This is a genomic window from Limimaricola sp. AA108-03, assembly GCF_050847355.1.
Classification (GTDB): Bacteria; Pseudomonadota; Alphaproteobacteria; order Rhodobacterales; family Rhodobacteraceae; genus Limimaricola.
This window is the reverse complement of sequence record NZ_CP193755.1, coordinates 2,052,653-2,107,536: the sequence shown is the minus strand read 5'-3', so window position 1 is coordinate 2,107,536 and position 54,884 is coordinate 2,052,653. Positions and strand designations below refer to the sequence as shown.

At 69.4% G+C, this 54,884-nt stretch carries 56 protein-coding genes and 1 tRNA gene (1 of these 57 cut by a window edge); 34 read left to right on the top strand and 23 right to left on the bottom strand.

All coding sequences use genetic code 11. The features are described from left to right. From ACRAQ3_RS10290 to ACRAQ3_RS10250, 9 genes are all read left to right on the top strand, one after another. Window positions 1–117, top strand: partial view of a lysophospholipid acyltransferase family protein gene (locus ACRAQ3_RS10290; RefSeq protein ID WP_432254559.1) — the 3' portion only. The gene continues 783 nt to the left of window position 1, outside the view; the window shows 117 of its 900 coding nt (coding positions 784–900); the start codon falls outside the window, past its left edge; its stop codon occupies window positions 115–117. Further along, the gene (gene murI / locus ACRAQ3_RS10285) at window positions 95–907 is read left to right on the top strand and encodes a glutamate racemase (RefSeq protein ID WP_269395949.1); all 813 of its coding nucleotides are present in this window, start codon (window positions 95–97) and stop codon (window positions 905–907) included. Before ACRAQ3_RS10290 ends, murI begins: the two co-directional genes overlap by 23 nt. A gap of 53 nt (window positions 908–960) precedes the next feature. Further along, window positions 961–1,989: an N-acetyl-gamma-glutamyl-phosphate reductase gene (argC, locus tag ACRAQ3_RS10280; RefSeq protein ID WP_432254558.1), complete on the top strand. Its 1,029-nt coding sequence runs from the start codon at window positions 961–963 to the stop codon at window positions 1,987–1,989. Beyond that, window positions 1,989–2,447: a cytochrome c maturation protein CcmE gene (gene ccmE, locus ACRAQ3_RS10275; RefSeq protein WP_269395947.1), complete on the top strand. Its 459-nt coding sequence runs from the start codon at window positions 1,989–1,991 to the stop codon at window positions 2,445–2,447. Before argC ends, ccmE begins: the two co-directional genes overlap by 1 nt. 45 nt (window positions 2,448–2,492) lie before the next feature. Beyond that, the gene (locus tag ACRAQ3_RS10270) at window positions 2,493–3,104 is read left to right on the top strand and encodes a holin-associated N-acetylmuramidase (protein ID WP_432254557.1); all 612 of its coding nucleotides are present in this window, start codon (window positions 2,493–2,495) and stop codon (window positions 3,102–3,104) included. Then, window positions 3,095–3,652, top strand: coding sequence for a holin family protein (locus tag ACRAQ3_RS10265; protein ID WP_432254556.1), 558 nt, complete (start codon window positions 3,095–3,097; stop codon window positions 3,650–3,652). The genes ACRAQ3_RS10270 and ACRAQ3_RS10265 overlap by 10 nt, the downstream gene beginning before the upstream one ends. A gap of 79 nt (window positions 3,653–3,731) precedes the next feature. Further along, complete coding sequence (locus tag ACRAQ3_RS10260; protein WP_432254555.1) at window positions 3,732–5,705, top strand: heme lyase CcmF/NrfE family subunit; 1,974 nt, start codon at window positions 3,732–3,734, stop codon at window positions 5,703–5,705. Beyond that, window positions 5,702–6,145, top strand: a complete 444-nt coding sequence (locus ACRAQ3_RS10255; protein ID WP_269395943.1) for a cytochrome c-type biogenesis protein — start codon at window positions 5,702–5,704, stop codon at window positions 6,143–6,145. Before ACRAQ3_RS10260 ends, ACRAQ3_RS10255 begins: the two co-directional genes overlap by 4 nt. Window positions 6,146–6,212: 67 nt before the next feature. Next, entirely contained in the window at window positions 6,213–6,989 is a 777-nt protein-coding gene (locus ACRAQ3_RS10250) for an enoyl-CoA hydratase-related protein (protein ID WP_269395942.1), read from the top strand. 4 nt (window positions 6,990–6,993) lie between these two features. Here ACRAQ3_RS10250 and ACRAQ3_RS10245 read toward each other — a convergent pair whose 3' ends face one another. The 3 genes from ACRAQ3_RS10245 to gltX form a co-directional block, all read right to left on the bottom strand. Beyond that, a complete protein-coding gene (locus ACRAQ3_RS10245; protein ID WP_432254554.1) occupies window positions 6,994–7,602 on the bottom strand; it encodes a hypothetical protein in 609 nt (202 codons plus the stop codon). Between the two features lie 439 nt (window positions 7,603–8,041). Further along, on the bottom strand, window positions 8,042–9,337 hold the full coding sequence (locus ACRAQ3_RS10240; RefSeq protein ID WP_085895760.1) for a citrate synthase: 1,296 nt from the start codon (window positions 9,335–9,337) through the stop codon (window positions 8,042–8,044). Between the two features lie 102 nt (window positions 9,338–9,439). After that, complete coding sequence (gene gltX, locus ACRAQ3_RS10235) at window positions 9,440–10,843, bottom strand: glutamate--tRNA ligase (RefSeq protein ID WP_432254553.1); 1,404 nt, start codon at window positions 10,841–10,843, stop codon at window positions 9,440–9,442. Window positions 10,844–10,893: 50 nt separating this feature from the next. Here gltX and ACRAQ3_RS10230 point away from each other — a divergent pair, with 50 nt between their 5' ends. After that, entirely contained in the window at window positions 10,894–12,984 is a 2,091-nt protein-coding gene (locus tag ACRAQ3_RS10230) for a ComEC/Rec2 family competence protein (protein WP_432254552.1), read from the top strand. On the opposite strand, the gene lexA is transcribed toward ACRAQ3_RS10230, so the two are convergent. The 7 genes from lexA to ACRAQ3_RS10195 form a co-directional block, all read right to left on the bottom strand. Next, the gene (lexA, locus tag ACRAQ3_RS10225) at window positions 12,978–13,658 is read right to left on the bottom strand and encodes a transcriptional repressor LexA (protein ID WP_269395938.1); all 681 of its coding nucleotides are present in this window, start codon (window positions 13,656–13,658) and stop codon (window positions 12,978–12,980) included. The genes ACRAQ3_RS10230 and lexA overlap by 7 nt on opposite strands. A gap of 78 nt (window positions 13,659–13,736) precedes the next feature. Continuing rightward, window positions 13,737–14,909, bottom strand: coding sequence for a molybdopterin molybdotransferase MoeA (locus tag ACRAQ3_RS10220; protein ID WP_432254551.1), 1,173 nt, complete (start codon window positions 14,907–14,909; stop codon window positions 13,737–13,739). Further along, window positions 14,906–15,376: a cyclic pyranopterin monophosphate synthase MoaC gene (gene moaC, locus ACRAQ3_RS10215; RefSeq protein ID WP_432254550.1), complete on the bottom strand. Its 471-nt coding sequence runs from the start codon at window positions 15,374–15,376 to the stop codon at window positions 14,906–14,908. Before moaC ends, ACRAQ3_RS10220 begins: the two co-directional genes overlap by 4 nt. Continuing rightward, window positions 15,376–16,185, bottom strand: coding sequence for an indole-3-glycerol phosphate synthase TrpC (gene trpC / locus ACRAQ3_RS10210; RefSeq protein WP_085895766.1), 810 nt, complete (start codon window positions 16,183–16,185; stop codon window positions 15,376–15,378). The genes moaC and trpC overlap by 1 nt, the downstream gene beginning before the upstream one ends. A 39-nt stretch (window positions 16,186–16,224) precedes the next feature. After that, entirely contained in the window at window positions 16,225–16,872 is a 648-nt protein-coding gene (locus ACRAQ3_RS10205) for a uracil-DNA glycosylase (protein WP_432254549.1), read from the bottom strand. Then, window positions 16,869–17,888 (bottom strand): anthranilate phosphoribosyltransferase, encoded by a 1,020-nt coding sequence (trpD, locus tag ACRAQ3_RS10200; protein WP_432254548.1) that lies wholly within the window; start codon window positions 17,886–17,888, stop codon window positions 16,869–16,871. Before trpD ends, ACRAQ3_RS10205 begins: the two co-directional genes overlap by 4 nt. Next, the gene (locus tag ACRAQ3_RS10195) at window positions 17,885–18,487 is read right to left on the bottom strand and encodes an anthranilate synthase component II (RefSeq protein WP_269395933.1); all 603 of its coding nucleotides are present in this window, start codon (window positions 18,485–18,487) and stop codon (window positions 17,885–17,887) included. Before ACRAQ3_RS10195 ends, trpD begins: the two co-directional genes overlap by 4 nt. Window positions 18,488–18,645: 158 nt before the next feature. On the opposite strand from ACRAQ3_RS10195, the gene ACRAQ3_RS10190 reads away from it, so the two are divergent. Beyond that, on the top strand, window positions 18,646–20,493 hold the full coding sequence (locus tag ACRAQ3_RS10190; RefSeq protein WP_432254547.1) for a divergent polysaccharide deacetylase family protein: 1,848 nt from the start codon (window positions 18,646–18,648) through the stop codon (window positions 20,491–20,493). A gap of 130 nt (window positions 20,494–20,623) precedes the next feature. Next, the gene (locus ACRAQ3_RS10185; protein WP_085895771.1) at window positions 20,624–21,028 is read left to right on the top strand and encodes a DoxX family protein; all 405 of its coding nucleotides are present in this window, start codon (window positions 20,624–20,626) and stop codon (window positions 21,026–21,028) included. 121 nt (window positions 21,029–21,149) lie between these two features. Here ACRAQ3_RS10185 and ACRAQ3_RS10180 read toward each other — a convergent pair whose 3' ends face one another. The 6 genes from ACRAQ3_RS10180 to fabI all read right to left on the bottom strand — a co-directional run bounded on the left by ACRAQ3_RS10180 (window position 21,150) and on the right by fabI (window position 28,202). Continuing rightward, a complete protein-coding gene (locus ACRAQ3_RS10180; RefSeq protein ID WP_432254546.1) occupies window positions 21,150–21,650 on the bottom strand; it encodes a GNAT family N-acetyltransferase in 501 nt (166 codons plus the stop codon). Window positions 21,651–22,021: 371 nt separating this feature from the next. After that, window positions 22,022–23,530, bottom strand: a complete 1,509-nt coding sequence (trpE, locus tag ACRAQ3_RS10175; RefSeq protein ID WP_269395930.1) for an anthranilate synthase component I — start codon at window positions 23,528–23,530, stop codon at window positions 22,022–22,024. A 7-nt stretch (window positions 23,531–23,537) separates the two neighbouring features. Beyond that, the gene (locus ACRAQ3_RS10170) at window positions 23,538–25,436 is read right to left on the bottom strand and encodes a peptidyl-prolyl cis-trans isomerase (RefSeq protein ID WP_432254545.1); all 1,899 of its coding nucleotides are present in this window, start codon (window positions 25,434–25,436) and stop codon (window positions 23,538–23,540) included. Window positions 25,437–25,553: 117 nt separating this feature from the next. After that, window positions 25,554–26,732 carry an aminotransferase gene (locus ACRAQ3_RS10165; protein ID WP_432254544.1) on the bottom strand — a complete coding sequence of 393 codons (1,179 nt, stop codon included), beginning with the start codon at window positions 26,730–26,732 and terminating at the stop codon, window positions 25,554–25,556. A gap of 151 nt (window positions 26,733–26,883) precedes the next feature. Next, complete coding sequence (gpt, locus tag ACRAQ3_RS10160) at window positions 26,884–27,390, bottom strand: xanthine phosphoribosyltransferase (protein WP_085895777.1); 507 nt, start codon at window positions 27,388–27,390, stop codon at window positions 26,884–26,886. Window positions 27,391–27,395: 5 nt separating this feature from the next. Beyond that, a complete protein-coding gene (gene fabI, locus ACRAQ3_RS10155) occupies window positions 27,396–28,202 on the bottom strand; it encodes an enoyl-ACP reductase FabI (protein WP_085895778.1) in 807 nt (268 codons plus the stop codon). 168 nt (window positions 28,203–28,370) lie between these two features. On the opposite strand from fabI, the gene pdxH reads away from it, so the two are divergent. From pdxH to queE, 10 genes are all read left to right on the top strand, one after another. Next, entirely contained in the window at window positions 28,371–28,976 is a 606-nt protein-coding gene (pdxH, locus tag ACRAQ3_RS10150) for a pyridoxamine 5'-phosphate oxidase (RefSeq protein WP_432254543.1), read from the top strand. Window positions 28,977–29,076: 100 nt separating this feature from the next. Further along, window positions 29,077–29,658 carry a cold-shock protein gene (locus ACRAQ3_RS10145; RefSeq protein ID WP_432254542.1) on the top strand — a complete coding sequence of 194 codons (582 nt, stop codon included), beginning with the start codon at window positions 29,077–29,079 and terminating at the stop codon, window positions 29,656–29,658. After that, a complete protein-coding gene (locus tag ACRAQ3_RS10140; RefSeq protein WP_269395926.1) occupies window positions 29,655–30,128 on the top strand; it encodes a DUF192 domain-containing protein in 474 nt (157 codons plus the stop codon). Before ACRAQ3_RS10145 ends, ACRAQ3_RS10140 begins: the two co-directional genes overlap by 4 nt. 51 nt (window positions 30,129–30,179) lie before the next feature. After that, window positions 30,180–30,256: transfer RNA gene (locus ACRAQ3_RS10135), tRNA-Pro, on the top strand. 504 nt (window positions 30,257–30,760) lie between these two features. Continuing rightward, window positions 30,761–32,689 carry a hypothetical protein gene (locus tag ACRAQ3_RS10130; RefSeq protein ID WP_432254541.1) on the top strand — a complete coding sequence of 643 codons (1,929 nt, stop codon included), beginning with the start codon at window positions 30,761–30,763 and terminating at the stop codon, window positions 32,687–32,689. Window positions 32,690–32,760: 71 nt separating this feature from the next. Further along, window positions 32,761–33,351, top strand: coding sequence for an exopolysaccharide biosynthesis protein (locus tag ACRAQ3_RS10125; RefSeq protein ID WP_432254540.1), 591 nt, complete (start codon window positions 32,761–32,763; stop codon window positions 33,349–33,351). Between the two features lie 83 nt (window positions 33,352–33,434). Next, entirely contained in the window at window positions 33,435–35,489 is a 2,055-nt protein-coding gene (locus ACRAQ3_RS10120) for an NAD(+) synthase (RefSeq protein ID WP_432254539.1), read from the top strand. Window positions 35,490–35,583: 94 nt separating this feature from the next. Then, on the top strand, window positions 35,584–36,282 hold the full coding sequence (gene queC / locus ACRAQ3_RS10115) for a 7-cyano-7-deazaguanine synthase QueC (protein WP_269395922.1): 699 nt from the start codon (window positions 35,584–35,586) through the stop codon (window positions 36,280–36,282). Next, on the top strand, window positions 36,282–36,659 hold the full coding sequence (locus ACRAQ3_RS10110) for a 6-pyruvoyl trahydropterin synthase family protein (protein WP_269395921.1): 378 nt from the start codon (window positions 36,282–36,284) through the stop codon (window positions 36,657–36,659). Before queC ends, ACRAQ3_RS10110 begins: the two co-directional genes overlap by 1 nt. Beyond that, window positions 36,656–37,375, top strand: coding sequence for a 7-carboxy-7-deazaguanine synthase QueE (gene queE, locus ACRAQ3_RS10105; RefSeq protein ID WP_432254538.1), 720 nt, complete (start codon window positions 36,656–36,658; stop codon window positions 37,373–37,375). Before ACRAQ3_RS10110 ends, queE begins: the two co-directional genes overlap by 4 nt. Before the next feature lie 3 nt (window positions 37,376–37,378). On the opposite strand, the gene ACRAQ3_RS10100 is transcribed toward queE, so the two are convergent. After that, window positions 37,379–38,068, bottom strand: a complete 690-nt coding sequence (locus ACRAQ3_RS10100; protein WP_432254537.1) for a hypothetical protein — start codon at window positions 38,066–38,068, stop codon at window positions 37,379–37,381. A gap of 143 nt (window positions 38,069–38,211) precedes the next feature. Here ACRAQ3_RS10100 and ACRAQ3_RS10095 point away from each other — a divergent pair, with 143 nt between their 5' ends. The 12 genes from ACRAQ3_RS10095 (at window position 38,212) to ACRAQ3_RS10040 (ending at window position 51,506) form a co-directional block, all read left to right on the top strand. Further along, window positions 38,212–39,222, top strand: coding sequence for a cytochrome c oxidase subunit II (locus ACRAQ3_RS10095; protein ID WP_432254536.1), 1,011 nt, complete (start codon window positions 38,212–38,214; stop codon window positions 39,220–39,222). Further along, the gene (ctaD, locus tag ACRAQ3_RS10090) at window positions 39,219–41,789 is read left to right on the top strand and encodes a cytochrome c oxidase subunit I (protein ID WP_432254535.1); all 2,571 of its coding nucleotides are present in this window, start codon (window positions 39,219–39,221) and stop codon (window positions 41,787–41,789) included. The genes ACRAQ3_RS10095 and ctaD overlap by 4 nt, the downstream gene beginning before the upstream one ends. 11 nt (window positions 41,790–41,800) lie before the next feature. Further along, a complete protein-coding gene (locus ACRAQ3_RS10085) occupies window positions 41,801–42,223 on the top strand; it encodes a hypothetical protein (protein WP_432254534.1) in 423 nt (140 codons plus the stop codon). Between the two features lie 26 nt (window positions 42,224–42,249). Beyond that, window positions 42,250–42,813, top strand: coding sequence for a cytochrome c oxidase assembly protein (locus tag ACRAQ3_RS10080; RefSeq protein ID WP_269396160.1), 564 nt, complete (start codon window positions 42,250–42,252; stop codon window positions 42,811–42,813). Beyond that, on the top strand, window positions 42,810–43,991 hold the full coding sequence (locus tag ACRAQ3_RS10075) for a c-type cytochrome (protein WP_432254533.1): 1,182 nt from the start codon (window positions 42,810–42,812) through the stop codon (window positions 43,989–43,991). The genes ACRAQ3_RS10080 and ACRAQ3_RS10075 overlap by 4 nt, the downstream gene beginning before the upstream one ends. Window positions 43,992–44,125: 134 nt before the next feature. Continuing rightward, on the top strand, window positions 44,126–45,331 hold the full coding sequence (locus ACRAQ3_RS10070; RefSeq protein WP_432254532.1) for an ABC transporter substrate-binding protein: 1,206 nt from the start codon (window positions 44,126–44,128) through the stop codon (window positions 45,329–45,331). Window position 45,332: 1 nt separating this feature from the next. Continuing rightward, the gene (locus ACRAQ3_RS10065; protein WP_085895794.1) at window positions 45,333–46,166 is read left to right on the top strand and encodes an ABC transporter permease; all 834 of its coding nucleotides are present in this window, start codon (window positions 45,333–45,335) and stop codon (window positions 46,164–46,166) included. Continuing rightward, the gene (locus tag ACRAQ3_RS10060; RefSeq protein ID WP_432254531.1) at window positions 46,163–46,960 is read left to right on the top strand and encodes an ABC transporter permease; all 798 of its coding nucleotides are present in this window, start codon (window positions 46,163–46,165) and stop codon (window positions 46,958–46,960) included. The genes ACRAQ3_RS10065 and ACRAQ3_RS10060 overlap by 4 nt, the downstream gene beginning before the upstream one ends. Continuing rightward, window positions 46,957–47,994: an ABC transporter ATP-binding protein gene (locus ACRAQ3_RS10055; RefSeq protein ID WP_432254530.1), complete on the top strand. Its 1,038-nt coding sequence runs from the start codon at window positions 46,957–46,959 to the stop codon at window positions 47,992–47,994. The genes ACRAQ3_RS10060 and ACRAQ3_RS10055 overlap by 4 nt, the downstream gene beginning before the upstream one ends. 106 nt (window positions 47,995–48,100) lie before the next feature. Next, window positions 48,101–48,856 (top strand): cytochrome c biogenesis CcdA family protein, encoded by a 756-nt coding sequence (locus tag ACRAQ3_RS10050; protein WP_269395910.1) that lies wholly within the window; start codon window positions 48,101–48,103, stop codon window positions 48,854–48,856. Between the two features lie 65 nt (window positions 48,857–48,921). After that, a complete protein-coding gene (locus ACRAQ3_RS10045) occupies window positions 48,922–50,151 on the top strand; it encodes a hypothetical protein (protein WP_432254529.1) in 1,230 nt (409 codons plus the stop codon). Continuing rightward, window positions 50,148–51,506 carry a cytochrome P450 gene (locus ACRAQ3_RS10040; protein WP_432254528.1) on the top strand — a complete coding sequence of 453 codons (1,359 nt, stop codon included), beginning with the start codon at window positions 50,148–50,150 and terminating at the stop codon, window positions 51,504–51,506. The genes ACRAQ3_RS10045 and ACRAQ3_RS10040 overlap by 4 nt, the downstream gene beginning before the upstream one ends. 46 nt (window positions 51,507–51,552) lie before the next feature. On the opposite strand, the gene ACRAQ3_RS10035 is transcribed toward ACRAQ3_RS10040, so the two are convergent. The 6 genes from ACRAQ3_RS10035 to ACRAQ3_RS10010 all read right to left on the bottom strand — a co-directional run bounded on the left by ACRAQ3_RS10035 (window position 51,553) and on the right by ACRAQ3_RS10010 (window position 54,874). Continuing rightward, complete coding sequence (locus ACRAQ3_RS10035) at window positions 51,553–51,735, bottom strand: N-(5'-phosphoribosyl)anthranilate isomerase (protein WP_306467175.1); 183 nt, start codon at window positions 51,733–51,735, stop codon at window positions 51,553–51,555. A 33-nt stretch (window positions 51,736–51,768) separates the two neighbouring features. After that, window positions 51,769–51,987, bottom strand: coding sequence for a ribbon-helix-helix domain-containing protein (locus tag ACRAQ3_RS10030; protein ID WP_432254527.1), 219 nt, complete (start codon window positions 51,985–51,987; stop codon window positions 51,769–51,771). Then, the gene (locus ACRAQ3_RS10025) at window positions 51,980–52,156 is read right to left on the bottom strand and encodes a DUF4169 family protein (protein WP_432254526.1); all 177 of its coding nucleotides are present in this window, start codon (window positions 52,154–52,156) and stop codon (window positions 51,980–51,982) included. The genes ACRAQ3_RS10030 and ACRAQ3_RS10025 overlap by 8 nt, the downstream gene beginning before the upstream one ends. After that, on the bottom strand, window positions 52,153–53,553 hold the full coding sequence (gene fumC / locus ACRAQ3_RS10020; RefSeq protein ID WP_432254525.1) for a class II fumarate hydratase: 1,401 nt from the start codon (window positions 53,551–53,553) through the stop codon (window positions 52,153–52,155). The genes ACRAQ3_RS10025 and fumC overlap by 4 nt, the downstream gene beginning before the upstream one ends. Window positions 53,554–53,638: 85 nt before the next feature. Continuing rightward, window positions 53,639–54,088, bottom strand: coding sequence for an SspB family protein (locus tag ACRAQ3_RS10015; protein ID WP_432256277.1), 450 nt, complete (start codon window positions 54,086–54,088; stop codon window positions 53,639–53,641). A 111-nt stretch (window positions 54,089–54,199) separates the two neighbouring features. Then, complete coding sequence (locus ACRAQ3_RS10010; protein WP_269395903.1) at window positions 54,200–54,874, bottom strand: DUF1194 domain-containing protein; 675 nt, start codon at window positions 54,872–54,874, stop codon at window positions 54,200–54,202. Window positions 54,875–54,884 lie beyond the last annotated feature (10 nt).

Below are 54,884 nucleotides of genomic sequence, written 5' to 3'. Positions count from 1 at the left end.
ATGGATTTCCTTCGCAAAGCCACGTATGAGCTGTCTCCGACGCCCCGATCCACGGTGATGGGGCACGAATTCGAGAGCAGATACAGGGTGCGCGATGGCGGTCGGGATTTTCGATAGTGGCTTGGGCGGGCTCACGGTACTGGACGCCATCGAACGGCGGCTGCCCGATCTGCCGCTGGTCTATTTCGGCGACAACGCCCATGCGCCCTACGGTGTGCGCACGGCCGACGACATCTACGAGCTGACGACGCAGGCGACCGAACGGCTGTTCGATGCGGGCTGCGATCTCGTCATCCTCGCCTGCAACACCGCCTCGGCCGCGGCGCTCCGGCGCATGCAGGAGGGCTGGGTGCCCCGGGACAAGCGGGTGCTCGGTGTCTTCGTGCCGCTGATCGAGGCGCTGACCGAGCGGCATTGGGGCGACAACTCGCCGCCCCGGGAAGTCGGCGTGAAGCATGTCGCGCTCTTCGCCACCCCGGCTACGGTGAGAAGCCGCGCCTTCCAGCGCGAGCTGGCCTTCCGCGCCATCGGCGTCGATGTCGAGGCGCAGGCCTGCGGCGGCGTGGTCGACGCGATCGAGGAGGGCGACATGATCCTCGCCGAGGCGCTGGTGCGCTCCCATGTCGACGCGCTCAAGCGCAAGATGCCCGAGCCCGACGCCGCCGTCCTCGGCTGCACCCATTACCCGCTGATGGAAGAGGTGTTCCAGGACGCGCTGGGCCCGCAGGTCAAGGTGTTCAGCCAGGCCGACCTCGTGGCCGAGAGCCTTGCCGACTATCTGCAGCGTCGCCCCGAGATGAAGGGTCCGGGCACCGAGAGCCTGTTCCTGACCACCGGCAACCCGAAGAACGTGTCGAACCGCGCCACGCAGTTCCTGCGCCGCAAGATCGAGTTCATCCCGGCCTGATCGTTGTCCGAGGCGCGCCGCGCCCCTACCTGTCTTTCGACGAGGACCAATCCATGACCCATTCCGCCGCCATTCTCGGAGCCTCCGGATATACGGGGGCCGAGCTTGTCCGACTGATCGCCACCCATCCGGGGATCGAGATCGCGGCGCTGTCGGGCGACCGCAAGGCCGGCATGGCGATGGGCGAGGTGTTCCCGCATCTGGGGCATCTGGAACTGCCGAAGCTCTGCACCATCGACGAGATCGATTTCTCGGCCATCGACATCGCCTTTTGCGCGCTGCCGCATGCGATGAGCCAGGCGGTGATCGCGGATCTGCCCAAGGATCTGAAGATCGTCGATCTCTCGGCCGATTTCCGTCTCAGGAACGACGGCGAATACGAGAAGTGGTACGGCAAGCCGCATGCCGCGATGGAGTTGCAGGCCGAGGCCGTCTACGGCCTGACCGAGTTCTACCGCGAAGAGATCCGCGCGGCGCGGCTCGTCGCCGGGACCGGCTGCAACGCCGCCACGGTGCAATTTGCGCTAAGGCCGCTGATCGAGAAGGGGCTGATCGACCTCGACGACATCGTCTGCGATCTGAAGAACGGCGTCTCGGGCGCGGGCCGCTCGCTCAAGGAGAACATGCTCTTCGCGGAGCGCTCCGAGGACGTGCTGGCCTATTCCGCTGGCGGCACGCATCGGCATCTGGGCGAATTCGACCAGGAGTTCTCCCAGATCGCCGGGCGCGATGTGCGCATCCTCTTCACCCCGCATCTGGTCCCCGTGAACCGCGGCATCCTCGCCTCGTGCTACGTGAAGGGCGATCCGCAGGCCATCCACGAGGCGCTGCGGTCGCGCTATGCCAACGAGCCGTTCCTTCGGGTGCTGCCCTTCGGCAAGCTGCCGGGGATGAGCCATGTGCAGGGTTCGAACTTCTGCCATCTGGGCGTGGCGGGCGACCGCGTGTCGGGCCGCACTCTGGTGGTCTCGACCCTCGACAATCTGTGCAAGGGGTCTTCGGGTCAGGCGTTGCAGAACGCCAACCTGATGCTGGGCCTGCCCGAAACGGAGGGGCTGATGCTGGCCCCGGTCTTTCCCTGATGCGCGGGCTCAAGAAAACCCGGAGGATCCAGGTCCTCATCCTCGCGGCGGTGGCGCTGGCGCTGGCCACCGGCATCATCGGCTACGCGATGCGCGACGGGATCAGCTTCTTCCGTTCGCCGGCACAGCTTCTGGCCGAGCCGCCCTCGCCGAACGAGGTGTTCCGCCTCGGCGGTCTGGTCGAGGAGGGCACGCTTTCGCGCGGTCAGGGCGAGACGGTGACCTTCTCGGTGACCGATGGCGCGGCCTCGGTGCCGGTCGCCTATACCGGCATCCTGCCGGACCTGTTCGAAGAGGGGCAGGGCATGGTCGGGCAGGGCCGCTGGAACGGCGAGCGCTTCGAGGCGATCGAGATCCTCGCCAAGCATGACGAGAGCTACATGCCCAAGGAAGTGATCGACGCGCTGGAGGAGCAGGGCGTCTACAAGGCACCGAACGCCGCGTCGCCGTCGAATTAACGAAGCGGCGGCATTCTCCCATCCGGGGTCACGGAGGGGTGCGGAATGAAAAGCGTGGAACAGATCGCGGCGGAGATCGTCGCGCGGGAAGGCGGCTATGTCGACGACCCGGACGATCCGGGTGGTGCCACGAATTACGGCGTCACGATCGGCACGCTGCGCAGGCTCGGCCGCGATCTCGATGGCGACGGCGTGGTCACCAAGGCCGATCTGAAGCGGCTCACCGCCGGGCAGGCGGCCGATATCTTCGTCGAGCACTACTTCAGGAGACCGCGCATCGACGCGCTGCCCGAGAGCCTGCACGCTTCGGTCTTCGACATGTATGTCAATTCGGGCGCCAACGCGGTGAAGATCCTGCAGCGCCTGCTGGTGGCGATGCGTATCCCCGTCGCCATCGACGGCATCATCGGCCCGCAGACCATCGCCGCCGCGGCCCGGGCGCAGGCGGCCGCGCCCGACCATCTCGCCGATGCCTACGGCATCGCCCGGCGCAACTACTACTACGCGCTGGCGGATCGTCGCCCGGCGAGCCGCAAGTTCGCGCGCCGCCGCGACGGCGGCAAGGGCGGCTGGATTCGCCGCGCCGAGGAGTTCATCTCGCCGCGCTATCACCTGAGCGAGGCGCAACATCGCGAAAGGGTGGCGGCATGGGGCTGATCGGTGGATTGCTGACGACGCTGTTCGGTGCGCGCCGCAACGTCGTGGTCGAGACGGTCGAGGCGTTTCGCGAGAACGCCGAGGCCGGGGCCGGGCGCGCCTCGGAACACCGCGCGGCGGTGCTGGCGCAGTTCGCCGCCGAGATGGCGCGCGAGCGGCGCGGTGGCTGGGACCGCTTCATCGACGGGCTGAACCGGCTGCCACGCCCGGCCATGGCCTTCGGCACGCTGGGCCTGATCGGGGCCGCCATGGCCGATCCGGTCTGGTTCATGGCGCGGATGGAGGGGCTGGCGCTGGTGCCCGAGCCGCTGTGGTGGCTGATGGGGGCGATCGTCAGCTTCTATTTCGGGGCTCGGATGCAGGCGCATGGCCAGAGCTTCGAGCGCGGGATGGTCGAGGCGCTCGCGCGGATGCGCGCCCACCGGCCCGACCCGATCCCGGGGCCCGCGCCCGCGCCGGCAGCCTTGCCATCGCCGCGCGCGACCGGGCCCGAAGCCCCTTGGGCGCCGAACGCGGCGCTCGACGACTGGCGGCGCAGGCAGCCGTGACCGGCCTTCCCGCGGGGGAGCGACGATCCGCCCCGCCCCCGAGATAGCGTCCGAAGGGCGGATCGGGTAGAACCGACGCATGCTGATCGAACTCGGACATTTCGCCCTGATTCTGGCCTTTGCCACCGCCATCGTGCAGATGGTGGTGCCGCTGGTCGGCGCGCAGAAGGGCTGGCGCGGCTGGATGGGCGTGGCCGAGCCCGCCGCCACCGCGCAATTCGCGCTCACCGCCTTCGCCTTCGGGGCGCTGACGGTGGCCTTCGTCACCTCGGATTTCTCGGTGGCCCTCGTGGTCGCCAACTCGCATTCCTTGAAGCCGATGATCTACAAGATCAGCGGCGTCTGGGGCAATCACGAGGGCTCGCTGCTGTTGTGGCTGCTGATCCTGTCGGGTTTCGGCGCCTGCGCGGCGTGGTTCGGCGGCAACCTGCCCGAGGCGCTGCGCGCCCGGGTGCTGGCGGTGCAGGCCTCGATCGGCGTCGCCTTCGGGGCCTTCCTGCTGTTCACCTCGAACCCGTTCCTGCGGATGGCGGTCCCGCCCTTCGACGGGCAGGATCTGAACCCGCTGCTGCAGGACCCCGGCCTCGCCTTCCACCCGCCGTTTCTCTATCTCGGCTATGTCGGCCTCTCGATGTCCTTCAGCTTCGCCGTCGCGGCGCTGATCGAGGGGCGGGTCGACGCCGCATGGGCGCGCTGGGTCCGGCCCTGGACGCTGGCGGCCTGGCTGTTTTTGACCATCGGCATCGCGCTGGGCTCGTGGTGGGCCTATTACGAGCTGGGCTGGGGCGGCTTCTGGTTCTGGGACCCGGTCGAGAACGCCTCCTTCATGCCGTGGCTCTTCGCCGCCGCGCTGCTGCACTCGGCCATCGTCACCGAGAAGCGCGAGGCGCTGAAGAGCTGGACCGTGCTGCTCGCGATCCTCGCCTTCAGCTTTTCGCTCCTGGGCACCTTCATCGTCCGCTCGGGCGTGCTGACGAGCGTGCATGCCTTCGCCAACGACCCCGAGCGCGGCGTCTTCATCCTGATGATCCTCGGCGTCTTCACCGGCGGCGCACTTACTCTCTATGCGGCGCGGGCGCATGCGATGGAGGCCAAGGGCGTGTTCGGGCTGGTGAGCCGCGAGAGCGCGCTGGTGGCCAACAACGTGCTGCTCGCGGTGGCGGCGATGGTGGTCTTCGTCGGCACGCTCTGGCCGCTGATCGCCGAGATGGCGTTCGGGCGCGTGCTCTCGGTCGGACCGCCATTCTTCGACGCGGCCTTCACGCCGTTCTTCGTGGCGCTGGCGCTGCTGCTGCCGCCCGGCACGCTGTTCGCGTGGAAGCGCGCGCAGGGCGCGCGCGTGCTGCGGCAGCTCTGGCCCGCGCTGACGCTGGCGGGTGCGCTGCTGCTGCTGGGCTATGCGCTGGGCTCGGGGCGCTCGGCGCTGGGGCCGCTCGGTCTGGCGCTGGGTGGCTGGGTGGTCGGCGGCGCAGGCGTCGATCTCTGGGCGCGCTCGGGTCGCGGTTCGGTCGCCGCACGGCTCCACCGCCTGCGCCGCCTGCCGCGCGCCGATTGGGGCCGCGGGCTGGCGCATGCGGGTCTGGGCGTCACCATCATCGGCATCGCCGGGCTTCTGGCGTGGGAGCGCGAGGATATCCGCGTCGCCCAGATCGGCGAAAGCTGGAGCCTGGGGCGCTACGAGATCACGCTCGACGCGGTGCGCGAGGCCGAGGGGCCGAACTATCTCACCACCATCGGCGAGATGACGGTGCGCGCGGATGGGCGCGAGGTCGCGACCCTGCTGCCCGAAAAGCGGTTCTACCCAGTGGCGGGAATGCCCACCACCGAGGCCGGCATCGATGGCGGGATCTGGCGCGACCTCTATCTCGTGATCGGCGATCCGCAGGATGGCGGCGGCTGGGCCGTGCGCAGCCATATCAAGCCGATGGCGGCCTGGATCTGGGGCGGCGCGATCCTGATGGCGCTGGGCGGGGTGGTTTCGCTCACCGACCGGCGGATGCGGGTGGCGGCGGGGGCGCGGCGCGCACCCGTGGCCACGGTGGCGGCGGAATGAAGCGGCTCGCGCTCATCCTCGCGCTGGTCGCGGCGCCCGCCTTCGCGGTCGAGCCCGACGAGGTGCTCGACGACCCGGCGCTCGAGGCGCGCGCCCGCGAAATCAGCGCCGGGCTGCGCTGCCCGGTCTGCCGCAACGAGAGCATCGACGAGAGCAATGCCGGCGTCAGCCGCGACCTGCGGCTGATGGTGCGCGAGCGGCTGGTCGCGGGCGACAGCGACGCCGAGGTGGTGCGCGCCGTGGTCGATCGATACGGCGAGTTCGTGCTGCTCAAACCCGATGCCAGCGGCGCCAACCTCGTGCTCTGGCTCGCCGCGCCGGGGCTCCTGCTGCTGGCGGGCGGCGTCGCCTTCGTCTCGATCCGCCGCCGCGCCTCGGGGCCGGAGGACCGGCTGAGCGAGGAGGAGGAGACGCGTCTCAGGGACATCCTGAAGCCCTGACGCGCGGTTGCCCCTTTATCGCGTCACGCGCGGCTGTAGGCTCGCCCGCAACAAGGGGAGAGCTTGCATGGACTACCAGACGATCAGCCTCGCGATCGATGACGGCGTGGCGCTGCTGACGCTCGACCGGCCGGCGGTGATGAACGCGCTCAACACGCAGATGCGCGCCGAGATCACACATGCGCTGCGCCATCTCGACGAGAGCGCGCGGGTGCTGGTGATGACCGGGGCGGGGCGGGCCTTCTGCTCGGGTCAGGACCTGGGTGACACCGGCAACGCCAATGCCACCGATCTCGAGCGGGTGCTGCGCGACGAATACGTGCCGATGCTGCTGGCGCTGCGCGACCTGCGGGTGCCGAGCATCGCGGCGGTGAACGGTGCTGCGGCCGGGGCCGGGGCCAATCTGGCGCTGGCCTGCGACGTGGCGATCGCCTCCGAGGCGGCGCATTTCACACAGGCCTTCACCCGGATCGGCCTGATCCCCGATGCGGGCGGCACCTGGACCCTGCCGCGGCAGGTCGGGACCGCGCGCGCAATGGGGGCGATGCTCTTCGCGGACCGGATTCCGGCGCGGCAGGCGGCGGATTGGGGGATGATCTACGAGGCGGCGCCGGAGGTCGATTTCGAGGAGCGCTGGCGCGCCCGCGCGGCGCAGCTGGCGCAGGGGCCGACCGAGGCCTACCGGCAGCTGCGCGAGGCGATGCGCTCCAGCCCCGAGGCGAGCTTCGAGGAACAGCTCGCGATCGAGGCGCGCCACCAGGGCGCCTGCGGCCGCAGCCGCGACTTCAAGGAAGGGGTCGTGGCCTTCGTCGAGAAACGGGCGCCCCGCTTCGAAGGGCGCTGAAGGCTCAGGCGGCGCTGCCCAGCTGCTGCGCGCGCGGCGACATCATCGGCATGATCTCGTCGAGCAGCCCGCCGAAGACCGAGCCGTCGGTCGAGGTCGTCTTGCGGGTCGGCGCCGCCGGACGCGCCGGCAGCCGGCCCTCGATCACGAAGCCCGCGCAGGCGGCGTGGTTCGCCGCCGTCGGCACCAGCTGCAGCAAGAAGGCGCGGCCCGCCAGATCGTCGAGCGTGATGCACAGCCGGTCATGCGCCAGATGCGCGGCAGCGCTGCGCGGCGCCGGGCCGTTCTGCCGCTGGGCCCGGCCGAAATTGGCACCGCAATCATGGCCGCGCCCGGTGTCGCCTGCGGCGCGGACCCGACCGGCCGAGAAGTGCTGGCCGCGCAGCTTGTCGCCGGTCAGGCTGAGCCCGCCCAGAAGGTCGTGATCGGCGAAGTCGAACACCAGCGTGCCCAGGCCCAGCCCGTGACCGTCCTCGTCCTGCATCTTCAGGTCGATCGTGATGCCGCCATCGGCCGTCTCGTGCAGCGCGATGCGAACCCGGACGTCCTGGCCGAATGTGGCATGGGTGCTCTCGGGAGTGGCGGTGAACTGCATCGCGATATGGGCCGACATGGGAGTATCCTTTCGCTCGATCCTGAAAATTAGAACTCGTTGAAGTGAACGCATTCTGTATCGCAACGGATTGCGGCATTGGGGTGGCACGGCCCCCGGCACCGGGAATTTTGCCCTTTTTTTCCAATGACTTATCCCTTCGGATAGGCGCCCAACGTATAGGGGTCCTATCCGAAAGAGTCTGCATATCCGGTTTCCTCAGGAAACGGACATCTCTTTCGAAGGGGTTATTTTGGGAGGCTTGCTCGAAAGTATAGGCGGGGATCGGGACAATTCCTTAGCGCCACGAGGATTGGTTCCGGCGTCGCAATGGCGGCGACGAGCGGACCGAAGCGCCGCCGAAACATGGCGGAATCATGGCGCGCGTCTCGCATCCGAAACGAAAACGGGCCCGGCGATTCCGCCGGGCCCGTCCATCGAGGCATCCTAAAGCTGTGTATCAGCGCTGTTCGATATCCACGTAGTCGCGCTGCGCGGCGCCGAGATAGAGCTGGCGCGGGCGGCCGATCTTGAGCTGCGGATCGGCAAGCTGCTCCTTCCACTGCGAGACCCAGCCGACGGTGCGCGCCAGCGCGAAGATCGGCGTGAACATCGAGGTCGGGAAGCCCATCGCGTCGAGGATGATCCCCGAGTAGAAATCGACGTTCGGGTAGAGCTTCTTCTCGGCGAAGTAGGGATCCTCCAGCGCCACGCGCTCGAGCTCCTTGGCGACCTGCAGCGTCGGGTTGTTCTCGATGCCCAGAAGCTCCAGCACCTCGTCGGCGCTTTCCTTCATCACCTTCGCGCGCGGGTCGAAGTTCTTGTAGACCCGGTGGCCGAAGCCCATCAGGCGGAACGGATCGTTCTTGTCCTTGGCGCGCTCGATGAACTCGGGGATCCGGTCCGGGGTGCCGATCTCGCGCAGCATCTCGAGGCAGGCCTGGTTGGCGCCGCCATGGGCGGGGCCCCAGAGGCAGGCGATGCCGGCGGCGATGCAGGCGAACGGGTTGGCGCCCGACGACGAGGCGAGGCGCACGGTCGAGGTCGAGGCGTTCTGCTCGTGATCGGCGTGCAGCGTGAAGATCCGGTCCATCGCGCGGGCGAGGATCGGGTTCACCTCGTATTCCTCGGCCGGGACCGAGAAGCACATGCGCAGGAAGTTCGAGGCATAGTCGAGATCGTTGCGCGGATACACGAAGGGCTGGCCAATCGAGTACTTGTAGGCCATCGCCGCGATGGTCGGCATCTTGGCGATCAGGCGGATCGAGGCGACCTCGCGCTGGTGCTCGTCATTGATGTCGGTGCTGTCGTGGTAGAAGGCCGACATCGCACCGACCACGCCGACCATGGTGGCCATCGGATGCGCGTCGCGGCGGAAGCCGCGGAAGAAGTTGTGCATCTGCTCGTGGATCATCGTGTGACGCGTCACCAGCGTCTCGAACTCCTCGAGCTGCGCCGCCGAGGGCAGCTCGCCATAGAGCAGCAGGTAGCAGACCTCGAGATAGTGCGATTCCTTCGCCAGCTGCCCGATCGGGTAGCCGCGATGCAGCAGCACACCCGCCTCGCCATCGATATAGGTGATGGTCGAGTCGCAGGACGCGGTCGAGGTGAAGCCCGGATCGTAGGTAAAGACGCCCGCCTGCGCATAGAGCTTGCGGATGTCGATGACCTCGGGCCCTTCGGTGGGGGCGTACATCGCCAGATCGTAGCTTTCGCCGTCGATCGTCAGCTTGGCGGTCTTTGTGGTTTCGGCCATTCAGGTCCCCTTCATGTTCCCGCCGCCGCCAGGGCGGCGCGCGACTCTGATCTCTCGATGCCGCGCTGCAACATAGCACCGGCCCAATGGCGGGCCAGTCTCTCAGGCCGCCGCATCCCCGATCCGTGCGACGGTTTCGTCGCGGCCGAGCACAAGCATCATGTCGAATACGCTGGGGCTGACCATGCGCCCCGCCAGCGCCGCGCGAAGCGGCCCTGCCACCTTACCCAAGCCCAGACCATGCGTCTCGGCCAAAGCTGTCACGACCCCCTCCAGCGCGTCACGCTCCCAGCTAGCAGTTTGCAGCTGCGGCGTCAATTCTGCCAGTATACCACGGGATACATCGTCGAGCGCCTTGGCCGATTTCTCGTCCGGCTCAATCGGCCGCTCCGTCAGGACGAAGTGAGCCTTTTCAATAAGTTCCGGGAAGATCTTGGCCCGGTCCTTCAGATGCGGCATGGCACGCAAAATGCCGTCCCGCTGGAATTCCGTGAGGGGAAGCTGCCCGGTCGCGGCAAGGAAAGCCTCCAATTCATGCAGCAGTGCGGCATCGTCGGCGACGGCGATGTGCTGGCGGCACAGGTTCTCGAGCTTCTTGGTGTCGAAGCGGGCCGGCGACTTGCCGATGCCCTTCAGGTCGAACCACTCACGCGCCTCGGCATCCGAGAAGAACTCGGCGTCGCCATGGCTCCAGCCGAGACGGGTGAGGTAGTTGCGCATCCCCGCCGCCGGGTAGCCCATCTGTTGGTATTCGGCGGCGCCGGTGGCGCCGTGCCGCTTCGACAGCTTCTTGCCGTCGGGGCCGAAGATCAGCGGCACATGCGCGAAGACCGGCAGGTCCCAGCCCATGGCGCGGTAGATCATCGCCTGTCGGTGCGCGTTGGTCATGTGGTCGTCGCCGCGGATCACGTGGGTCACGCCCATGTCGTGATCATCGACCACCACGGCCAGCATGTAGACCGGCGAGCCGTCCGAGCGCAGCAGCACCATGTCGTCGAGCTGGTCGTTGCCGATGGTGATCTCGCCCTGCACCTCGTCGCGGATCGTGCTCGTGCCCTCGCGCGGGGCCTTGATCCGGATCACGAAGGGCGCGTCGGGATGCTCGGACTCCGGCACGTCTCGCCAGGGCGAGCGGAACAGCGTCGAGCCGCCCTCGGCGCGGGCCTGTTCGCGGAACGCCTCGATCTCCTCCTGGGTGGAGAAGCACTTGTAGGCCGTGCCTTCGGCCAGCATCCGGCGCGCCACCTCGGCGTGGCGCGCGGCGCCCTCGGCTTGGCTGATCGGCTCGCCGTCCCAGTCGAGACCGAGCCAGCGCAGCCCGTCGAGGATCGCCTGGGTGTTCTCGGCCGTGGAGCGGGCGCGGTCCGTGTCCTCGATCCGCAGCAGGAACTTGCCGCCGCGACCGCGGGCATAGAGCCAGTTGAACAGCGCCGTGCGGGCGCCGCCGATATGCAGCGCGCCGGTGGGCGAGGGGGCGAAGCGGGTGACGACCGGGGTCTGGGACATGTCGGGGATTCTTAACCTTTCGCTAAGCATACGGCGCGCAGCCTTGTTGCATGGGGGATACTCAGGTCGGGGCACGGAAACAAGCATGGCCCAAGCGGGCGGCCCCGATCCCGCTGGCCGGCTTCGAAGGAGTATTGGCGCGGCAGCGCGGCCATCTCGCCTGCTGGGCGCCGGTCTGCCTCGGCCTCGGCATCGGCATCTGGTTCGGGCTGGCCGAGGAGCCGGGGGCGGGCTTCTACGGTGCCGTGGCCGGGACCGTCGGCCTGTGCGTGGCGGCATGGGGCTTGCTGCGGCGCTCCATGTTCCGGTTTCTGGCGGCGGCCGGCCTCTTGGTCTGCGGTGGTCTGCTGCTGGCCGGCGCCCGGGCGCACGGCCTGTCCGCGCCGGTGCTCGGCTTTCGCTATTACGGGCCGATCGAGGGGCGGATCGTCGATATCGACCGTTCGCAGAGCGACCGGCTGCGGATCACGCTCGACCGGGTGCGGCTCGACGAGGTCAGGCGGCGACCCGCGCGGGTGCGGCTGTCGCTGCATGGCGAAATCGACACGCCGCTGGCGCCGGGGGTGCGGGTGATGACCACCGGACATCTGTCGCCGCCGCCGGGACCGGCCGAGCCGGGCGGCTTCGATTTCCGGCGCCATGCCTGGTTCGCACGGCTCGGCGCGGTGGGCTACAGCCGCGTGCCGCTGCTGCTCGCCTCCGAGGCGGGGGCCGAGGGCGCGTGGCTGGCGCGGTTGCGGGTCCGGCTCAGCGCCGCGATGCGGGCGCGCGTCGCGGGCGAGGCGGGGGGATTTGCCGCCGCGGTGACGACCGGTGACCGCTCCGGGCTGGGGCGTGACGCGAACGACGCCATGCGCGAGGCCAATCTCTATCACCTCGTCTCGATCTCGGGGATGCACATGGCGATGCTGGCGGGCTTCGTGTTCTGGCTGGTGCGCGCGGCGATCGCCGCAGTGCCGCCGCTGGCGCTGCGGCTCGACGCGCGCAAGATCGCCGCCGCCGCGGCGCTGCCCGCCTCCGCCTTCTATCTCGCGCTTGCCGGGCGCGACGTGGCGACCGAACGGGCCTTCGTGATGGTGGCGGTGAGCCTCGGGGCGGTGCTACTCGACCGGCGGGCGCTGAGCCTGCGGGGCTTGGCGATCGCGGCCCTGATCGTGCTGGGGCTCAGGCCAGAGACGTTGCTCAACCCCGGTTTCCAGATGTCGTTCGCCGCCGTGCTGGCGCTGGTCGCGGTGATGGGACGTCTGCCGCCGGGCTGGCACCGGCCGCGCGGGCTGGCGCGGTTGTGGATGCCGGTGGCGCTGCTGTCGCTGACCTCTCTGGTCGCCGGGTCGGCGACCGCCCCCTTCGCGGCGGCGCATTTCAACCGCGTGGCGCATTACGGGTTGCTGGCCAACCTGCTCGCCGTGCCGGCCATGGGCGGGCTGGTGATGCCCGGCGCGGTGATCCTCGCGGTGACCGGCCCGCTCGGCCTCGACCAACCCGCGACATGGATGATCGATTACGGGTCGCGCTGGATCCTGTTCGTGTCCGAGCGCATCGCCGCGCTCGATGGCGCCAGTTCGGCGGTGATCGCGCCGCCCGGCGCGGTGGTGCCGCTGGTGGCCTTGGGCGGGCTGTGGCTGGTGCTGTGGCAGGGGCGGGGCCGGGTGGCGGCGCTGTTGCCGCTGGCGCTGGCGGCGGGGCTCTGGGCGCGGGCCGAGCGGCCGGACCTGCTGGTGAGCGACAGCGGCGCGCTCCTGGGCCTGATGACGCCCGAGGGGCGGGCCCTGTCGAAGCCCACCGGCGATGGTTTCGCCGCATCCGCCTGGCTCGAGAATGACGGCGACGGGCGCGATCAGCAGGCGGCGCATGACCCGGCGGTCCTACCCCGGATCGACAGGGTGCTGCGTCTCGATCTGGGGGGCACGCGGATCGTCCAGGTCACGGGAAAGACCGCACTGGCCGCGCTGCGGGGCTGCGATGGCGCGGACATCCTGATCGCCAACCAGCGTGACGCGGAGCCGCGTCCCTGCCTGCGCTACGACGCAAGGCGGCTGCGCGACACGGGCGCGCTCGCGATCCGGGATGGTCCCGGCGGCCTGCGGATCGAGACGGTGGCCGAGCGCGCCGGCCGCCGTCTCTGGACGAGGGCTCAGTAGCTGCGGATCAGCCCGACGAGGCGGCCCTGCACGCGGACCTGATCGTCGCTGTAGATCCGGGTCTCATAGGCCGGGTTCGCCGCTTCGAGCGCGATCCGCTTGCCGTTGCGGCGGAACCGCTTGAGCGTGGCCTCTTGCTCCTCGATCAGCGCGACGACGATGTCGCCATTGTCGGCGGTGCCGGTCTCGCGGATCACCACGACGTCGCCATCGTTGATCCCGGCCTGGATCATCGAGTCGCCGCGCACCTCGAGCGCGTAGTGGCTGCCCTGGCCGAGCATCGAGCCGGGCACCGCGATCTCGTGGCTGATCTCGCTGATCGCGGAGATCGGTACACCGGCGGCGATGCGGCCCATCACCGGCAGGTTCATCGCCAGCGCCGCGATCTCGGGCGGCATGTCGGAGGGCTTGGGATCGGCCTCCGGCGCCGCGCCCTCGGCGGCGAGACGCGCTTCCATCGCCTCGGGCAGCTTGAGGATCTCGAGCGCCCGGGCCCGGTGCGCGAGGCGGCGGATGAAGCCACGCTCCTCGAGCGCGGTGATCAGCCGGTGAATGCCGGATTTCGACCGCAGGTCGAGCGCGTCCTTCATCTCGTCGAAGGAGGGCGGAACGCCGTCGGCCTTGATCCGCCGGTGGATGAATTCCAGCAGGTCGGATTGTTTGCGGGTCAGCATGGTTGCCCCTTTATGCGCGCAGACGGTTGGGGCTCCGTTCTACGCACGTTCCCGTTTTGTGTCAAGAGGCGGCTGGAATCACAGCGAGATGATTTCGACCATCTCTCCCGCATCGCGGGCAGGGTCGTGCGGCGGCTGCACGATCAGGCAGTCGGCGTCGGAGAGCACCGAGAGCAGCGAGCTGTCCTGCTTGGAAAAGGCGCTGACGCCGTCCGGGCCGCTGGCGGCGCGTAGGTAATGCTCGCGCGGACCGTTCGCGGCCAAGGGTGCCGCGAGGCGCGCGCGACGACGCGGCGCGGCGGCGGGCGGCAGCCCGGAAATCGCCCGGATCAGCGGCACCAGAAAGACATGGGCGCAGACCATCGACGAGACCGGATTGCCCGGCAGGCCCAAGAGCAGCGCCTCGCCGAAGCGGCCCGCCATCAGCGGCTTGCCCGGGCGCAGCGCCACCTTCCAGAAGGCGCGCTCCATGCCGGCCTCGGCCGCGGCGGCCCCGACGAGATCATGGTCGCCCACCGAGGCGCCGCCGATGGTCAGAACGATGTCGGCGCCGCGCGCCAGATCGAAGGCCTGTCGCAGCGCGGCCATGCTGTCGCCGGCGATCGGCAGCAGCCGTGGCGTGCCGCCGGCCTGCGCGACGATGCCGTGCAGCCCGTAGGCGTTCGAAGCGATGATCTGGTCGGGGCGCGGATCTCCACCCGGCGCGACCAGCTCGTCGCCGGTGGCGATGATCGCCACCTCGGGGCGGCGCGACACGGTGAGCCGGTCGGCGTTCATCGCCGCCGCCAGCGCGATATCGGCCGGGCGCAGGAGGCGTGGCGCGGCAAGCGCGTCGCCCACGCGGAAATCGGCGCCCAGGGGGCGGATATTGCGGTTGTCCGAAATGCCGGGGCCGAGGATCACCGCGTCGCCATCGCGGGTCGTATCCTCTTGGATCACCACGCGGTCGGCGCCTTCGGGCACCGGCGCACCGGTAAAGATGCGCACTGCTTCGCCGGGGCCCACGATACCGGAGAAGGCGTGTCCGGCCGCGGCCTCGCCGATCACCGCAAGCCGCGTGCCTTGCGCGCAATCGGCGTCCCGGATCGCGTAGCCGTCCATGGCCGAGGCCGAAAATGGCGGCTGGTCGCGCCGGGCCGTCACCGGCGCGCGCAGCACCCGGCCCAATCCGGCGGTCAGCCCGACCTCTTCGACGGGCAGGGCGGAGACCAGCGCGAACAGCCGGTCCAGCGCCTCGGATACCGGGATCACGCTTCCCAGCGCCCCGACTTGCCGCCCTCTTTCAGGGCGAGGCGGACGCCGCCGATCTCCATCCCCTTTTCGGCCGCCTTGAGCATGTCGTAGATGGTGAGCGAAGCGACCGACACCGCGGTCAGCGCCTCCATCTCGACGCCGGTGCGCCCGCTGGTCCGCACGGTGGCGGTGATCCGCACGCCCGGCAGATCCTCGTCCGGTTCCAGGTCGATCGTCACCTTGGAGAGCGGCAGCGGGTGGCAGAGCGGGATCAGATCGGCGGTCTTCTTGGCCGCCATGATCCCCGCGAGCCGCGCGGTGCCCAGCACGTCGCCCTTGCCGGCGCGGCCCTCGCGCACCAGCGCCAGCGTCTCCGGGCTCATCCGCACATGGCCCTCGGCCACCGCCAGCCGGTCGGTCACCTGCTTGTCGGTGACATCGACCATCTGGGCGCGGCCCGCGGCATCGAAATGCGTCAGCGGCATCAGGCGCCGCCCGGCGCGGTCAGCGGGTTGGCGAGGATCGCCCGGGTCGCCGCCGTCACGTCCTCGTGCCGCATCAGGCTTTCGCCGATCAGGAAGCTGCGGGCGCCGTAGCGGGCGATCTCGGCGAGATCGGCGGGCGTCGAAAGGCCGCTCTCGGCGACGATCATCCGGTCCACCGGCACGTGCTTGGCCAGCATGCGGGTCACGTCGAGCGAGGTCTCGAAGGTCTGCAGGTTGCGGTTGTTGATGCCGATCATCTTCGAGTTCAGCCCGGCGGCGCGGTCGAGCTCGGCCCGGTCATGCACCTCGATCAGCGCGTCCATGCCCCAGCGCGTCGCCGCGTCCTCGAGCTCGCGCGCCTGCGCGTCCGAGACGCTGGCCATGATGATGAGGATGCAGTCGGCCCCGAGCGCCCGGCTCTCGGCCACCTGCCACGGATCGTAGAGGAAATCCTTGCGCAGCACCGGCAGCGACGAGGCCTCGCGCGCCTGCACGAGATATTCGTCCGCGCCCTGGAACGAGGGCCCGTCGGTCAGCACCGACAGGCAGGCAGCGCCGCCCTCCTCATAGGCGCGGGCCAGCGCCGGCGGGTCGAAATCGGCGCGGATCAGCCCCTTGGAGGGGCTCGCCTTCTTGATCTCGGCGATCAGGCCGTAGCCCTCGCGCGCGGCCTCGGTCAGGCGGTCCGCGAAACCGCGCGGGGCGGGGGCCTGCGCGGCGCGCGCCTCGATATCCGAAAGCGGCAGCTCCGCCTTGCGGGCCGCGACGTCTTCGAGCTTGTAGGCCTTGATCTTGTCGAGAATATCCATGTCGTCGTTCTACCGGGCAAAATGGGGCTTGGAAAGCGTTCAGGCGGAACCGCACCAGTCGATCGCGGCCTCGCCGCGCGCCTCGAGCCAGTCGTTGATGCGGCTGAAGGGGCGCGACCCGAAGAAACCGCGCCGGGCCGAGAGCGGCGAGGGATGCGCGGTCTCGATCACCAGATGGTCGGGTCCGAGATGGGGGGCCGCGATCTTCTGGGCGTGCTTGCCCCAGAGCAGGAAGGCGCAGGGCCGCGCCGACGCGCGCGCGAGCACCTGGCCCACCAGCCGGTCCCAGCCCCAGCGCGCATGGCCGCCCGCCGCGCCCGGCTCGACCGAGAGCGCGGTGTTGAGAAGCAGCACGCCCTGCCGGGCCCAGTGGCTCAGATCTCCGGTGGTCGGGGCGCAGCCGATATCGTCGCGCATCTCGCGCTGGATGTTGCGCAGCGAGGGCGGCAGTTTCGCGAGGTCCGGCGGCACCGAGAAGGCAAGGCCGGTGGCGTGGCCCGGGGTGGGGTAGGGGTCCTGGCCCAGGATCACCACGCGCACCGTCTCGGGCGGCGTCAGCTCCAGCGCCCGGAACCGCAGTTCCGGCGACGGCAGCACGGCGGGCAGGGCGGCGAGACGGTCGCGCAGCGCCGGCCACTCCGCCGCGAAAAACGGCAGATCGGCCCAGCCTTGCGGCAGTTCGTTCACGCGGTGCCGGAGGTGATCGCGGCGAGGCGCTCGATGGCGCGGCGCGCGGCGCCCGAATCGATGCTCTGCGCCGCGAGATCGGCGCCCGCGCGCAGGTCCTCGACCCGGCCCGCGACCAGCAGGGCGGCGGCAGCGTTGAGCCGCACCGCGTCGCGGTAGGCGCCCGGCGCGCCGTCGAGCAGCGCCGCCAGAGCCCGGCCGTTCTCCTCCGGGGTGCCGCCGATGATCGCCTCGAACGAATGCTCGGGCAGCCCGGCATCGGAGGGGCTGATCTCGAAGCTTTCGACTTTGCCGTTCTCGAGCGCGGCCACCGCAGAGGGGCCGCAGATCGACAATTCGTCGGTGCCGTCGCCGCCATGCACCAGCCAGGCCCGCTCGGAGCCCAGCCGCCCCAGCACCTCGGCCATCGGCGCGATCAGCGCCGGGTCATAGGCACCGGTAAGCTGGCGCTTTACCCCGGCCGGGTTGGTCAGGGGGCCGAGAATGTTGAACAGGGTCCGGATGCCGATCTCGGCCCGGACCGGGCCCACATGCTTCATCGCCGGGTGATGCATCGGTGCCATCATGAAGCCGATCCCAGCCTCGCGGAGAGCGCGCTCGACCACCTCGGCCCCGACCATCACCTGTACGCCCATCTGGCCCAGCGCGTCGGCGGTGCCGGATTTCGAGCTGAGATTGCGATTGCCGTGTTTGGCCACCGGCACGCCGGCGCCCGCCACGACGAAGGCGGTCGCGGTCGAGATGTTGAGCGTATTCTTCCCGTCGCCGCCGGTGCCGACGATGTCGATCGCGCCCTCGGGCGCCGCGACCTTCAGGCAGCGCGCGCGCATCACATGCGCGGCGGCGGCGATCTCGGCCACGGTTTCGCCGCGCATCCGGAGCGTCACCAGAAAGGCCGCCATCTGCGCCGGGGTGGCGTCGCCGTCGAACAGGATGCCGAAGGCGGATTCCGCCTCCTCGCGCGAGAGCGGTCCCGCCAGCGCCGCCGCGATCAGCGGCTTCAGACGGTCGCTCATGCCGCCACCGGGGTGCCGGGCGCGTGGCCGGGCAGCCGGTCGAGGAAGTTTTTCAGCATCTGGTGGCCATGCTCGGAGGCGATGCTCTCGGGGTGGAACTGCACCCCTTCGATCGGCAATTCGCGATGCATCAGCCCCATGATCGTGCCATCGGCCAGCGCCGCCGTCACCTCGAGGCTGTCGGGCAGGCTCTCGCGCTCGACCACCAGCGAGTGGTAGCGCGTCGCCTTGAAGGGCGAGGGCAGCCCGGCGAAGACGCCCTTGCCCTCATGCAGCATATCGGCGGTCTTGCCATGCACGATCTCGTGGCAGCGCACCACGCGGCCGCCGAAAGCCTGGCCGATGGTCTGGTGGCCGAGGCAGACCCCGAGCAGCGGCGTCCGGGTCTCGGCGGCGGCGCGGGTCAGGTCGAGACAGATGCCGGCACGGTCGGGATCGCAGGGGCCGGGCGAGAGCACGATGCCCTCGGGCGCCATCGCCATCGCGGCCTGCGTGTCGATCTCGTCGTTGCGTTTGACCACGACCTCCGCGCCCAGCTCGCCCAGATAGTGCACGAGGTTCCAGGTAAAGCTGTCGTAATTGTCGATCAGGAGAAGCATGGTCCCTCCGGGCGGCGCACGCGGCCGTTGCAATTCGGGGCTACCGTTCGGCGGTGGTCCCTTGGTAAGGTCGGGGCATAAATGGGACCGGGAGGCGGGAAACGTCAAGGTCCGGGACTGAGCGACGCCGTGACGCGCGGCGCAGCGGGGCAGGAAAAGTGGGATCTGGGTTCATCATAGGCGGGCTCTGGGGTCTGCTCGTGTCGGCGGGGGCATTGGCCGTGGCCTCGCTCATCGGCGACCCGCCGGCCCGTGACGGTACGGCGGAGATCGGGCTGCGGGAGGTGGTGCCCGGGCCGGAGACGGAAACCGGGGTGACGCCGGAGGTCGAAACGGCGCCCGATGCGCCCCCCGAGACGGGGCGCGAGCCGTCGGACGCGCCGGAGATGCCGTCCGAGGAGGGATATCCCGCGCGCGAGGCCGAGGCGGAGCGCGCCGAGGCCGACATCGTGGTGTCGGGCCGTGCCACCGTCGAGACCCTGCCCGACGCGCCGAGCGGCCCGCCGGTCTCGTCCTCGACGCCTCTGCCCGAGGTGCCGCAGGAGCCCGAGGCGGTCGAGGCCTTCGACATGCCGGACACGGACCCGGGCAGCGGCGACGCCCCGTTCGAGATCGCCGGGATGGCACCGCCGGTCGAGGCCGAGGCGCCCTCCGAGCCGGTGCTGTCGCCGCCCCAGACCGAGGCGCCGCAGGTGCCGAGCGGCAGCGCGCCGCAGGATCCCCTGCCGACGACGCCGCGCGCCGACGTGCCCGCGGGTCGCGGCGCCGTCCCCTCGGCCGATACCGTACCCGAAAGCCGGCCCGAGGCCGGGGAGGCGGTCTCGGCGCCGGAGACGCTGCCCGAAACCGCCGCCGGGCCCGCCGTCGCCCCGGGCTCGGAAGAACCGGTGCTGCCGGGGCCGCCGTCGCGGGGGATCGAGGTGCCGGCGGGCGAGGCCGACATCACCGTGGCCACGGACCCGCCGCCGCCGCCCTCGCAGGCACCGCGCGAAGTGATCGACGAGGAGCCGGAAACGCCGGAGCCTGACGCGGCAGACGAGGTCGAAACCGCAGGCCTGCCGCAGGCCGGTGTGCCCGCGCCCGCCCCTGGTTCCAGCGGCCTGCCCGAGCCGCCCGCACCGCCCGAAGCCCCCGCCGCCGGCGAGGCGCCGGCCGGGATCGTGCCGGAGCCGGGCACGATCACCGTGCTGCCGGTGCCCGAAACCGGCGAGCGCGGCCTGCCGGGCCGGGCGGCCGGTCTCAATGGCGGCGACGCGGTGCCGGTGCGCCGTCCCGGCACGGAGGAAGAGGCCGAGCCGGCGCCGATCGCCGAGGACGCGCCCGCCGTTCTGCGCTTCGCCGCGCCCGATACCGCCGATGCCGGCGCGCCCCGGCTCTCGGTGGTGATGCTCGACATGGGCCTGCTCGACGATCCGGTGAGCGCGGTCTCGAGCATTCCCTTTCCGGTCACCATCGGCCTCGATCCAGAGGCGCCCGATGCCGCCGCGCGCGCCGCGCGCTGGCGCGAGGCCGGCTACGAGGTCGCGGCGATGGTGCGGCTGCCGGCGGGGGCGCGGCCCTCGGATGTCGAGGTCACCTACGAGGCCGCCTTCGCCGCGCTGCCCGAGGCGGTGGCGCTGCTCGATGCGGGCGGGGCCGGGCTCAATGCCGATGGCGACGTGACCGCGCAGGCGCTCGATCATCTGGCGGAGGAGGGGCGCGGGCTGGTGGCGCTGCCGCACGGGCTCGCGACGCCGCTGCGACAGGCGCGCGACCGGGGCGTACCAGCGGTCGAGATCTACCGCGATCTCGGCGAGGTCGGTCAGGACGACCGGGTGATCCGGCGCTTTCTCGACCAGGCCGCCTTCCGGGCGCGGCAGCAGGGACAGGTGACGCTTCTGGCCGAGTTGAACCCCGAAACCATCACCGCCTTGACGCTGTGGGGCAACCGTGCCGGGCGCGAGGGCGTGTCGCCGGCGCCGGTCAGCGCGTTGCTGCGGCTGCAATCGGTGGGTCCGGGCAAGTAGGATGGTCGAAGTAGGGCCGGGCAGGTCGGCGGGGCGGGATCTGCGTATTGGCGCACAGGGTCGGTGATTTGACCGCCGTCCCGGCGCCGATCACTGATGGCGCGTCACCACATCATCGAATGGATCGCCCATGACCTCCGCCCCCTCCCAGACCGGCCTCGCCGCCCGTGCGCCCGAAATGCTCAGCGTGCTGCGCATCGTCAGCGCCCTGATCTTCACGCTGCATGGCAGCCAGAAGATCTTCGCCTTTCCGCCGAGCGAACAGACGCCGCCGCTGGCCTCGCTGATGGGAGTGGGCGGTCTGCTCGAACTGGTGGGCGGCCTGCTGCTATTGGTCGGGCTGTTCACCCGCCCGGTGGCCTTCGTGCTCTCCGGCATGATGGCGGTGGCCTACTGGGCGTTCCACGCGCCGGGCAACCTGTTCCCGACGCTCAACGGCGGCGACGCGGCGATCCTCTACTGCTTCGTCTTCCTCTACATCTTCGTCGCGGGTCCGGGGCCGTGGAGCCTCGACGCGCTGATGCGCCGCCGCTGAACGCTGCGCGGCGACAGACCAGATGGGCGGGGTGACCCCCGGCCCATTGCCGAAAAAGTGCAGCCGCCGGGACTTCGGCGGCTGCATTGCTACAGGGGCATCATGACCCGCGGTTCTGGCTTCAGAGCGGCTTCACGAGGCGATGAAGCACATGGTCGAGGCCATGCGTGTTGTCTGCCTTGCTGATCCCGGTCGCCCGGAACCCTTCGCGCTCCCAGAACGCGCGCCCCCGCGGGTTCGCCTGCAGAACGCCCACATACAGCTTAGTCGCCCCATCCGAGCGTGCGAGGTCTTCGATCCTCGACAGGAACACGGCCCCGCGCCCGGCTCCTTGGGACCAAGGCCCGAGGATCATCAGGCCGAGATAGGCATCGCTCTCCGTGGGAAAGCCGTAATGAAGCTCGGCCAGCCCGGAAAGCCGGCCGTCCGAGAAGAGCCCCAGAAACCGAGAGCGATCGAGGTCGCAGCCGGGCGCGCCAGCGGTAAAGAACTCCTCCGCCTTTTCGGAGGGGTCCGGATGGCTCCCTTCCGCCAGAACCCAATAATCGGGCGCCTCAGTATAGAAGCCCGCCACCTGATCCAGATGGGCAGCGATATTCAGCGCCGTGATGCGATCAGCCAAGCCTTGGTCCTCTATAGCCCGGAGGCCTCATTCACGCGCATCTGGTCGCGAGCAAGGTCGCGTATCGTCGCGAGGGGCTTCGTCTTTCGAAGGCTCGATCGAGATCTGGATGAAACGGGAGTTCGCGATGCCCCGGTCATGGTCTCGGGCCCGTGGAGGTCGTGTCGGTCCCAACGCGCGTGAACGGCAACATGCCCGAGAGGGCCGGCAAAGAAGTCATCGCAAGTAGCTCGTGTCGCTTCCTGCCATGAACCTCGCACCTGGTACCGATCAAGGGTGTGGTCGGGCACGATCCGGCCAGCCCGGGTTCGCGTGCGGCATTTACCGCGAAGGGCGGGGTGATCCCCGCCCAGTCTCGTTCCAGTCTCGGTTCAGCCATTGCCCTCCGGGCGGAACATGGCGGCATCCGCCGCGGCGCGCCTGAGCGCGTTCGACTTGTGCACCGTCTCCATGTACTCGGCCTCGGGGTCGCTATCATGGACCACGCCGCCGCCGGCCTGGATGTAGAGCTTGCCGTCCTGCACCACCGCCGTCCTGAGCGCGATGCACATGTCCATGTCGCCACCGGCGCTGAAATAGCCCAGGCCCCCGCCATAGACGCCGCGCTTCTCGGGTTCGAGTTCGTCGATGATCTCCATCGCCCGCACCTTGGGCGCACCCGAAACCGTGCCCGCCGGCAGCCCCGCCAGAAGCGCCGAGAGCGCGTCTTGGTCGTCGCGCAGCTCACCCACCACGTTGGAGACGATGTGCATGACGTGGGAATAGCGCTCGATGATGAAGCGCTCGGTCGGGCGCACGGTGCCGGGCTTGGCCACCCGGCCCACGTCGTTGCGCCCCAGATCCAGCAGCATCAGGTGCTCGGACAGCTCCTTGGCATCGGCCAGCAGGCTTTCTTCGTTCGCCCGGTCCTGCTCGGGCGTGGCGCCGCGCGGCCGGGTGCCCGCGATCGGGCGGATCGTCACCTCGCCGCCCATCACCCGCACGAGGATCTCGGGGCTGGCGCCGACCAGCTGGTAGCCGCCGAAATTGAAGTAGAACATGAAGGGCGAGGGGTTGGTGCGCCGCAGGCTCCGGTAGAGCGCGAAGGGTGGCTCGGGGAAATCTTGGGTCCAGCGCTGGGCCGGCACCACTTGGAAGATGTCGCCCGCGCGGATGTACTCCTTGGCCTTCTCCACGGCGGCGAGATAGCCCTCATGGGTGAAGTTCGACACCGGCTCCGAGAGCGGCGCCGGCGCCTGAAGCGCCCGTGCCTCCTGCGGCACCGGCCGGTCGAGCGCGCGCATCGCCTCGGTGACGCGCTCGGCGGCCTGGGCGAAGGCGGCGCGGGCCGACTGGCCCTGGCCGCACCAGGCCGGGGCCACCAGGATCACCTCGCCCTTCACCCCGTCGAGCACCGCCACCACGGTGGGGCGCATCATCACCGCGTCGGGCAGGCCGAGCGGGTCGGGGTTCACGTCGGGCAGCCGCTCCACCAGACGGATCATGTCGTAGCCCAGATAGCCGAACAGCCCGGCCGAGGCGGCGGGCAGGTCCTCGGGCAGGTCGATCCGGCTCTCGGCGAGGAGCGCGCGCAGCGTGTCGAGCGGGTGGCCGTCGAGATCCTCGAAGGCGTCGTCGTCATAGCGCGCGGCGCGGTTCACCCGGCTTTGCGTGCCGCGGCAATCCCAGACCAGATCGGGATTCATGCCGATGATCGAGTAACGGCCGCGCGCCTCGCCCCCCGTCACGCTCTCCAGGATGAAGGCGTGCTTGCCGGCATTGGCGAGCTTGAGCATCAGCGAGACCGGCGTGTCGAGATCGGCCGCGAGGCGGGTCCAGACGATCTGGTTCGCGCCTGTCTCGTAGCCTTGGCGGAACGTCTCGAAATCGGGGCTGAGCATGGGCGTCTTACCTGAAGGAGGAATGGACCGCCTGGACGGCGGTGTCGTCGATGCGGATCTCGGTGCGGGCCTGCACGGCGCTGGCATAGGCCGCGTAGATGTCCTGCGCGATGCCGGTGCCGAGCCGCTCCTCGATCGCCTGACGCTCGGCCGCGACGCCGGCATCCTCCTCGGCGGGCGGCGCCACGGCATCGAGCCGGACCACGGCGGCAAAGCCGTCGCCGGTGATCGCGCGGGTCTCGCCTTCCTCCATCTCGAAGATCTCGCGGATGAAGCCGGGGAAGGTGCCCTCGACGAAGGCGCGGCGGGTGAGGTTCTGCGCCTGCTGCGGGGCGAGGCCCGCCTCGGCAAAGCTCGCGCCACCGGCGATCTCGGCCGCCAGCGCCTCGGCTCGCTCGCCGCGCAGCCGCGCCCGGGTCTCGGCCTCGACATCGGCGATCACCTGCGCGCGCACCTCGTCGAGCGGACGCAGCTGGGGCGGCGTCACGCCGTCGAGACGCAGCGCGAAGACGCCGCCATCCTCGAAGCCCAGAAGCTCGGGGAAACCGCCCTCCTGCGCGGCGGCGGCCGCCTCGCGGAACGGTGCATAGGCGGCGATGCCGTCGGAGACTTCCTCTGACCATTCGATCGTGCCCAGCTCCATGTCGGCGCGCTCGGCCAGATCCTCGAGCGCGGCGCCGCCCGCGAGCAGGTCGGTGATCTCCTGGCTGCGGCGCTCGATCTCGCGGCGGGCGCGGGCTTGGGCCAGCTCGGCGCGCAGGTCGTCCTCGACCGCCTCGAAGGGTACCTCCTCGGCGGCGAGCACGGCGTTGACGCGGAACAGCGCCGGGCCGAGATCGGTCTCGACCGGGCCCACCACGTCGCCGGCCTCGGCGGCGAAGACCGTCTCGGCGGCGCCGTCCAGATCGGCCTCGGCCACGTCGCCCAGATCCACCGCCTCGAGGCTCAGCCCGCGCGCCTCGACCAGATCCTCGAAGTCGGCCTCGCCCGCCTCGAGCCGGGCCAGCGCCGTCTCGGCGGCCTCGGCGTTGGGATAGACCAGCCGCTCGACCAGCCGGCGCTCCTCCTGCACGTATTCGGAAATTCGCTGCTCGTAGAGTTCGCGCACCTGCGCGTCGTCGATCTCGATCTCTTCGGCCACGTCCTCGGGGCGCAGCCAGACATAGCTGATCTGCCGGATCTCGGGCGCGGTATAGGCCTCGGGCGCGGCGGCGTAGCGCGCCTCGATCTCGGCCTCGGTGGGGGCAGGGATCTCGGCGTCGAGCAGGATCTCGGGCAGGATCACCCGCGGGCGGCCGTCATCGGCGGCGGGCGCGGGCGCGGCGCCGAGCGTCACCGGCGCCCAGGTGATGTCGCGCCGGGACATCAGGAACTCGACCAGCGCCTCGACATGGGCGTCGGGCGCGGCGACGCCGCCGACCACCGCCGTCTGCAGCAGGGCGCGGGCCTCGCCCTCGCGCAGGCTCTGCTCGAACTCGGCCACGCTGAGACCGTTGCGGGACAGCGCGTCGCGATAGGCGTCGCGGTCGAAGCTGCCGTTCAGCCCCTGGAAGGCCGGGATCGCCAGCACCTGATCGCGCACACGGGCGTCGCCCACCGAAAGGCCCAGCGCCTCGGCCTCGGCATCGAGCACCCGCTCGGTGACGAGCTGGCCCAGCACCGCCCGGTCGAGGCCGAATTGCTGCGCCTGCGCGAAGCTCACCGCCGAGCCGGTCTGGCTTTCGAGCGCGCGAATGCGGCTTTGCAGCGCGTTGGCGTAGCTCTGGATTTCCAGATCCTTGTCGCCGACCGTGCCGAGCCGGGTCGCGTTGCCCGTGAGCCCGGTGGCCCCGAAGCCGATCAGGCCCACGAAGAGCAGGATCAGGATGATCCAGACGAATACGCGGTTGCCCTTGCTCGATGCCATTGCGGTCTCCCTGTCGCGCCCCTTCGGCGTGAGCCGTTGAATAGGCAAGCGGGCGGGGCCGTGCAAGCGGATGGGGCGGGGCCCCGTCCGCGGCGAGGGCCCCGCCCGGGGTCGTGCTCAGCGCGCGGGCAGCGCCGCGAGCCGGGTTTCCAGCTCGGCGATGCCGGTGGCGTCGACATTGGCGAAGGCGATACGCAGTTGCCGCCGGCCCGCCTCGGAGCCCTCGGGCGTGAACATCGTACCCGGCAGCAGCAGCACGCCCGCCTCGTGCACCAGCCGCTGCGCCAGCGCGTCGGAAGGCTCGGCATGGGGATGCTCGATCCAGCCGAAATAGGCGCCGCAGCCCATCAGCCGCCAGCCCTGCGGCGCGAGCCGCGCGAAGCTCCGTTCCATGGCGCGGCGGCGCGAGAGGATCTCGGCGCGCTCGCCCGCCAGCCAGTCGCCCAGGTTGCGCATGCCCCACAAGGCCGCCTTCTGGCCGAGGCTGGTCGGGCAGATCGTCACCGTGTCGAGGAACCGCTCCATCTGCGCGATCCGCGCGGTGCTCGCGGTGACGGCGCCGACCCGGTGGCCGGTGAGGCGGTAGGCCTTGGAGAAGGAATAGAGTTGCACCAGCACCTCGGCCCAGTCCGGGTCCGAGAACAGCTCATGCGCCGGCCCCTCGCGGCTGTCGAAGTCGCGATAGGTCTCGTCGAGGATCAGCGCGAGACCGCGGTCGCGGCACAGGTCGCGAAAGGCCGCGAGCAGCTCGGCGGGGTATTCGATGCCGCCGGGGTTGTTGGGGCTCACCAGCACGATGGCACGGGTCGCGGGCGTGATCAGCGCCGCGGCGGCCTCGGGGTCGGGCAGCAGCGTCGGGCCGGTCTCGAGCGGCAGGGTCCGCACCCCGGCCATGTCGTTCCACATGCGGTGATTGAAGTACCACGGGCTGGGCAGGATCACCTCGGAACCTTCGCCGCAAAGCGCCGAGATCGCGGCGCAATAGGCCTGGTTGCAGCCCGAGGTGACCGCCACCTGCTCGGGCACGACGCGGCCGCGATAGGCTTCGCTCCAGTGCCGCGCGATCTCCTCGCGCAGGTCCGGCAGGCCGAGGACAGGGCCATAGAGATGGGCGCTGGCATCCTGCATGACGATCTCGGCCATGGCGCGTCGCAGCGGCTCGGGCGGCGGATCGACCGGCGCGGCCTGGCTGACGTTCAGGAGCGGCCGCTCGGGCGGAAAGCTGACCCCCTCGATCCAGCGGCGGGCCTCCATCACGGGAGGTGGAAAGGTCGATGCGGTGCGGCTGCTGCTCATGTCGTCTCCCTGGGGTGTCGCAGGGGACGCTAGACCCGCGACGATGCGGGCGCAATCGCCGGGCCCACATCGCGCGATACGCCCGATGGGGCGGGCCGGAACGCGAACGGCCCCGCCGATGGCGGGGCCGTTGTGCAGGTGCCGGAGCGGCTCAGTCCTTGCCGCGATAGGGCTCGACATATTGCAGGGCCATGTCCCACGGGAAGAAGATCCAGGTGTCCTGGCTCACCTCGGTGACATAGGTGTCGACCTGGCCGTTGCCCATCGGCTTGGCATAGACGGTGGCGAAATGGGCGTTGGGATAGAGCTGGCGCACCAGCTCCAGCGTGCGGCCGGTATCGACGAGGTCATCGACCACGAGGATGCCGGTGCCGTCGCCCATCATCTCGGCGTCGGGGGCCTTCAGCACCTTGGCGCTCGCCTGGTTCTGGTGCTCGTAGGACTTGACCGAGATCGTGTCGACGGTGCGGATGCCGAGCTCGCGGGCGACGATCATCGCCGGCGCCATGCCACCGCGGGTGATCGCGACCACCGCCTTCCAGGCGCCCTCGGCGTCGGGGCCCCGGCCGTCGAGCCGCCAGGCCAGGGCGCGGCTGTCGCGGTGCAGCTGGTCCCAGGATACGTGGAAGCCCTTTTCATGCGGCAGTCGGTCGGTCATCGCTCTCAGCCTTTCGTGATGTCGGGCGCGTCGGGGTTCTTCATGCCGATCACGTGGTAGCCCGCATCGACGTGATGGACCTCGCCGGTAACCGCGCTGCCCAGATCCGACAAGAGGTAGAGGGCGGATTTTCCGACCTCCTCCTGGGTGACCGTGCGGCGCAGTGGCGAATTATACTCGTTCCACTTCATGATGTAACGGAAATCACCGATACCGGAGGCGGCCAGCGTCTTGATGGTGCCGGCAGAGATCGCGTTGACCCGGATCGCGTCGCGGCCCAGATCCTCCGCGAGGTACTGCACGCTCGCCTCCAGAGCCGCCTTGGCCACGCCCATGACGTTGTAGTGCGGCATCACCTTCTCGGCGCCGTAATAGGTCAGCGTCAGGCAGGAGCCGCCCTCGGTCATCATCGGCGCCGCGCGCTTCACCACCGAGGTGAAGGACCAGACCGAGATGTCCATCGACATCAGGAAGTTCTGCTTCGAGGTGTCGACATAGCGGCCGCGCAGCTCGGACTTGTCGGAAAAGCCGATGGCGTGGACGATGAAGTCGAGCTTGCCCCATTTCTCCTGCAGCGCGGTGAACAGCGCGTCGATGCTGTCCTCGTCGCCGACGTCGCAGGGCAGCACGATGTCGGAGCCGACCTCCGCCGCGAGCGGGCCGACCCGCTTTTTCAGCGCCTCGCCCTGATAGGAGAAGGCCAGCTCGGCGCCGGCACCGGCGCAGGCCTTGGCGATGCCCCAGGCGATCGACTTGTCGTTGGCGAGCCCCATGATGAGGCCGCGTTTTCCCGCCATCAACTGCGATGTCATGAATGTCCCTCTTGCCGATCCGGCGCCGTTTCGATCCGGTGTAGGCGATAGGGAGCATGGCATCAAGGCCACGGGCCTACGTGACGTCATGCTTAGAGCGGAAGGAGAGGGGACTAAATGGTTGAGAATGGAGTATACTGTCGGAATACGAGTGAGTGAGTTTGTATGATGGACCCGCGTGTCGGCATCTTCGCCGGAGATGATCCGCTGAATATTACAAGGCTCTGGCTTGAGGAAGCCGGGCGCCACGAGCCTTCGGATCCCAACGCGATCGCGCTGGCCACGGTTGATTCCGAGGGTCTGCCGGATGTGAGAATCGTACTGCTCAAGAGCATCGAGAGCGATGCGTTCGTGTTCTACACGAACTACGAAAGCGCCAAGGCGCGCCAGATCGACAGCAATGGCCGCGCCGCTTTCGCCATGCACTGGAAGTCGCTGCGCCGACAGATCCGGGTGCGCGGGTTGGTGGAACGCGAGGACGGCCCGATCGCCGACGCCTATTTTAGATCACGGCCGCGTGAGAGCAGGGTGGGGGCCTGGGCTTCGCCTCAAAGTCGTGCGATCGCCTCGCGCGCGGCGCTCGAGGCGGAGGTGGCGCGACTCGATGCCGAGCTTGGCGAGGATCCGCCGCGGCCGGCCTTCTGGGGTGGATATCGGCTCAGACCGCTCGAGATCGAATTTTGGGCAGATGGCGCACATCGGCTTCACGACCGGTACAAATGGTCGAGACCGACGCTGAACCATCCGTTCGAAGTGTTACGTTTAGGACCGTGATTTCACACGGAATGAAATTCGATGCTTGTAGCCACCCTCGGACTGTGCTGCACAGACGAAAAAAATCGGACGGGCCGGGACAAGGCTGCTGGAGGCGGAGATGAACGACATGCTGGACAAGCAGACGGAGGACCGCCTCGAGATCGCGGGACACGTCAAGTGGTTCGATCCGGCGAAGGGATTCGGCTTCATCGTGCCCGATGACGGCGGCTCCGACATCCTGCTGCACGCCAATGTGCTGCGCAACTATGGCCAGAACTCGGTGGCCGATGGCGCGCGGATTCGCATCCTTGCCCATCGCACCGAGCGCGGCATCCAGGCCGCCGCCATCCTGTCGCTCGAGGCACCGGCGACCGCCGCCGCGGTGCCGCTGGCCGATTTCCAGGAGTTCGACCCCGAATATCTCGCGAGCCGTCCGCTCGAACCGGCGCGGATCAAGTGGTTCGACAAGACCAAGGGCTTCGGTTTCGCCAACATCTTCGGCGCCGGCGACGACATATTCCTCCATGTCGAGGTGCTGCGGGCGTCCGGCCTCGCGGATCTCGAACCCGGCGAGGCGGTGTCACTGCGGGTGATCCAGGGCAAGCGCGGGCGAATGGCGACGGAAATCCTCACCTGGGACGCGGCGCTGCGCCAGCCGGGGGCCGCGAAGCCCGAGGACGGGAACGGGGACGAGGCATGAAGGCGCTGCTGCTGGCGGCCTTCGCCGTCTCGGCGCCGCTGGCCCTGCAGGCCGCGACCTGCGCGCCCGACCGGGTGACGATACGGGGCGATTGGGGGCAGGCGGCCTTCACCGTGGCCGTGGCCGATGATGCCGCCGAGCGGGCGCAGGGGCTGATGAACGTTCCCGAGATGCCGCGCATGACGGGCATGCTCTTCGTCTATGAAGAGCCGCAGGCCGTGTCCTTCTGGATGCGCAACACTCTCATTCCGCTCGACATGATCTTCGCCGGCCCCGACGGGACCGTGCGCAGCATCCACGAGCGCGCGCAGCCGCTCGACGAAACCCCGATCCCGGGTGGCACCGACATCCAGTACGTTCTGGAGCTCAATGGCGGCATGGCGGAACGGCTCGGCATCGCGCCCGGCGACACGCTGCGCCACCCCTCGATCGGCAGCGACGAGACACCGGCAGCCGATCCCTGCGAATGATCACGGCGGCGCTTGCACCCGGGCGCGCGCCAGCCTAGAAGGGCGGCGGTCCGGGGCGTAGCGCAGCCTGGTAGCGCATCTGTTTTGGGAACAGAGGGTCGCAGGTTCGAATCCTGCCGCCCCGACCAATCTCCTCTCATTTCCATTCTCGGTGACCCGGAGAGGCCGGTCCCTCTGGTTTCGGGCATCGTGGCGAATCCCCCTAACACCGGGTGACGCCGGGTTGTGGCCCGTATCGCGCCATCGAAGATATCTCCGGCTCAAAACGACCCCCAAAGACCCCTGTGGCCCCGATGTCACGCCCTGCGGTGGACAAGTTCAGGGCCCGTTTCTCACCCCCTGTGGATAATTTTCAGGCCGTGCTCAAGCGGTGCATATGTCCCAGCGTCAGGCGCCCTCAAAGCCCAACGCAGACTGGGCATATGACGTTTTTCATGGACCGGTGGGGGCTGTGGAAAACCCTGTGGGAGAGCGGTGAACTGCGGTGGGCGAATCCAAGGGCGCCGAGGCGGTGTCGCGATATTCGTTCGCGCCACCCCGGCACCGCGTTGACCGTACCCGCCGCGCTGCTCAGTTTCGCCGAACCGGGGGCCTGCGGCCTGCGGCTCACGCGGCGAAACGGGACCACCTGCATGCAGATCGAACGGCGCTATACGATGCCGGGACAGGCCCCGCTTGCCGGGATGCCGACCCGCCGTATCCGGCTCGAGGACGGCACCGCCATGCAGGTGCCCGCCTGCTGGACGCTGCGCGCCGCGCGCGCCTTTGCCGCGCAGGTGCCGGGGGCGCGGGGCGAGACCGGCCTCGCGGATGCCGTCGACGCGCTGACGGCGCGGCTCTCCTCTGGCGCCAAGGCTTCCGGCCTTCTGACGGACCCCACCTGCCTCGGCATCTGGGCCGACGAGATGCGCCAGATGGTCATGCACCGTATCGCGGTCATCGATCCCGCGCTCTGGAGCGGGCGCATAGGCGCGTCCGAGCCTGCGGCCTCGCCGCTGCGGGTGCGGATGGCGCAGGCGGAAGACGCGCAGGTGAGGTGCCTCGCCGAAGCGGTCCGCGACGGCGCGCCGCTTGCTTTCGATTTCGAGACCGATCCGCGCGTCGCCGCGCCGAGCGTCGTGCTCGACCTCCGCTGCTTCGTCGAGGATGGCGAGGTCGCGGTGGCGGCGCTGGTTCATGCGGTCCAGCTCTGGACACTGGCTCTCGCCGCGGCTGCCGGGCGCAAGGCCGTGCCGGGCGACCTTGGACTGGCGGGTTTGGGCGGTGCGCTGATGCGGCTCGGCCTGGGACATGCGACGCGCGAAGGGCGCATCGCGGCGGTCGCGATGGGGGCTCTGGCCGAGGCGGCGCGAGCGACCATGGCAGCGGAGCTCGGGCTTGCGCCGGGGGCGGGCGATGCGCATGCGCGCGCCGGTCTGGCGCGGCTCCAAGCCAAGCCGGTGCCGCACGCTGCCCGTGCGGCTATCGAGCGTGCGCGCGGGCTCTGGGCCGGGATCGACGAGCAGGCCGCCCCCGATGCGCCGGCGACCCCCCGGATCGCGATCGCGCCACTTGGCGCTCGGGCGGCGATCCTCGGGCTCGGGGACGACCCGCTCGCGCCCTTGGCCGAGCTGCGCATCGAGATGGAGACCGAGCGGGGACATTGCCGCGAGGCCGCGCCGGAGTTGCGCGCCGGGCTTGCCGCTCAGGGATACGGCGGCGACCGGATCGAGGCATTAATCCGTCACGTGGCCGGGCATGGCAGCCTCGCCGCCGCGCCGGGCATCGACCATGCGGCGCTGCGCGCGCGCGGGCTCGACGCGCAGCAGATCGCCCGGATCGAGGCGGCGCTCCCCGAGGCGCGCGACCTGCGCGCGGCGGTCACGCCCTGGCGGCTGGGCACGGCGTTCTGCGCATCGCGGCTCGGCCTCGACGCCGCGGCGATGCCGGGGCAGGGGATGGGGCTGCTGGAGCAGCTCGGTTTCACCGAGGCGCAGATCGAGGCGGCCAATCGCCACGTCTTCGGCACCGGATCCCTGCGCGGCGCCCCGGGGATCGCGCCCCGCGACGCCGCTGCCTTCGATTGCGCACCCGAAGGGGCGGGCGGCCCGCAGGATGTCGGTCCGCGCGCACGGCTCGCCATGGCGGCGGCGCTGGCACGGGTGATCGGTGGCCCGGTGGTGGCGCGGCTGCCGCTGCCGGATGCGGCCGGGGCCGATGCGGCGCGCGCGGCGATCCGCGCGGCGCGGCGGGCGGGGCTCGCCGGGCTGGTCCTGTCCCGCGATGCCGAGGCGGCGCAGCGCATGGGCGGCGCGATCGAGGCCTCCGCGGATGCCCTTTCACTGGCGCCGCGCCTGCGCGAGATCCTTGCCATGCTGCCGCCGGGGATCCGCCCCGGCACCGCACCATCCGAGGTGATCGAGCTGCTTGAGGCGGCGCGCCGCTCGCGCCCCGAGGCGCGACGTCATGCGCGGGCGTTGCGCGAACGGCTGCTGGCCGACCCGCTGCCGCAGGATCGCGGCAGGTCGGGCGTCGCCACGCCACCGGTCGGGCACGACCGCGCGCAGACCAGGCGCGGCTGAGCCGTTCCGTTCCGGAACGTCTTCGCGCTCTCCGTGTTGCTGCTCAGAAGCAGCCGAGCTGGGAGAGGCGCATGGGCGACAGATCGCGCGCGGTCGAGGATGTGCTCGACCGGCTTGAGCAGGAGGGGCGCGACGACGACTGCGCCACCGTGGGTGACGTGACCTCGGCGCTCGGGGATCGCGGCTTCGGCCCGTTTCTCTTCGTGCCGGCGCTGATCGAGATTTCGCCGATCGGCGGCGTGCCCGGCGTGCCGACGCTCTTGGCGTTGATCATCACGATCTTCGCGGTGCAGATCGTGATGCAGCGCGACGAGATGTGGCTGCCGGGGTTCCTCGAACGCCGCTCGATCTCGGGCGACAAGCTCGCCAAGGCGGCCGACAAGCTGCGCGGTATCGGTCGCTGGCTCGATCGGTGGTTTCACGGGCGCTTTGAAGCGCTGACCGGGCCCAAGGCGTCGCGTATCGCGGGCATCGCGGTGCTGCTCCTGTGCCTGACCGTGCCGCCCTTGGAACTCGTGCCCTTCGCGTCCAGCGCGCCGATGGCGGCGATCGCGGCCTTCGGCCTCGCCATGACGCTGCGCGACGGGCTGCTGATGGGGCTGGGTTTCCTGCTGAGCATCGTGGCGGTCGGCGTGAGCTTCGGAATGATCGGCGGCGGCTGAAACCCGGGGGAGGGCTGGTCTATCCGCGGGCGACGCGGCATGGTCGGCGCGCCCGAACCGCCGGAGAAGACGAGGTGACGAACATGCGCAAAGGGCCAGACGCCTTTCACTCCCTGCACCGGCACGGGTTCGTCCGTGTCGCCACGGCGACGCCGCGCGTGCGGCCCGCCGACGTGTCGTTCAACCGCGACGCGGTGATCGCCGAGGCGCGGCGCGCGCATGATGCCAAGGCCGATCTCGTGGTGTTCCCCGAGCTCTGCGTCTCCTCCTACGCGATCGACGACCTGCACATGCAGACCGCGCTTCTCGACGCGGTCGAGGCGGCGGTGACGCGCATCACCGAGGCCAGCGCCAAGCTCGCTCCGGTGTTGCTGATCGGCGCGCCGCTGCGCCATGAGGGGCGGCTTTACAACTGCGCCGTGGTGATCTCGCGCGGGCGCATTCTCGGCGTGGTGCCCAAGAGCTTCCTGCCGAATTACCGCGAATTTTACGAAAAACGCTGGTTCGCCGAGGGGCGCGGCGTCACGGGCCGCGCGATGCGGTTCGGGGGAGAGGAAGTGCCCTTCGGCACCGACCTGATCTTCGAGGCCGAGGATCTGCCCGGCCTGATCTTCCACACGGAGATCTGCGAGGATTTCTGGGCCCCCGTGCCGCCGTCGAGCCAGGCGGCCACCGAAGGCGCGCTGATCCTCACCAACCTCTCGGCCTCGAACATCGTGATCGGCAAATCCGACGACCGCCACGTGCTGTGCCGCAGCCACGGCATGCGCAGTTTCGCGGCCTATGCCTATTCCGCCGCAGGCCCCGGCGAGAGCACCACCGATCTGAGCTGGGACGGGCAGGGCGCGGTCTACGAGATGGGCGACCTGCTGGCGCAGTCGGGCCGCTTCGACGTGGAGCCCGAGCTGTGCATGGCCGATATCGACACGCAGCGGCTTGTGAACGAGCGGATCCGCACCGGCACCTTCAACGACGCGGGCAAGGGGCAGGCCCCGGCCTTTCGGCGCATCCGCTTCGCGCATCGGCCGCATTTCGAGGATGCCGGGCTGATCCGGCCGATCCGTCGCTACCCTTACGTGCCGAACCGCGAAAGCCATCTCGATCTCGACTGCTACGAGGCCTTCAACATCCAGGTCGAAGGGCTGCGCCGCCGGATGGAATCGATCGGCAACCCCAAGCTGGTGATCGGCATTTCCGGCGGGCTCGACAGCACCCACGCGCTGATCGTTGTGGCCAAGGCCTGCGACCGCATGGGCCTGCCACGCGACACGATCCTCGGCTACACCATGCCCGGCTTCGCCACCGGGGATGCCACCAAGTCGAACGCCTGGAAGCTGATGCGCGCGATGGGGGTGCAGGCGGCCGAGATCGATATCCGGCCCGCCGCGCGGCAGATGCTGAAGGACATGGATCACCCGTTCTCCGGCGGCGATCCGGTCTATGACATCACCTTCGAGAACGTGCAGGCGGGGCTCCGGACCGATTACCTGTTCCGGCTGGCCAATCAGAATGGCGGCATCGTCGTCGGCACCGGGGATCTGAGTGAACTGGCGCTGGGCTGGTGCACCTATGGCGTCGGCGACCAGATGAGCCATTACAACGTCAATTCCGGCGTGCCCAAGACGCTGATCCAGTACCTGATCCGCTGGTCGATCCAGTCCGGGCAGTTCGACGAGGCCGCAACCACCGACGTGCTGCAGGCGATCCTGGATACGGAGATCTCGCCCGAACTGGTGCCGCAATCCGAGGAAGAGGAGCTGCAATCGACCGAGGACCGGATCGGGCCCTACGCGCTGCACGACTTCTTCCTGTTCCACACCATGCGCTACGGGCTGCCGCCTTCGAAGGTGGCCTTCCTCGCATGGCACGCCTGGCACGATGCCGAGAAGGGGCTCTGGCCGATCGGCTTCCCGCAGGAAAAGCGCCGCGCCTACGACCTCGCGGAGATCCGCAAGTGGCTGGAGGTCTTCGTCTCCCGCTTCTTCGGCTTCGCGCAGTTCAAGCGCTCGGCCATGCCGAACGGGCCCAAGGTCTCGGCCGGTGGCTCGCTCAGCCCCCGCGGCGACTGGCGCGCGCCGTCGGATGCGAGCGCGGCGGTCTGGCTCGAGGAGCTGCGCGAAAACGTGCCCGAAGGCTGATCTTTCCCGTCCCGCCCGGATGCGCTAGTGAGGGTCGCCCGGAATGGTCCGGGCACCGGTCGCAGCCTACCCGGTCAAAACAAGGACGGATCTGATGAAAACCTATGTAATCTGCTCTGGCGGGCTCGACAGCGTGTCGCTCGCCCACAAGGTCGCCGCCGAGAACGAGCTGGCCGGCCTCATCTCCTTCGACTATGGCCAGCGCCACTCGAAAGAGCTGGACTTCGCCCGCGCCGCCGCCGAGCGGCTGGGCGTGCCGTTCCACCTGATCGACATGCGCTCGATCGGCGCGCATCTGTCGGGCTCGGCGCTCACCGACGATGTCGAGGTGCCCGACGGGCATTATGCCGAGGACACCATGAAGACGACCGTGGTGCCGAACCGCAACGCGATCATGCTGACCGTGGCCTTCGGCTTAGCTGCGGCGCAGAAGGCCGACGCCGTGGCGACGGCGGTGCATGGCGGCGATCACTTCATCTACCCCGACTGCCGCCCGGCATTCACCGAAGCCTTCGACGCGATGCAGCGCCAAGCGCTCGATGGCTACGCCGATGTCCGGCTCTACACCCCGTTCGTGCACGAACCGAAATCGGCGATCGTGACCGAGGGTGCGAAGCACGGCACGCCCTTCGCCGAGACCTGGTCCTGCTACAAGGGCGGCGAGAAGCATTGCGGCCGCTGCGGCACCTGCGTCGAGCGGCGCGAGGCGTTCCACCTCGCGGGCGTCGCGGACCCCACCGAATATGCCGATCCGGATTTCTGGGTCGAGGCCGTCGCGCGGGGGGCGAAGTGATGTACACGATCACCAAGGAATTCCACTTCTCCGCCAGCCATCAGCTTTGCGGCCTGCCGGGCGACCACCCCTGCGCCCGGCTGCACGGGCACAACTACATCGCAGAGGTGGAATTGCAGTCCGAGGAGCTCGACGAGAACGGCTTCGTGCTCGACTACCGGGCGCTCGACCCGCTCAAGCGCTGGATCGACGACCATCTCGACCATCGCCATCTCAACGAGGTGTTCGGCCATGACGGCGTGACCTCAGAGGTGCTGGCCCGGGCGATCTACGACTGGGCCGCCGCGCGCTGGGACCAGGTCAGCGCGGTGCGGGTGTCGGAGACGCCGAAGACCTGGGCCGAGTACCGGCCCCAGCCTGGGCGGCGCGCGGCATGACCACGCTGCGCGTCTCCGAGATCTTCGGCCCGACGATCCAGGGCGAGGGCGCGCTGATCGGCCAGGCCACGGTCTTCGTGCGGCTGGGCGGCTGCGACTACCGCTGCTCGTGGTGCGACAGCCTGCACGCGGTCGAGAGCGAATACCGCCACACATGGGCGGCGATGGAAACCAGGGCGGTCTGGGACCGCATCGTCGAGCTGTCCGGCGGGCGGCCGCTGACGGTCACCATCTCGGGCGGCAACCCGGCGATCCAGGATTGCGGCCCGCTGATCGAGCGCGGGCGCGCCCTGGGCTACCGCTTCGCGCTGGAGACCCAAGGCTCGGTGGCGCGCGACTGGTTTTCCCGGCTGGAGCCGCTGGTCCTGTCACCCAAGCCGCCGTCCTCGGGCGAGGCGCCGGATTGGGCGCGCTTCGACGAGTGCCTCGCCGCGGCGGGGGACGCGGAAGCGATCCTGAAGATCGTGGTGTTCGACGAGGCCGATTACCTCTGGGCCCGCGAGGTGGCCGGTCGCTACCCGCAGCTGCCGGTCTACCTCCAGCCCGGCAACCATACGCCGCCGCCGCCCGAGGCCGAGGATGCCGAGATCGACATGGACGGCATCACCGACCGCATGGATTGGCTGGTGAGCCGGGCGCTGGCCGATGGCTGGTTCGAGGCGCGCGTGCTGCCGCAGCTGCACGTGCTGATCTGGGGCAACAAGCGCGGCGTCTGAAACTCAGGCGTCGTGCAATCCGCGCCGTGCGAGTACGAAGCCCGACAGGAAGGCGGCCTCGGCAAAGAGCTTCGCGCCTTCCTCGAACACCGTCATCACGTCGGCATAGAGCGGTCTTTGCGCCTCGGCGACGGCGAGCCAGTCGAGCCATTCGTCACGGTTCGAGATCGCGTCGAGACCGACTTGCAGCACCAGGAGCGCGAAGCCGAAGCCAAGCCACGGGAGCAGCCCGCGAAACCGGCGCAGCTCCGAGCGGCACAGCCACAGCACCGCGAGCCCGACCAGCCCGTAGAACGCGATGATCAGGTCGTCGAGCCGGTCGGTCAGCGCCGTCGACTTGGCCCCCGCGAGGGTGTGGATCAGCTTGTCGAGATTCTCGTGGATCTGCGCCAGATCGTCGAGCGCGAGAAAGGCGAAGCCCGCACCGATGGCGATCCAGACGGCGCGCGGATCGCGCAGGAACGGACGGGCGCGGTCGCGCCGGACCTTGCCGATCGCGAAGCTCGTCCACGAGATCAGGCCCAGAAGCAGCACCGAGCCATAGGTGACGATCCCGCTCTCGCGGAACTGCCAGTCCAACTGGTCGCGCCACAGCCCCAGCGCCACCGCGACGAACAGCAGCATCGCGACGCCTGCGAAGATGCCGGAAACCGGGAGACGCCCGGTGAGGGAGCTGGAATGTGCGAATGTCATGACGCCGTTACATAGCGATTGCGCGACGTCGCGCAATGCACAGGTCTCGGTGCGATTTCTTCGACTTGCGACGTTGACCGCAGCGCGGGGCGCGCTCTCATTGTCGTGACCTTGGCGCGAGCGCCGCTGACCCCGGACCCTGCATGCCCCGCGAGACCCGCGCCCGACCCATCTTTCTCCCCGGCCCGTCGCGGCTCGCGCTCCTGTCGTTCCTGCTGCTCGCCGCCTGCGAGGGGCGGCAATCGGCGCTGGTGCCGGGCGGCGAGGACGCGCGTATCCTGGGCGACCTGTTCTGGGTCATGCTCGCGGGCGCGGTGGTGTTGTGGTTCGGGATGAACGGGCTGTTCTACTGGGCCACGCGGCGCAGCCCGGCGGCGCATTCGCAGCGGATCGCCAACTGGCTGGTGATTCTGGGCGGCATCGCTTTCCCGACGGTGACGCTGAGCGCGCTGCTGGTCTATGGGCTGAGCATCATGCCCGACCTGCGCGCCACCGGCGACGGGCCGGTGATCCGGGTGACCGGGGAGCAGTGGTGGTGGCGCGTCGAATATCAGCGCGAGGACGGCAGCACCGTCACCACCGCCAACGAGATCCGGCTGCCCGCGGGCGTCCGCTCGACCTTCCTGCTCGACAGCAAGGAGGTGATCCATTCCTTCTGGGTGCCGTCACTGGGCGGCAAGATGGACATGTTTCCCGGCCGGGTGAACGAAATGACGCTCGGTCCCGAACGCCCCGGCATCTATCGCGGCCAATGCGCCGAGTTCTGCGGCGAAAGCCACGCCTGGATGGCCTTCGAGGCCGAGGTGATGGAGCCCGAGGCTTTCGAGGCATGGCTCGCGGCCGAGGCCGCCCCGGCAGTGACGCCCGCGAGCGCGGAGGCGGCCCGGGGGGCGGCGCTGTTTTTGTCGCAGGGCTGCGGCGCCTGCCACGCGGTGCGCGGCACCCCCGCCGTGGGGCGGGTGGGGCCGGATCTCACCCATGTCGGCTCGCGCCATTCGCTCGCCGCCGGGCGGCTCGGCACGAGCACTGAGGATTTCGCCAAGTGGGTCGCCAACCCGGGCGCCTGGAAGCCCGGCGCCGAAATGCCCGCCTATGACCACCTTACGGGCGAACAGATCGACGCGATCGCCGCCTATCTCGAGGGCCTCGAATGACCGACCGAAGCATCCCCGCGGGCGACCTCGCGCCACGGGGCATCTATCCCCCGACCGAGGAGATGCTGAACGAGCCGGTGCCGCGCGAGGTCCGCGAGCGGCAGGAAGAGAACCTGCGCCGTGCCTGGAAGACGCCCGAGGGCTGGCGCTACTGGACCGCCGTGAACAACTCCGAGGTCGGCGTCTGGTACACCATGACCGCCTTCGTCTTCATGCTGATCGCGGGTGTCATGGCGCTGCTGATGCGGTTGCAGCTCTGGGTGCCGGAGAACGACCTGATCTCGGCCGACATGTTCAACCAGCTCTTCACCATGCACGGCTCGGCGATGATGTTCCTCTTCGCCGTGCCGATGTTCGAGGCGATCTCGATCCTGATCCTGCCCGCCTTTCTGGGCGCGCGCGACATGCCGTTCCCGCGGCTCTCGGCCTATGGCTACTGGGCCTTTCTGATCGGCGGCATCTTCGTGATCGGCTCGATCCTGTTCTCGGCGGCGCCCAAGGCGGGCTGGTTCATGTATCCGCCGCTCGCCACCATCGAGCTTGGCATCGGCTCGGACATCTGGCTGCTGGGCCTCAGCTTCATCGAGGTGGCCTCGATCGCGGCGGCGGTCGAGCTGATCGTCGGCGCGTTGAAGTGTCGCCCGCCCGGCATGCGCGTCAACGTCATGCCGCTCTACGCGTGGTACGTCCTTGTCGTCGGCGGCATGATCCTGTTTGCCTTTCCGCCGCTGATCGCGGGAGATTTCCTGTTCGAACTGGAGCGCTCGTTCGACTGGCCGTTCTTCGATCACACGCGCGGCGGCGACCCGATGCTGTGGCAGCACCTGTTCTGGATCTTCGGCCACCCGGAGGTCTACATCATCTTCCTGCCCTCGATCGCCATCGCCGCGATGATCGTGCCGACGGTCGCGCGCCGGCCGATCCTCGGCTATTCATGGATCGTGCTCTCGGCGGTGGGGACCGGGTTCCTGAGCTTCGGGCTCTGGGTGCACCACATGTTCACCACCGGCCTGCCCAACATGTCGCTGGGGTTCTTCTCGGCGGCCTCCGAGGCGGTGGTGATCCCGACCGGCATCCAGCTCTTCGCCTTCGTCGCGACGCTGATCGCCGGCAAGGTGGTCATGACGCTGCCGATGCTGTGGATCGCGGGGGCTCTGGCGATCTTCACGGCGGGTGGCCTGACCGGCGTCATGGTCGCGATCGCGCCCTTCGACTGGCAGGTGCACGACACCTATTTCATCGTGGCGCACCTGCATTACACGCTGTTCGGCGGCATGGTCTTCCCGGTGATCGCGGGGGTCTATTACTTCTTCCCGTTCTTCCGGAAGAAGATGCTCTCCGAGCGGCTGGGCCGCTGGTCCTTCTGGCTGATCTTCACCGGCTTCAACATAACCTTCCTGCCGATGCATCTCACCGGCCTCCTCGGCATGCCGCGCCGGGTCTACACCTATCCCGAGGGCCTGGGCATCGACTGGCTCAACCAGATCTCGACCGTGGGCTCGTTCATCGTCGCCGCCGGTTTCGCGGTTTTCGCCTGGGACATCGTGCGCCCCAAGAAGGACCAGCCGCAGATCGAGCGCAACCCGTGGGGGGCCGGCACGCTGGAATGGAGCCACGAGATCCCCGAGACCAAGTGGGGCGTGCGCTCGATCCCGCACATCACCTCGCGCTACCCGCTCTGGGATCAGCCCAAGCTGGTCGAGCGCATGGATCAGGGGCGCTACTACCTGCCCGACGCCGAGGAGGGGCTGCGCGAGACCATCGTGACCAGCGTGATCGACGCGCGGCCGATCCAGGTGCAGCGGGTGACCGGCCCGGCCTATATCACGATCTGGGCGGCGGCCTTCACCGGCGGCGCCTTCATCCTGCCGACCTTCCACATTTATGGCCCGGCCATCGTCTCGGCGGCCTTCGCGGTGGTCTGCATCCTCTACTGGCTCTGGACCTCGACCGCGCGGCCGCCGGAAAAGGACATGAAGGATGTGGGCCTCGGCCTCAGCCTGCCGACCTATGCCGCCGGGCCGCAGGCGGTGGGCTGGTGGGCGGTCTGGATCACCATGCTGGGCGACGCCACCGCCTTTGCGTCGCTGGTCTTCGGGGTGTTCTTCTACTGGACCTCGAACACCGCCTTCCCGCCGCCGGGGGCCGAGCATGCCAACGGCTATCTCGTCGCGCTCTCCACCGCCGCCTTCGCCGCCGCATGGGCGCTGACGCGCGGCGCGCGCGGTTTGAACCGGGCCGGCCGGGTGGGGCTGGCGCGCGGGGCGCTGGCGCTGGCGCCGCTCCTGACGCTGGCCGGGATGGGTGGCTTCATCCTGTCGGTCATGGATCTCGACCCCGCCAGCCATGTCTATCCGGCGATGATGTGGGCGCTGATGGTCTGGGTGGTGGCGCATGGCATCGTCGGCACCATCATGCAGCTCTATTGCCTCGCCGGCAGCCTCTTCGGCAAGCTGACCCCGCGCTATGACGCGGATCTGTGGAACGTCACGTTGTTTTGGCACTTCCTGGGGCTGACGGCGCTGGTGACCGGCGCGATGATGGGTATCGTGCCCCGGCTGATGTGAGGGAGGGCCGCATGGAGCGCAGCGATCACGACCGGCCCTCGCATCCGCGCGAGGACGAGCACGAATTCTCGGAAGAGCGCGAGAGCCTGTGGCGGATCACGCTCGGGCCGACGATCTGGGCCTTCCACTTCCTGATCAGCTACGCGGCGGTCTCGGTCTACTGCTTCAAGTTCGAGCGCATGTTCTCGATGGGCGCGTTGCGCATCGCCCTGATCGCGATGACCGTCGCGATGCTCGCCGCGATCGCCTGGATCGGCTGGCGCGCCTTCCTGCGCTGGGACGTGCGCGACACCGGCGAATTCTCGAACCCCGAGGGCAGCGCCGAGGACCGGCACCAGTTTCTCGGCCATGCGGGGTTCCTGCTGGCGCTGGTGTCGTTCATCGGCGTGGTCTACGACACGTTGCCCTTGATCATCCTCGGAACCTGCCAGTGAGGCCCGGCGCGATCAGGCCGGTGCCAATGATCCTCGGGCTGGGGCTTCTGGCCGCCGTCTGGGTCGCGCCGCTCGAGATGTGGCTCGGCGCCTCCTTCGCGGGGCACATGCTGCGGCACATGACCATCGTGGCGCTCGCCGCGCCGCTTCTGGTGCTGGGCTGGCCCGCGCTGGGCCGGGCCTTGGCGCTGGGCCCGCTGATCGCCGCAGCGCTCGAATTCGCGGTGGTCTGGGCCTGGCACCTGCCGCGCGCCCATGCGCTGGCCTATCGCTCCGAGGCGGGCTTCGCCGCCGAGCAGGCCAGCTTTCTGCTGGCGGGGCTGCTGGTCTGGGCCGGCTGCCTGCGGGCCGGGCATCCGCTGGCCGGGGCCGGGGGGCTGCTGCTCACATCGATGCACATGACGCTTCTGGGGGCGCTGTTGATCCTCGCGCCGCGCGATCTCTATTCCGCCTGGTGCGGGCTGATGCCCGATCTGGGCGGCCAGCAGCTTGGCGGCATGCTGATGCTCGGGATCGGCACGCCGGTCTATCTCGTGGCGGGGCTGGCGCTCACCGCCCGCGCCGTGAAGGAAAGGGAGGCCGCGGCATGAAGCAGCGGACCAGGACGGTTCTCGTCACGCTCGCCGTGCTGGCGGGGCTGGGCGCGGCGGCGGGCGGTGCCACCATTGCCTTCGGGCTCTACAACGTGTCGGCGCGCGCGGGCCACCTGCCGCCGACCTACTGGGCGCTGCACACCACCTATCGCAACGCCGTCGATCTCTATTCCGGCCACCCCGAGACGCCGGCCCCCGATCTCGACGACCCGGCGCTGATCGAGCTTGGCGCGCGGCATTTCGAGACCGCCTGCGCCATGTGTCACGCCGTGCCTGGGCGCGACCGCACCGCCACCATCCTCGGCATGAACCCGGTGCCGCCGCACATCACTGAGGCGGTGGGTAGCTGGAGCCCCGAAGAGCTGCACTGGATCCTCTACGAAGGCGTGAAGATGTCGGGCATGCCGCAATGGCCCTCGCAGCGCGGCGACGACGTCTGGGCCGGGGTCGCCTATCTGCGCGCGATCCAGAAGGGCGAGGTGACGCCCGAGCGGCAGGCCGAGCTGACCGCGCTGACCGAGAGCGGCGGCCCCGAAGGCGCGGCGTGGTGCGCGGGCTGCCATGGCGGCGTCACACGCCACGTGCCACGGCTCGACATCTTCGAAGCCGATTACATCGAGGCCGCGCTCTTGGCCTATCGCGAGGGGCGGCGCGAGAGCGGGATCATGCAGCATGCGGCCTCGGAACTGGCCCCCGACCAGCTGCGCGCGCTTGCCGAATGGTTCGCAGAAGCGCAGGCGCCCCGGGACGAAACGGGCGGGGTCCGGGCGCATGACCCCGAAACGCTGGCGCTGGGCGAGCGGCTGGCGCGGGCGGGCTCCGACGACGTGCCCACCTGCACCGCCTGCCACGGGCCGGGGCCGCGCGACCTCGAAGGGCTGGGCGGCGAGGCGCTGAAGGGGGATTTCCCGCCTCTCGCCGGGCAGGACGAGGCCTATCTGGTCACCCAGCTCCGGCTGTGGCGCGACGGGGTGCGCGGCGGCACCGAGGCCTACAACCTGATGCGGGTCGCGGCGCAGGATCTGGAAGAGGCGGATATCGAGGCGCTGGCCGCCTGGTATGCCTCGTTCGAGCCGAAGCGCAGCGGCACGGTCAAGGCACCGGACAACGCGTCGGCGCCCGGCGGTCATGACGGGCCGGGACCGAACCCGCTGCGCCGGCCCGCCGATCACTGATCATCGCTTTCATGTTGCAAGCGCCTGACATTTTGGTGTGTTGCGCCGATATCGCGGCGCAGGCACTACCCTGTGACCGAAGCCGGGCGATGCGATCCGGCGGCATCGACGGGAGGAGCAACATGAAGCGGATGATGACAGGGATCATTGGGGCGCTGATCCTCGCGAGCGGCGCGGCCCGGGCGCAGGAGGGCGATGCGCTGCTCGAGATGAGCTGGGAGGAGATCGTCGAGACCGCGCGCGGCGGTGAGGTCAACGTCTTCATGTGGGGCGGGGCCGACAACATCAACGCCTATGTCTCCGACTATATCGGCGGCCGTCTCGAGGAGGAGTACAACATCACGCTCAACCGCGTGCCGCTCACCGACACCGCCGAGGCGGTGAACATCGTGCTGGGCGAGGTCGAGGCGGGCGCGACGACGGGCGCGGTCGACATGATCTGGATCAACGGCGAGAATTTCCGCACCATGAAGCAGGGCGACCTCGCCTGGTGCGGCTATGTCGACAAGCTGCCCAACGCGGCGCTGGTGAATTTCGACAACCCCGCCATCGCCAATGATTTCGGCACGCCGGTCGAGGGCTGCGAGGTGCCGTGGAGCCGGGTGCAGTTCGCCTTCGCCCACGACACCGCCCGCACGTCCGAGCCGCCGCGCTCGATCCCCGAGCTCCTGGCATGGGTGAAGGCCAATCCGGGCCGCTTCACCTATCCCGCGCCGCCCGATTTCACCGGTGCCGCCCTCGTGCGCCACGTCTTCACCCATGTGGCGGGCGGGCCGGATGCGCTGATGGGGCCGTTCGATCAGGCCAAGTTCGACGAGGTGGCCGGCGAAACCTGGGAGATCCTGAACGGGATCGAGCCGAATCTGTGGCGCGAGGGCGTCACCTACCCGACATCGATCACCCAGCTGCAGCAGATGTTCGCCAATCAGGAGGTGGACCTGTTCTTCACCTACGACCCTGCCGAGGTCGGCACGGCGGTGGTGAACGGGATCTTCCCCGAGACCGCGCGCTCCTACGGGTTGAGCGACGGCACGCTGGCCAACACCAACTACATGGTGATCCCGGTCAACGCCGCGAACAAGGCGGCCGCCTTGGTGACCCAGAACCTGCTGCTCTCGGCCGAGGCGCAGCTCGAAAAAGCGCAGCCGGAGGTCTGGGGCGCGGCCACGGTGATCGAGCCCGACCGCGCCCCGGACGAGGTGCAGGCAGGCTTCGCGGCGCTTGAACGGCACCCCTCGGTGGTCTCGATCGAGGAGCTGGGGCAGGCGGCGTTGCCGGAGCTTCAGGCCGACTGGACCTCGGCGATCGAGGATGGCTGGATTCGCAACGTCGGCAACTGAGATGATCGGGCGCGGGCATCCATGGCTGTCGCTCGCGCCCGCGCTCGGCGTGATCGCGGTGCTGTTCGGCGGCGGCCTCGCGCTGGGGCTCGCGGGCTCTTTCGGCATGGGTCGCGGCGGCGCCAGCGGTGACGCTTGGATCGCGGTGCTGTCCGAGGGCCGGGTCTGGCGTTCGCTCGGCCTGTCGCTCTGGATCGCCTTCGCCTCGACCGCGCTCTCCTGCCTGATCGGCCTCGGCGCGGCGCTGCTGCTGCGGCGCCGGTTCCCGGGGCAGGGGCTGGCGCGGCTGCTGTTCCAGATCAACCTCACCATCCCGCACGCGGTGGGCGCGCTGGGCATCCTGTGGCTGCTGTCGCAATCGGGCTTCGTCGCGCGGCTCTCGGCGGGCGCCGGGCTGATCGACGGACCCGCGGGCTTTCCCGCGCTGACGCAGGACCGCTTCGCCATCGGCATCATCGCCCATTACGTCTGGAAGGAGGTGCCTTTCATCGGGCTGATCCTCCTTGCCAACATGCAAAGTCTGGGCGACGACCCCGAAAGCGCCGCGCGCTCGCTCGGGGCTTCGCCCTTCGCGGCGATGCGGCTGGTGCTGCTGCCGCTGCTGATGCCGGCGCTGATCCGCGCCGGCGCCATCGTCTTCGCCTTCTCCTTCGGCGCCTGGGAGGTGCCGGTGCTTCTGGGGCAGAGCGCGCCCACGGCGTTGCCGGTGCTGGCGTGGCAGCGCTTCACCGACCCCGATCTCGCCGCAAGACCCGAGGCGATGGCGCTGGCGATGCTGATCGCGCTGGTCTCGGCGGTGCTGATCCGCGCCGCCTTCGCGGGGCGGAACCGTTGAGCCCGCGGCTGCGCATCCTGCTGGGGCTGGCGCTGATCGCGGCTCTCGTCGCGCCGCTCTTGCCGCTGGCGCTGTGGTCGGTGGCGCGCGGCTGGTTCTTTCCGCAGATCCTGCCCGCCCACTGGACCATCGAGCCTTGGATGCAGGCCTTCGCGCCGCGCTCGGAGATCCCCGGCGCACTTGCCACCACGACGCTGATCGCCCTTGCCGCCGCGGCGCTGGCGCTGGGCTTGGGCATTCCGGCGGGCCGGGCGCTCGGGCTCTACCGGTTTCGCGGCAAGGCGCTGGTCGAGCTGGCGCTGCTGGCGCCGGTGATCGTGCCGGGCATAGCGGTGGGGCTGGGCATCCATGGCGTGTTCCTGCGGCTGGGCCTCACCAATTCGGTGCCGGGCGTGGTGCTGGTGCATCTGGTGCCGACGCTGCCTTACGTGATCTTCGTGATGTCGGGCGTCTTCGCCAATTACGACGCCGAGGCCGAGGCGCAGGCCCGCAGTCTCGGGGCAAAGCCTTTGCAGGTGCTGTGGCACGTGATGCTGCCCGCCATCGCGCCGGGCATCGTCGTGGCCGGGCTCTTCGCCTTTCTGGTGTCGTGGTCGCAATACATCCTGACGCTGACCATCGGCGGCGGCCGGGTGGTGACGCTGCCCTTGCTGCTCTATGCGCAGGCGGGCGCGGGGCGCAACGACCAGGCCGGGGTGCTGGCGATGCTGAGCCTCGGCCCGGGCCTCGTGATCCTCGCCCTCGTGGCGCGGCAGCTGACGGGGCGCGGCATGGCCATCGGAGGGACGCGGTGACGCGGCTGACGCTCAACGACCTGCATCTGCGCCATCCGGGCGCGGAGCGCCCGGCGCTCGACGCGCTCTCGCTCGAGGTGGGGAACGGCGAGATGCTGGCCCTGCTCGGCCCCTCGGGCTGCGGCAAGACCACGGCGCTGCGCGTCATCGCCGGTCTGATCGCGCCCGATGCGGGCGAGGTCCGCTTCGACGGGCTGTCGGTGCTGCACCTGCCGCCCGAGCGGCGCGAGGCGGTGCTGGTGTTCCAGTCGGGTCAGCTCTTTGCGCATATGGACGTGACCGCCAATGTCGGCTTTGGCCTGCGCATGCAGCGACGCCCGAAGCGCGAGATCGCGATGCGCGTGGCCGAGGCGCTGGAACAGGTGCAACTCGAAGGTCTGGGGCACCGTCGCCCGCACGAGTTGTCGGGCGGCCAGCGGCAGCGCGTGGCGCTGGCCCGCGCGCTGGTCCTGAAGCCCGGCCTGCTGCTGCTCGACGAGCCGCTCTCGTCGCTCGACGCGCATCTGCGCACCGAGATGCGGGCGCTGATCCGGCGGCTTCAGCGCGAGACCGGTATCACCACGCTGGTCGTCACCCATGACCAAGAAGAGGCGGCGGTGCTGGGCGACCGGGTCGCCTTGATGCTGGGCGGCCGCATCCACCAGATCGGCAGGGGGGCGACGCTTTGGAACCGGCCCGCCGATCTCGAGGTGGCGCGGTTCTTCGGCGGCTGCAACTTCATCCCCGGCCGGTCCTCGGGCGGCGCGTTCGACTGCGCGCTGGGGCGGCTGGCGCTGCCCCATGCCGCGCCTGCGGGGGAAGGCTGCCTGACGCTGCGCCCCGAGGCGATCGAGACCGGCGAGGGCGAGAACGCGGTGACGCTGCGGGTGATCGAGACCCGCTTCGAGGGGCTGCTCACCCGGATCACCGCCGAGGTCGCCGGGCTTCGGCTGGAGGCGCTGATGCGGGCGGGCGCCGCGCGCGGCGCCATGCCCGGGCAGGACATCCGCTGGCGGCTCCCGCGCGAGGCGCTGTGGGTGCTGCCGGGCGTCTGAGCCTTCCCGCGCGGGACTGACACATTGCCGCACGACCAAGTGAGAGCCGGGCTGGTGACGCCCCGGGCGGCGGCTGATAGCCTCGCCGGACCAAAGGAGTTTTTCGATGTTCTCAGCCGAGATGATCCTCGACGCGACGCTTCTCCCCGCGATGATGATCGCGCTGACGGCGGGGCTCCTGTCCTTCCTCAGCCCCTGCGTGCTGCCGATCGTGCCGCCCTATCTGGCCTATATGGGCGGGGTGTCGGTGACCGATCTCGCCGCACCCGCGCGCGAGCGGCGCCGGGTGATGACGGCGGCGCTGTTCTTCGTGCTGGGGCTGTCGACGGTCTTCTTGCTGCTGGGGGTCGCCTTCTCGGCGCTGGGGCGGATGTTCCTGCAGTTCCAGGACTGGTTCAACATCATTGCCGGGATCACCATCATGGTCTTCGGCGCGCATTTCACCGGCGTCATCCGCATTCCCTTCCTCGACCGCGAGGCGCGGATCTCGGGCGGCGACAGGGGCGGCTCGGCCTTCGGCGCCTACGTGCTGGGTCTGGCCTTCGCCTTCGGCTGGACGCCCTGCCTCGGCCCGATCCTCGGCACTATCCTCGGGCTGGCCGCGACCGAGGCCGAGGTGACGCGCGGCGCGGCGCTGCTCGCGGTCTATGCCGCCGGGCTGGGCATCCCGTTCCTCCTGGTCGCGGCATTCTTTCCCAAGCTGACCGGCGCGATGTCGTGGATGAAGCGGCACATGGGGCGGATCGAGCGGACATCGGGGCTGCTGCTATGGACCGTCGGCCTGATGATGCTCACCGGCCAGTTCTCCGATTTCAGCTTCTGGCTGCTCGAGACCTTTCCGGTACTCGCGGCGCTCGGCTGAAGCCCGGTTTCGGCCTTATGGTCGCCGGTTTCCTCGTCTAGTCTGGCGCCATGACGGGAGGGGCCATGGACGGATCGAGACCGGGACGGGTGCGCAGGCGGCGGGTCTTCTACATCCCCGGCTTCGACCCGATCCACCCGCGCCGCTACCGCGAACTCTATCGCCGAGAAGCCGCCGCCCAAGCGGTTGTTTCGGGATTCGACCTGACCCTGTCTCCGGCGACCGGCCGCCGCTTTGGCTGGAATGTCGAGGCCCGGATCGAGGGATCTGAGCAGCGCGCCGAGTTCGAAGTGCTGGTCTGGTCGGACATCGTGCGCGAGCAGATGCGAGGCGGCGTCGCCGCGACCTATGCACAGCTTCTCAGGACAGCATGGACCTACATCGCGAGCGGCGCGCTGCCGCGCCTGATGCGGCTTCGAAAGGGGCCTGTGATCGCCGCGCTCTACCCGGTGGTCATGCTGCTTCTGCAGCTTGGCCTCGCGCTCGGGCTCGGGGCGTTGGCGGGCCGTCTCGCTGAGTGGCTCATGGCCGCCTCGGGGGCGCCGTCGGCGCTCGTCTTCTGGCCCGTGCTGGCCCTGACGGCCTGGGGCGCGCTGCACTGGTTTCGTCGGAAGGACCGCCGGTTCTTCGCCTATTACCTGATGCATGATTACGCCTTCGCCGCCCGCTGGCGCGGCGCCAACCCGGATGCGCTCGAGAGGCGTCTGGCACAGTTCGCCGATCGGATCGCGGCGGCGCTGCACGAGGATGTCGACGAGGTTCTCTTGGTCGGGCATTCCTCCGGCGCGCATCTCGCCGTCTCGGTGCTGTCGGACCTGATCCGCGCGAGCCGGGTGCCCGCAGGCGGCCCGGCGCTGGGGTTCGTATCGTTGGGGCAGGTGGTGCCGATGATGTCCTTTTTGCCCGAAGCGCGTCGCCTGCGCGCCGATCTCGCCTATCTCTCGACCCGGGATGAGCTGACATGGCTCGACGTGACCGCCCCGGGCGATGGCTGCGCCTTCGCGCTGTGCGACCCGGTGGCGGTGTCGGGGGTGGCCCCCGAGGGGCAGCGGTGGCCGCTGGTGGTCTCCGCCGCCTTCACCCGAACGCTGAGCCCGGCCCGCTGGCGCGAGTTGCGCTGGCGCTTCTTCCGGCTGCATTTCCAATATCTCTGCGCCTTCGATCGTCCCGGCGATTACGATTATTTCCGCGTCACCGCCGGGCCGCTGACGCTGGCGGCGCGCTTCGCGGAGCGTTCGCCGTCGCGCCAGGCGATCCGCAGGCCGCTCTCGCCCCATGTGACCACTGCCGCATGAACCCTCTGCCGCCCAAGCCCGTGCCCCGCGCGCCGCGCGTGTCGCTCTGGCGGCACCTGAAGCTGTTTCGCGCCGATATCCTCTCGGCCCAGCCAGCTCGGCTCTACCGCGCCTGGATGGCGGAGTTTCGCACCCCGTTCTTCCGATCGGTACTGATCAATGATCCGGCGCTGCTGCGGTTGGTGCTGAAGAAGCGGCCGCACGATTTTCCGAAATCCGAACGGATCGGCGCGGGTCTGCGGCCGCTGCTTGGCGCGTCGGTGTTTCTCACCAATGGCGCGACATGGGAACGACAGCGGCGGATCATCGATCCGGCCTTCGAGGGCGGTCGGCTGAAGGAGAGCTTTGCCGCCATGCAGGCGGCAGGTGCTGCGGCGGTGGCGCGGCTGGCGCCCTTGGCCGATGGGCGCGCGGTCGAGATCGAGGAACAGGCGAGCCATGCCGCTGCCGACGTGATCTTTCGCACGCTGTTCTCGCTGCCGATCGAGCATGAAACGGCCCAGGCCACCTATCAGTCCTTCCATGCCCATCAACGCAGCCAGCCCTTGCTGAACCTGGCCGCTTTCGTGAAGGGGCCTGCCTGGATGCCGCAGCTGCATTCGCGCGAGACCCGCGCCACCGCACGGCGGATCAGGGCGCTGATCGCCGGGCTGGTCGAGACGCGGGCGGCGGAGATCGCGGCAGGCACGGCACCGCGCGATCTCGCAACCAAGATCATGACAACGCCGGACCCTGAAACCGGCGCGCAATTCTCGCGCGAAGAGATGGTCGATCAGGTGGCGATCTTCTTCCTGGCAGGGCACGAAACCAGCGCGGCCAGCCTTGCCTGGACGCTCTACCTGCTCGCCACGCATCCTGATATCCAGGACTGCGCTGCCGCCGAGGCACGACGTTTTACCGGTGCGTTCTCCGGGCTCTCCGGCTTGCAGCTCATCCGAGATTGCACGCGTGAGGCGCTGCGCCTTTACCCGCCGGTGCCGATGATGGTGCGCGAGACGCTCAAGCCCGAGCGCTTCCGGGAACGATCCCTGCGGCGAGGCACGCAAGTGGTGTTGTCGCCTTGGCACCTGCATCGGCACGAGCGGTTCTGGGAAAACCCGGATCATTTCGACCCGGATCGTTGGGGCCGGGTCGAGACAAAGGAAAGCATGCGCTGTGCCTACATGCCCTTCAGTGCGGGGCCGCGGGTCTGTCCCGGTGCAGGCTTCGCGATGGCCGAGGCGGCCATGCTGTTGGCGGCGCTGCTGTCGCGCTTCCGCTTCGAGGCGGTCGAGGGCGATGCGCCCGTGCCGGTGGCGCATCTGACGGTGCGCGCCAGGGGCGGTATCCGGTTGCGGGTGACGGAACGCGGCTAGCCGGAACCTTTGAAGGTTCCGGACCGAATTCTGCGAAGAATTCGGATCACAGGATCCGCCGGATCGGCTCGCGATTGCAGAAGATCACGAATTGACCCGCATTCTCCACCACCGAAAAGCCGCGCCGGCGCATCTCCGCGAGGAACGCTTCGCGCCCGACATAGCGCTCCACGTCCCGGGTCTTGCGACGCAGCACGCCACCTTGCACGGCGCTTCTGGCGCTGAACATGTGTGTGAGCCAGGCTTCGGGCGACAGAGATGCCTAATTATCCATGACCCAGTGCAGCACGAAGACCCGGATTGCCGAAGCGAGGCCGACATCACCGCGCGCTTCGTCGATTTCGGCCGCGAGACCGTTGATCGTGCGCCGCTCGCGGGCGGCGATGTCGCGGAAGGCGCGCCAGAATGCGTCCTCAAGCGACACGCTGGTACGGTGTCCCCTGAGCGTCAGCGATCGCTTGACGGGTCGGCCGTCACTCATCGTCGCGGCGATGCCCGTCGAGCCGCTTCGCTGCCGCCTCGGCCTCGGCCGCGTCGCGGTCTTTTTCGGCCTTGCTGCGGCCGAACTTCGCGGAATTGGCGTCGGCGCGGGCCTTCTTCTCGGCCCGCGCCTTGTTCTTCCTGAACTGGTTCAGGTTCACCGGCTTCATTTCGGGCCGATCATCTCCTCGGGACGCACCACCCGGTCGAAGGTCTCGGCATCGACGAAGCCGAGGTTGATCGCCTCTTCCTTGAGCGTCGTGCCGTTCTTGTGCGCGGTCTTGGCGACCGTGGTGGCGTTGTCGTAGCCGATGGTCGGCGCCAGCGCGGTCACCAGCATCAGGCTTTCGCGCATCAGCTTGCCGATCCGCTCCTCGTTGGCCTCGATGCCGGCGACGCAATTGTCGGTGAAGGCCACCGCGGCATCACCCAGAAGCTGCATCGACTGCAGCACGTTGTAGGCGATCATCGGCTTGTAGACGTTGAGCTCGAAATGGCCCTGCGACCCGGCGAAGCCCACGGCGGCGTCGTTGCCCATCACATGCGCGCAGACCTGCGTCAGCGCCTCGCACTGGGTCGGGTTGACCTTGCCGGGCATGATCGAGGAGCCGGGCTCGTTCTCGGGCAGCATCAGCTCTCCGAGGCCGCAACGCGGGCCGGAGCCCAGAAGGCGGATGTCGTTGGCGATCTTGAACAGGGAGCCCGCCACCACCCGCAGCGCGCCCGACATCTCGACCATCGCGTCATGCGCGGCCAGCGCCTCGAACTTATTCGGGGCGGTGACGAAGGGCAGTCCGGTGATCTTCGCCATGTTCTCGGCCACGGTCTCGCCCCAGCCCTGCGGCGTGTTGAGCCCGGTGCCCACGGCGGTGCCGCCCTGCGCCAGCTCGTAGATCGCCGGCAGCGCCGCCTTGACGCGACGGATGCCCATCGCGACCTGATGCGCGTAGCCGCCGAATTCCTGGCCCAGCGTCAGCGGCGTCGCATCCATGGTATGCGTACGGCCGATCTTGATGATGTCCTTGAAGGCCTCGGCCTTGGCCGCCAGCTCGGCGTGCAGCTTCTCCAGCCCCGGCAGCGTCACGTCGCGCGCGGTGGTGGCGACGGCGATGTGCATCGCGGTGGGGAAGGTGTCGTTCGAGGACTGGCCCATGTTGACATGATCGTTGGGATGCACCGGGTCCTTGGAGCCGATCTCGCCGCCCAGGATCTCGATGGCGCGGTTCGAGATCACCTCGTTGGCGTTCATGTTGGACTGGGTGCCCGAGCCGGTCTGCCAGACCACCAGCGGGAAATGATCGTCGAGCTTGCCGGCCACCACTTCGGAGGCCGCCTGGATCATCGCATCGGCGAGGCGGGCATCGAGCTTGCCGCGGGCCTTGTTGGCCTCGGCGCAGGCCTGCTTGATCACGCCCAGCGCGCGCACGATTGCCACGGGCTGCTTTTCCCAGCCGATCGGGAAGTTCAGGATCGAGCGCTGCGTTTGCGCGCCCCAGTAGCGGTCCGCGCGGACCTCGAGCGGGCCGAAGCTGTCGGATTCGGTGCGGGTGGGGCTGGTCTGGCTCATCGCGATCTCCCTGGTATGCCGTCGCATGCCATCTACCGCGTGGGCCGCCTCCGGGGCAATTGCCAAATCGCCGCCGGCCAGACGCTCAGGACTTGCGGAAGCTGTCGAGACTGACGACCTGGGCGGCGCCCTTCTTCGGCGCCTCGTCATCATCCTCTGGCTCGGCCATTTCCTGCATCGGCGCCTCCTCGTCGGCGTCCTCCTCGTCATCCTCCTGGTTCTCGAAGCGCAGGCCGAACTCGACCGAGGGGTCGACGAAGGTGCGGATCGCGTCAAAGGGGATGTAGAGCGGTTCGGGGCTGTCGCCGAAGTTGAGCGTGACCGAGAATCCCTCGTCGGTGACGGTGAGATTGTCGAACCAGTGCTGGATCACGATGGTCATCTCGCCCGGGTAGCGGTCCGAAAGCCAGTCCGCGATCTCCACGTCGGGATGCATGGTGTCGAAGGTGATGAAGAAGTGATGCTTTCCGGGCAGGCCTTCCGCGGCCACCCGCGTCAGCACCTGTTGGATCAGCCCGCGCATCGCCCGATGCATGAGGTTTCCGTAGTCGATCGAGCGGTTGGCAGGCCGGGTCACGTCGCGTCATCCTTTCGCAGTCCGGGCAAGCATAAGGGATTCGAGGCCGGATGAAAGGGGGCAAGGGGGTCAGGGCGGGTCGGCACGGCCCATCACCCGCACCAGTTCCCGGCGCAGCTTCATCCGGATCGCCTCGGGATATTCGCGATGCCCGCGCGCGGTGAGCACGAAGCCGTCGCGGGTGGCGACGCGGCTGCGGTAGAACCCGGTGATCGCGAGGCCGAGGCTCTCGATGGCGAGCCCGTTGATCGTCACCCCCATCGCCTCGGCCCGGCGCTGCGGCCCGCCGACATCACCGCCGTCATTGGGCGTGCCGTCGCCGGAGACGTCGATCACCTTGCGGTGGCAATCGGGGGCGCGCTCCATCAGATGCAGCGCCGCCGACAGCGCCTCGGCCGGGGCGGTGCCGCCCATCACGAAGGCGCGCGGCGTGGCGCGGATCTCGGCGGCGAGCCGCGACAGCGCCGCATGGTCGGGCGGCTGGCGCCAATCGCTGGTGACGCGCTGTTGCGACGAGTCCGACCATTGCAGCACCGCCAGCGCCACCTGGCCCGTGAGCACCGCCTCGATCACCACCGGATCCTCGAGCGCGTCGGCCAGCCCGTCGACCTGCAGCCGGTATTCGGCCTCGTCCACCGAGTTGGACACGTCCATCGCGAGCAGAAGCGCGGTGTCGCAGGCTCGCGCCGAGGCAGGCCAGGACAAGCAGGCGAGGGCGAGAGCAAGAAGCGGAAGCCGGGCCATGACCCATGCT

Bases quoted from the DNA above. Each gene is read 5' to 3' on its own strand.
- ACRAQ3_RS10245 (WP_432254554.1), bottom strand. From the start codon at position 7,602: ATGTCGGCCCATATCGCGATGCAGTTCACCGCCACTCCCGAGAGCACC.
- ACRAQ3_RS10170 (WP_432254545.1), bottom strand. From the start codon at position 25,436: ATGGCATCGAGCAAGGGCAACCGCGTATTCGTCTGGATCATCCTGATC.
- ACRAQ3_RS10140 (WP_269395926.1), top strand. From the start codon at position 29,655: ATGAAGGCGCTGCTGCTGGCGGCCTTCGCCGTCTCGGCGCCGCTGGCC.
- ACRAQ3_RS10040 (WP_432254528.1), top strand. From the start codon at position 50,148: ATGAACCCTCTGCCGCCCAAGCCCGTGCCCCGCGCGCCGCGCGTGTCG.
- ACRAQ3_RS10270 (WP_432254557.1), top strand. From the start codon at position 2,493: ATGAAAAGCGTGGAACAGATCGCGGCGGAGATCGTCGCGCGGGAAGGC.
- ACRAQ3_RS10100 (WP_432254537.1), bottom strand. From the start codon at position 38,068: ATGACATTCGCACATTCCAGCTCCCTCACCGGGCGTCTCCCGGTTTCC.
- ACRAQ3_RS10080 (WP_269396160.1), top strand. From the start codon at position 42,250: ATGATCCTCGGGCTGGGGCTTCTGGCCGCCGTCTGGGTCGCGCCGCTC.
- pdxH (WP_432254543.1), top strand. From the start codon at position 28,371: ATGGACCCGCGTGTCGGCATCTTCGCCGGAGATGATCCGCTGAATATT.
- queE (WP_432254538.1), top strand. From the start codon at position 36,656: ATGACCACGCTGCGCGTCTCCGAGATCTTCGGCCCGACGATCCAGGGC.
- ACRAQ3_RS10085 (WP_432254534.1), top strand. From the start codon at position 41,801: ATGGAGCGCAGCGATCACGACCGGCCCTCGCATCCGCGCGAGGACGAG.
- ACRAQ3_RS10130 (WP_432254541.1), top strand. From the start codon at position 30,761: ATGCAGATCGAACGGCGCTATACGATGCCGGGACAGGCCCCGCTTGCC.
- moaC (WP_432254550.1), bottom strand. From the start codon at position 15,376: ATGCCGCTGACGCATTTCGATGCCGCGGGCCGCGCCCAGATGGTCGAT.
- trpE (WP_269395930.1), bottom strand. From the start codon at position 23,530: ATGCTCAGCCCCGATTTCGAGACGTTCCGCCAAGGCTACGAGACAGGC.
- ACRAQ3_RS10255 (WP_269395943.1), top strand. From the start codon at position 5,702: ATGAAGCGGCTCGCGCTCATCCTCGCGCTGGTCGCGGCGCCCGCCTTC.
- ACRAQ3_RS10165 (WP_432254544.1), bottom strand. From the start codon at position 26,732: ATGAGCAGCAGCCGCACCGCATCGACCTTTCCACCTCCCGTGATGGAG.
- ACRAQ3_RS10030 (WP_432254527.1), bottom strand. From the start codon at position 51,987: ATGAGTGACGGCCGACCCGTCAAGCGATCGCTGACGCTCAGGGGACAC.
- ACRAQ3_RS10025 (WP_432254526.1), bottom strand. From the start codon at position 52,156: ATGAAGCCGGTGAACCTGAACCAGTTCAGGAAGAACAAGGCGCGGGCC.
- ACRAQ3_RS10070 (WP_432254532.1), top strand. From the start codon at position 44,126: ATGACAGGGATCATTGGGGCGCTGATCCTCGCGAGCGGCGCGGCCCGG.
- fumC (WP_432254525.1), bottom strand. From the start codon at position 53,553: ATGAGCCAGACCAGCCCCACCCGCACCGAATCCGACAGCTTCGGCCCG.
- ACRAQ3_RS10110 (WP_269395921.1), top strand. From the start codon at position 36,282: ATGTACACGATCACCAAGGAATTCCACTTCTCCGCCAGCCATCAGCTT.
- murI (WP_269395949.1), top strand. From the start codon at position 95: ATGGCGGTCGGGATTTTCGATAGTGGCTTGGGCGGGCTCACGGTACTG.
- ccmE (WP_269395947.1), top strand. From the start codon at position 1,989: ATGCGCGGGCTCAAGAAAACCCGGAGGATCCAGGTCCTCATCCTCGCG.
- ACRAQ3_RS10065 (WP_085895794.1), top strand. From the start codon at position 45,333: ATGATCGGGCGCGGGCATCCATGGCTGTCGCTCGCGCCCGCGCTCGGC.
- ACRAQ3_RS10015 (WP_432256277.1), bottom strand. From the start codon at position 54,088: ATGCATCGGGCGATGCGCGGGCTGATCCAACAGGTGCTGACGCGGGTG.
- ACRAQ3_RS10035 (WP_306467175.1), bottom strand. From the start codon at position 51,735: ATGTTCAGCGCCAGAAGCGCCGTGCAAGGTGGCGTGCTGCGTCGCAAG.
- gpt (WP_085895777.1), bottom strand. From the start codon at position 27,390: ATGACCGACCGACTGCCGCATGAAAAGGGCTTCCACGTATCCTGGGAC.
- trpC (WP_085895766.1), bottom strand. From the start codon at position 16,185: ATGGATATTCTCGACAAGATCAAGGCCTACAAGCTCGAAGACGTCGCG.
- ACRAQ3_RS10075 (WP_432254533.1), top strand. From the start codon at position 42,810: ATGAAGCAGCGGACCAGGACGGTTCTCGTCACGCTCGCCGTGCTGGCG.
- fabI (WP_085895778.1), bottom strand. From the start codon at position 28,202: ATGACATCGCAGTTGATGGCGGGAAAACGCGGCCTCATCATGGGGCTC.
- trpD (WP_432254548.1), bottom strand. From the start codon at position 17,888: ATGAGCGACCGTCTGAAGCCGCTGATCGCGGCGGCGCTGGCGGGACCG.
- gltX (WP_432254553.1), bottom strand. From the start codon at position 10,843: ATGTCCCAGACCCCGGTCGTCACCCGCTTCGCCCCCTCGCCCACCGGC.
- ACRAQ3_RS10185 (WP_085895771.1), top strand. From the start codon at position 20,624: ATGACCTCCGCCCCCTCCCAGACCGGCCTCGCCGCCCGTGCGCCCGAA.
- ACRAQ3_RS10095 (WP_432254536.1), top strand. From the start codon at position 38,212: ATGCCCCGCGAGACCCGCGCCCGACCCATCTTTCTCCCCGGCCCGTCG.
- ACRAQ3_RS10195 (WP_269395933.1), bottom strand. From the start codon at position 18,487: ATGCTTCTCCTGATCGACAATTACGACAGCTTTACCTGGAACCTCGTG.
- ACRAQ3_RS10250 (WP_269395942.1), top strand. From the start codon at position 6,213: ATGGACTACCAGACGATCAGCCTCGCGATCGATGACGGCGTGGCGCTG.
- ACRAQ3_RS10240 (WP_085895760.1), bottom strand. From the start codon at position 9,337: ATGGCCGAAACCACAAAGACCGCCAAGCTGACGATCGACGGCGAAAGC.
- ACRAQ3_RS10265 (WP_432254556.1), top strand. From the start codon at position 3,095: ATGGGGCTGATCGGTGGATTGCTGACGACGCTGTTCGGTGCGCGCCGC.
- ctaD (WP_432254535.1), top strand. From the start codon at position 39,219: ATGACCGACCGAAGCATCCCCGCGGGCGACCTCGCGCCACGGGGCATC.
- argC (WP_432254558.1), top strand. From the start codon at position 961: ATGACCCATTCCGCCGCCATTCTCGGAGCCTCCGGATATACGGGGGCC.
- ACRAQ3_RS10010 (WP_269395903.1), bottom strand. From the start codon at position 54,874: ATGGCCCGGCTTCCGCTTCTTGCTCTCGCCCTCGCCTGCTTGTCCTGG.
- ACRAQ3_RS10120 (WP_432254539.1), top strand. From the start codon at position 33,435: ATGCGCAAAGGGCCAGACGCCTTTCACTCCCTGCACCGGCACGGGTTC.
- ACRAQ3_RS10125 (WP_432254540.1), top strand. From the start codon at position 32,761: ATGGGCGACAGATCGCGCGCGGTCGAGGATGTGCTCGACCGGCTTGAG.
- lexA (WP_269395938.1), bottom strand. From the start codon at position 13,658: ATGCTGACCCGCAAACAATCCGACCTGCTGGAATTCATCCACCGGCGG.
- ACRAQ3_RS10145 (WP_432254542.1), top strand. From the start codon at position 29,077: ATGAACGACATGCTGGACAAGCAGACGGAGGACCGCCTCGAGATCGCG.
- queC (WP_269395922.1), top strand. From the start codon at position 35,584: ATGAAAACCTATGTAATCTGCTCTGGCGGGCTCGACAGCGTGTCGCTC.
- ACRAQ3_RS10050 (WP_269395910.1), top strand. From the start codon at position 48,101: ATGTTCTCAGCCGAGATGATCCTCGACGCGACGCTTCTCCCCGCGATG.
- ACRAQ3_RS10260 (WP_432254555.1), top strand. From the start codon at position 3,732: ATGCTGATCGAACTCGGACATTTCGCCCTGATTCTGGCCTTTGCCACC.
- ACRAQ3_RS10045 (WP_432254529.1), top strand. From the start codon at position 48,922: ATGGACGGATCGAGACCGGGACGGGTGCGCAGGCGGCGGGTCTTCTAC.
- ACRAQ3_RS10230 (WP_432254552.1), top strand. From the start codon at position 10,894: ATGGGGGATACTCAGGTCGGGGCACGGAAACAAGCATGGCCCAAGCGG.